55 protein-coding genes, 1 rRNA gene and 1 pseudogene (1 of these 57 cut by a window edge) are annotated in these 55711 nt (G+C 68.9%); 38 read left to right on the top strand and 19 right to left on the bottom strand.

Going from position 1 to position 55711, the window contains the following annotated elements:
• The 17 genes and pseudogenes from thrS to AAEX60_RS15825 all read left to right on the top strand — a co-directional run.
• Positions 1–1747, top strand: partial view of a threonine--tRNA ligase gene (thrS, locus tag AAEX60_RS15905; protein ID WP_342104922.1) — the 3' portion only. Its footprint begins 296 nt before the window's first position; the window shows 1747 of its 2043 coding nt (coding positions 297–2043); the start codon falls outside the window, past its left edge; its stop codon occupies positions 1745–1747.
• On the top strand, positions 1747–2334 hold the full coding sequence (locus tag AAEX60_RS15900) for an HIT family protein (RefSeq protein WP_342104919.1): 588 nt from the start codon (positions 1747–1749) through the stop codon (positions 2332–2334). The genes thrS and AAEX60_RS15900 overlap by 1 nt, the downstream gene beginning before the upstream one ends.
• Positions 2327–2908 (top strand): annotated as a pseudogene (gene pgsA / locus AAEX60_RS15895) (phosphatidylinositol phosphate synthase); the annotation flags it as partial. The gene AAEX60_RS15900 and the pseudogene pgsA, both read left to right, overlap by 8 nt.
• Before the next feature lie 131 nt (positions 2909–3039).
• Positions 3040–3879 (top strand): LpxL/LpxP family acyltransferase, encoded by an 840-nt coding sequence (locus AAEX60_RS15890; protein ID WP_342104913.1) that lies wholly within the window; start codon positions 3040–3042, stop codon positions 3877–3879.
• Positions 3876–5057, top strand: coding sequence for a glycosyltransferase family 4 protein (locus AAEX60_RS15885; RefSeq protein WP_342104910.1), 1182 nt, complete (start codon positions 3876–3878; stop codon positions 5055–5057). Before AAEX60_RS15890 ends, AAEX60_RS15885 begins: the two co-directional genes overlap by 4 nt.
• Positions 5054–5683, top strand: coding sequence for a CDP-alcohol phosphatidyltransferase family protein (locus tag AAEX60_RS15880; protein WP_342104908.1), 630 nt, complete (start codon positions 5054–5056; stop codon positions 5681–5683). The genes AAEX60_RS15885 and AAEX60_RS15880 overlap by 4 nt, the downstream gene beginning before the upstream one ends.
• Complete coding sequence (locus AAEX60_RS15875) at positions 5680–6462, top strand: DUF881 domain-containing protein (protein ID WP_342104906.1); 783 nt, start codon at positions 5680–5682, stop codon at positions 6460–6462. The genes AAEX60_RS15880 and AAEX60_RS15875 overlap by 4 nt, the downstream gene beginning before the upstream one ends.
• A 28-nt stretch (positions 6463–6490) precedes the next feature.
• Positions 6491–6823 (top strand): small basic family protein, encoded by a 333-nt coding sequence (locus AAEX60_RS15870; RefSeq protein ID WP_342104903.1) that lies wholly within the window; start codon positions 6491–6493, stop codon positions 6821–6823.
• Positions 6816–7541, top strand: coding sequence for a DUF881 domain-containing protein (locus AAEX60_RS15865; protein ID WP_342104900.1), 726 nt, complete (start codon positions 6816–6818; stop codon positions 7539–7541). The genes AAEX60_RS15870 and AAEX60_RS15865 overlap by 8 nt, the downstream gene beginning before the upstream one ends.
• Before the next feature lie 97 nt (positions 7542–7638).
• The gene (gene gcvH, locus AAEX60_RS15860; protein WP_342104896.1) at positions 7639–8025 is read left to right on the top strand and encodes a glycine cleavage system protein GcvH; all 387 of its coding nucleotides are present in this window, start codon (positions 7639–7641) and stop codon (positions 8023–8025) included.
• Between the two features lie 123 nt (positions 8026–8148).
• Complete coding sequence (locus tag AAEX60_RS15855; protein ID WP_342104893.1) at positions 8149–8658, top strand: FHA domain-containing protein; 510 nt, start codon at positions 8149–8151, stop codon at positions 8656–8658.
• The gene (gene ftsR / locus AAEX60_RS15850) at positions 8658–9374 is read left to right on the top strand and encodes a transcriptional regulator FtsR (protein ID WP_342104891.1); all 717 of its coding nucleotides are present in this window, start codon (positions 8658–8660) and stop codon (positions 9372–9374) included. Before AAEX60_RS15855 ends, ftsR begins: the two co-directional genes overlap by 1 nt.
• Positions 9375–9442: 68 nt before the next feature.
• Positions 9443–10906 carry a cellulase family glycosylhydrolase gene (locus AAEX60_RS15845; protein ID WP_342104889.1) on the top strand — a complete coding sequence of 488 codons (1464 nt, stop codon included), beginning with the start codon at positions 9443–9445 and terminating at the stop codon, positions 10904–10906.
• A gap of 25 nt (positions 10907–10931) precedes the next feature.
• Positions 10932–11411 carry a bifunctional nuclease family protein gene (locus AAEX60_RS15840; RefSeq protein ID WP_342104887.1) on the top strand — a complete coding sequence of 160 codons (480 nt, stop codon included), beginning with the start codon at positions 10932–10934 and terminating at the stop codon, positions 11409–11411.
• Positions 11412–11556: 145 nt separating this feature from the next.
• On the top strand, positions 11557–12132 hold the full coding sequence (locus AAEX60_RS15835) for a MerR family transcriptional regulator (RefSeq protein WP_342104884.1): 576 nt from the start codon (positions 11557–11559) through the stop codon (positions 12130–12132).
• 49 nt (positions 12133–12181) lie between these two features.
• Positions 12182–15046 carry an aminomethyl-transferring glycine dehydrogenase gene (gcvP, locus tag AAEX60_RS15830; RefSeq protein WP_342104882.1) on the top strand — a complete coding sequence of 955 codons (2865 nt, stop codon included), beginning with the start codon at positions 12182–12184 and terminating at the stop codon, positions 15044–15046.
• A gap of 86 nt (positions 15047–15132) precedes the next feature.
• Entirely contained in the window at positions 15133–16197 is a 1065-nt protein-coding gene (locus AAEX60_RS15825; protein ID WP_342104879.1) for a YhjD/YihY/BrkB family envelope integrity protein, read from the top strand.
• A 476-nt stretch (positions 16198–16673) separates the two neighbouring features.
• On the opposite strand, the gene AAEX60_RS15820 is transcribed toward AAEX60_RS15825, so the two are convergent.
• Complete coding sequence (locus tag AAEX60_RS15820; RefSeq protein ID WP_342104877.1) at positions 16674–17906, bottom strand: pyrophosphate--fructose-6-phosphate 1-phosphotransferase; 1233 nt, start codon at positions 17904–17906, stop codon at positions 16674–16676.
• A 167-nt stretch (positions 17907–18073) separates the two neighbouring features.
• On the opposite strand from AAEX60_RS15820, the gene AAEX60_RS15815 reads away from it, so the two are divergent.
• From AAEX60_RS15815 to AAEX60_RS15795, 5 genes are read left to right on the top strand one after another with little or no spacing between them, the layout of a single operon-like run.
• A complete protein-coding gene (locus tag AAEX60_RS15815) occupies positions 18074–18448 on the top strand; it encodes a pilus assembly protein TadG-related protein (RefSeq protein WP_342104874.1) in 375 nt (124 codons plus the stop codon).
• Between the two features lie 53 nt (positions 18449–18501).
• Positions 18502–19422, top strand: coding sequence for a hypothetical protein (locus AAEX60_RS15810; protein WP_342104871.1), 921 nt, complete (start codon positions 18502–18504; stop codon positions 19420–19422).
• Positions 19415–20305: a hypothetical protein gene (locus tag AAEX60_RS15805; RefSeq protein ID WP_342104870.1), complete on the top strand. Its 891-nt coding sequence runs from the start codon at positions 19415–19417 to the stop codon at positions 20303–20305. Before AAEX60_RS15810 ends, AAEX60_RS15805 begins: the two co-directional genes overlap by 8 nt.
• Positions 20306–20314: 9 nt before the next feature.
• Entirely contained in the window at positions 20315–20938 is a 624-nt protein-coding gene (locus AAEX60_RS15800; RefSeq protein ID WP_342104868.1) for an L-threonylcarbamoyladenylate synthase, read from the top strand.
• 59 nt (positions 20939–20997) lie between these two features.
• Complete coding sequence (locus tag AAEX60_RS15795) at positions 20998–23025, top strand: M3 family metallopeptidase (RefSeq protein WP_342104866.1); 2028 nt, start codon at positions 20998–21000, stop codon at positions 23023–23025.
• A gap of 46 nt (positions 23026–23071) precedes the next feature.
• On the opposite strand, the gene AAEX60_RS15790 is transcribed toward AAEX60_RS15795, so the two are convergent.
• Together AAEX60_RS15790 and AAEX60_RS15785 are read right to left on the bottom strand one after the other, a co-directional pair.
• Positions 23072–23944 (bottom strand): HpcH/HpaI aldolase/citrate lyase family protein, encoded by an 873-nt coding sequence (locus AAEX60_RS15790; RefSeq protein WP_342104863.1) that lies wholly within the window; start codon positions 23942–23944, stop codon positions 23072–23074.
• Positions 23945–24052: 108 nt separating this feature from the next.
• A complete protein-coding gene (locus tag AAEX60_RS15785; protein WP_342104861.1) occupies positions 24053–24700 on the bottom strand; it encodes a cation transporter in 648 nt (215 codons plus the stop codon).
• 36 nt (positions 24701–24736) lie between these two features.
• Between AAEX60_RS15785 and AAEX60_RS15780 the strand changes: the two genes are divergently transcribed.
• Positions 24737–25657 (top strand): GNAT family N-acetyltransferase, encoded by a 921-nt coding sequence (locus AAEX60_RS15780; RefSeq protein WP_342104858.1) that lies wholly within the window; start codon positions 24737–24739, stop codon positions 25655–25657.
• Positions 25658–25673: 16 nt separating this feature from the next.
• Here the strand turns inward: AAEX60_RS15780 and AAEX60_RS15775 are convergent, their stop codons facing one another.
• Positions 25674–26078, bottom strand: a complete 405-nt coding sequence (locus tag AAEX60_RS15775; protein WP_342104856.1) for a DUF4870 domain-containing protein — start codon at positions 26076–26078, stop codon at positions 25674–25676.
• 136 nt (positions 26079–26214) lie between these two features.
• On the opposite strand from AAEX60_RS15775, the gene AAEX60_RS15770 reads away from it, so the two are divergent.
• Positions 26215–26391, top strand: coding sequence for a hypothetical protein (locus tag AAEX60_RS15770; RefSeq protein WP_342104854.1), 177 nt, complete (start codon positions 26215–26217; stop codon positions 26389–26391).
• A gap of 7 nt (positions 26392–26398) precedes the next feature.
• On the opposite strand, the gene AAEX60_RS15765 is transcribed toward AAEX60_RS15770, so the two are convergent.
• From AAEX60_RS15765 to AAEX60_RS15745, 5 genes are all read right to left on the bottom strand, one after another.
• The gene (locus tag AAEX60_RS15765) at positions 26399–27151 is read right to left on the bottom strand and encodes a tyrosine-protein phosphatase (RefSeq protein WP_342104852.1); all 753 of its coding nucleotides are present in this window, start codon (positions 27149–27151) and stop codon (positions 26399–26401) included.
• Positions 27152–27235: 84 nt separating this feature from the next.
• Positions 27236–27760 (bottom strand): hypothetical protein, encoded by a 525-nt coding sequence (locus AAEX60_RS15760; RefSeq protein WP_342104850.1) that lies wholly within the window; start codon positions 27758–27760, stop codon positions 27236–27238.
• A 122-nt stretch (positions 27761–27882) separates the two neighbouring features.
• Positions 27883–28782, bottom strand: a complete 900-nt coding sequence (locus AAEX60_RS15755) for a DUF4031 domain-containing protein (RefSeq protein WP_342104848.1) — start codon at positions 28780–28782, stop codon at positions 27883–27885.
• Entirely contained in the window at positions 28783–29196 is a 414-nt protein-coding gene (locus tag AAEX60_RS15750) for a hypothetical protein (RefSeq protein ID WP_342104846.1), read from the bottom strand.
• Positions 29193–29831, bottom strand: a complete 639-nt coding sequence (locus AAEX60_RS15745; RefSeq protein WP_446721328.1) for a transposase — start codon at positions 29829–29831, stop codon at positions 29193–29195. The genes AAEX60_RS15750 and AAEX60_RS15745 overlap by 4 nt, the downstream gene beginning before the upstream one ends.
• Before the next feature lie 122 nt (positions 29832–29953).
• On the opposite strand from AAEX60_RS15745, the gene tpx reads away from it, so the two are divergent.
• Positions 29954–30451, top strand: coding sequence for a thiol peroxidase (gene tpx / locus AAEX60_RS15740; RefSeq protein ID WP_342104842.1), 498 nt, complete (start codon positions 29954–29956; stop codon positions 30449–30451).
• A 68-nt stretch (positions 30452–30519) separates the two neighbouring features.
• On the opposite strand, the gene AAEX60_RS15735 is transcribed toward tpx, so the two are convergent.
• Together AAEX60_RS15735 and AAEX60_RS15730 are read right to left on the bottom strand one after the other, a co-directional pair.
• A complete protein-coding gene (locus AAEX60_RS15735; protein WP_342104839.1) occupies positions 30520–31383 on the bottom strand; it encodes an acyl-CoA thioesterase in 864 nt (287 codons plus the stop codon).
• An 87-nt stretch (positions 31384–31470) separates the two neighbouring features.
• Positions 31471–32958 (bottom strand): Hsp70 family protein, encoded by a 1488-nt coding sequence (locus AAEX60_RS15730; RefSeq protein ID WP_342104837.1) that lies wholly within the window; start codon positions 32956–32958, stop codon positions 31471–31473.
• A gap of 134 nt (positions 32959–33092) precedes the next feature.
• On the opposite strand from AAEX60_RS15730, the gene AAEX60_RS15725 reads away from it, so the two are divergent.
• Positions 33093–35363, top strand: a complete 2271-nt coding sequence (locus AAEX60_RS15725) for a hypothetical protein (RefSeq protein WP_342104834.1) — start codon at positions 33093–33095, stop codon at positions 35361–35363.
• A 1-nt stretch (position 35364) separates the two neighbouring features.
• On the opposite strand, the gene AAEX60_RS15720 is transcribed toward AAEX60_RS15725, so the two are convergent.
• A complete protein-coding gene (locus AAEX60_RS15720) occupies positions 35365–36105 on the bottom strand; it encodes an NAD-dependent protein deacylase (protein WP_342104832.1) in 741 nt (246 codons plus the stop codon).
• Positions 36106–36343: 238 nt separating this feature from the next.
• Here AAEX60_RS15720 and AAEX60_RS15715 point away from each other — a divergent pair, with 238 nt between their 5' ends.
• Positions 36344–37561 (top strand): TerC family protein, encoded by a 1218-nt coding sequence (locus AAEX60_RS15715; protein ID WP_342104829.1) that lies wholly within the window; start codon positions 36344–36346, stop codon positions 37559–37561.
• A gap of 18 nt (positions 37562–37579) precedes the next feature.
• Here the strand turns inward: AAEX60_RS15715 and ppk2 are convergent, their stop codons facing one another.
• Positions 37580–38488 (bottom strand): polyphosphate kinase 2, encoded by a 909-nt coding sequence (ppk2, locus tag AAEX60_RS15710; protein ID WP_342104826.1) that lies wholly within the window; start codon positions 38486–38488, stop codon positions 37580–37582.
• A gap of 193 nt (positions 38489–38681) precedes the next feature.
• Here ppk2 and AAEX60_RS15705 point away from each other — a divergent pair, with 193 nt between their 5' ends.
• Positions 38682–39902, top strand: a complete 1221-nt coding sequence (locus AAEX60_RS15705) for a globin domain-containing protein (protein WP_342104824.1) — start codon at positions 38682–38684, stop codon at positions 39900–39902.
• Positions 39903–39964: 62 nt separating this feature from the next.
• Positions 39965–40321 carry an antitoxin gene (locus AAEX60_RS15700; RefSeq protein WP_342104822.1) on the top strand — a complete coding sequence of 119 codons (357 nt, stop codon included), beginning with the start codon at positions 39965–39967 and terminating at the stop codon, positions 40319–40321.
• A 77-nt stretch (positions 40322–40398) separates the two neighbouring features.
• Here AAEX60_RS15700 and AAEX60_RS15695 read toward each other — a convergent pair whose 3' ends face one another.
• Positions 40399–41643, bottom strand: a complete 1245-nt coding sequence (locus AAEX60_RS15695; RefSeq protein WP_342104925.1) for a DUF445 domain-containing protein — start codon at positions 41641–41643, stop codon at positions 40399–40401.
• Positions 41644–41768: 125 nt separating this feature from the next.
• On the opposite strand from AAEX60_RS15695, the gene AAEX60_RS15690 reads away from it, so the two are divergent.
• From AAEX60_RS15690 to ligD, 4 genes are all read left to right on the top strand, one after another.
• Positions 41769–43514 (top strand): oleate hydratase, encoded by a 1746-nt coding sequence (locus tag AAEX60_RS15690; protein ID WP_342104820.1) that lies wholly within the window; start codon positions 41769–41771, stop codon positions 43512–43514.
• A gap of 88 nt (positions 43515–43602) precedes the next feature.
• On the top strand, positions 43603–43785 hold the full coding sequence (locus tag AAEX60_RS15685; RefSeq protein ID WP_342104818.1) for a hypothetical protein: 183 nt from the start codon (positions 43603–43605) through the stop codon (positions 43783–43785).
• A 10-nt stretch (positions 43786–43795) separates the two neighbouring features.
• Positions 43796–44194: a hypothetical protein gene (locus tag AAEX60_RS15680; protein ID WP_342104816.1), complete on the top strand. Its 399-nt coding sequence runs from the start codon at positions 43796–43798 to the stop codon at positions 44192–44194.
• The gene (gene ligD / locus AAEX60_RS15675) at positions 44191–45156 is read left to right on the top strand and encodes a non-homologous end-joining DNA ligase (protein WP_342104814.1); all 966 of its coding nucleotides are present in this window, start codon (positions 44191–44193) and stop codon (positions 45154–45156) included. Before AAEX60_RS15680 ends, ligD begins: the two co-directional genes overlap by 4 nt.
• On the opposite strand, the gene treS is transcribed toward ligD, so the two are convergent.
• Positions 45157–47529: a maltose alpha-D-glucosyltransferase gene (gene treS / locus AAEX60_RS15670; RefSeq protein ID WP_342104812.1), complete on the bottom strand. Its 2373-nt coding sequence runs from the start codon at positions 47527–47529 to the stop codon at positions 45157–45159.
• Between the two features lie 210 nt (positions 47530–47739).
• Between treS and AAEX60_RS15665 the strand changes: the two genes are divergently transcribed.
• On the top strand, positions 47740–48126 hold the full coding sequence (locus AAEX60_RS15665) for a hypothetical protein (RefSeq protein ID WP_342104811.1): 387 nt from the start codon (positions 47740–47742) through the stop codon (positions 48124–48126).
• A 129-nt stretch (positions 48127–48255) separates the two neighbouring features.
• On the opposite strand, the gene AAEX60_RS15660 is transcribed toward AAEX60_RS15665, so the two are convergent.
• Positions 48256–49077, bottom strand: coding sequence for a hypothetical protein (locus AAEX60_RS15660; RefSeq protein ID WP_342104809.1), 822 nt, complete (start codon positions 49075–49077; stop codon positions 48256–48258).
• 183 nt (positions 49078–49260) lie between these two features.
• Here AAEX60_RS15660 and AAEX60_RS15655 point away from each other — a divergent pair, with 183 nt between their 5' ends.
• Complete coding sequence (locus AAEX60_RS15655; protein WP_342104807.1) at positions 49261–49638, top strand: PAS domain S-box protein; 378 nt, start codon at positions 49261–49263, stop codon at positions 49636–49638.
• A 137-nt stretch (positions 49639–49775) separates the two neighbouring features.
• Here AAEX60_RS15655 and AAEX60_RS15650 read toward each other — a convergent pair whose 3' ends face one another.
• Positions 49776–50162: a GntR family transcriptional regulator gene (locus AAEX60_RS15650; RefSeq protein WP_342104805.1), complete on the bottom strand. Its 387-nt coding sequence runs from the start codon at positions 50160–50162 to the stop codon at positions 49776–49778.
• 308 nt (positions 50163–50470) lie between these two features.
• On the opposite strand from AAEX60_RS15650, the gene AAEX60_RS15645 reads away from it, so the two are divergent.
• From AAEX60_RS15645 to AAEX60_RS15635, 3 genes are read left to right on the top strand one after another with little or no spacing between them, the layout of a single operon-like run.
• Positions 50471–51739: an extracellular solute-binding protein gene (locus tag AAEX60_RS15645; RefSeq protein ID WP_342104802.1), complete on the top strand. Its 1269-nt coding sequence runs from the start codon at positions 50471–50473 to the stop codon at positions 51737–51739.
• A gap of 5 nt (positions 51740–51744) precedes the next feature.
• Positions 51745–52704, top strand: a complete 960-nt coding sequence (locus AAEX60_RS15640) for a carbohydrate ABC transporter permease (protein ID WP_342104800.1) — start codon at positions 51745–51747, stop codon at positions 52702–52704.
• Positions 52701–53576 carry a carbohydrate ABC transporter permease gene (locus AAEX60_RS15635; RefSeq protein ID WP_342104798.1) on the top strand — a complete coding sequence of 292 codons (876 nt, stop codon included), beginning with the start codon at positions 52701–52703 and terminating at the stop codon, positions 53574–53576. The genes AAEX60_RS15640 and AAEX60_RS15635 overlap by 4 nt, the downstream gene beginning before the upstream one ends.
• Before the next feature lie 66 nt (positions 53577–53642).
• On the opposite strand, the gene mqo is transcribed toward AAEX60_RS15635, so the two are convergent.
• Positions 53643–55196, bottom strand: coding sequence for a malate dehydrogenase (quinone) (mqo, locus tag AAEX60_RS15630; protein WP_342104796.1), 1554 nt, complete (start codon positions 55194–55196; stop codon positions 53643–53645).
• A gap of 395 nt (positions 55197–55591) precedes the next feature.
• Positions 55592–55708, bottom strand: a 5S ribosomal RNA gene (gene rrf / locus AAEX60_RS15625).
• Positions 55709–55711 lie beyond the last annotated feature (3 nt).

The raw sequence follows: 55711 nt of genomic DNA, 5'->3' as shown, positions 1-55711 counted from the left end.
CATCGGCCCGCCCATCACCGACGGCTTCTACTACGACTTCCAGTGCGATCCGCTCACCCCGGAAGACCTGAAGGCGATCGAGAAGCAGATGCAGCGGATCGTGAAGGAACGGCAGCGGTTCGTCCGTCGCGTGGTGACCGAGGAGGAGGCCGTCGAGGCGGAGAAGAACGAGCCCTTCAAGCTGGAGCTGATCCAGGACAAGGGCGGCAACCACGACGACGGCTCGTCGGTGGAGGTGGGTGGCGCCGAGCTGACCATCTACGACAATGTCCGTCGAGACGGCTCGGTGGCCTGGTACGACCTGTGCCGCGGCCCGCACGTCCCGCACACCGGCTACATCAACGCCTTCGCCCTGACCAAGAGCTCGGCCGCCTACTGGCGCGGTGACCAGGCCCAGGCGCCGTTGCAGCGGCTCTACGGCACCGCCTGGGCCAGCAAGGAAGACCTGAAGGCCTACCAGACCCGGCTGGCCGAGGCCGCCAAGCGCGACCACCGCAAGCTGGGCGCGGAGCTGGATCTGTACTCCTTCCCGGAGATCCTGGGCGCCGGCCTGCCGGTCTTCCACCCCAAGGGTGGCGTGATCAAGCGGGCGATGGAGGACTACGTCCGCCAGGCGCACATCGAGAATGGCTTCCAGTACGTCGGCACCCCGCACATCGCCAAGGAGGACCTGTACTACACGTCGGGTCACCTGCCCTACTACGGCGACTTCATGTTCCCGGCGATCGACGACGACGGGCAGAACTACCGCCTCAAGGCGATGAACTGCCCCATGCACAACCTGATCTACTCGTCCCGCGGACGCTCCTACCGGGAGCTGCCGCTGCGGCTGTTCGAGTTCGGCACCGTCTACCGCAACGAGAAGTCCGGCGTGCTGCAGGGCCTGACCCGGGTGCGCTCCATCACCCAGGACGACTCCCACAGCTATGTCCGCAATGACCAGGTGGCCCAGGAGATCAAGCACCTGCTGAACTTCGTGCTGCAGCTGCTGCGCGACTTCGGCCTGGACGACTTCTACCTGGAGCTGTCCACCCGGGACGAGGACGGCAAGAAGAAGGACAAGTTCCTGGGCACCGACGAGCAGTGGGCCACCGCCACCGAGACGTTGCGCGAGGTGGCCGTCGAGTCCGGCCTGGAGTTGGTGGCCGACCCGGGGGGCGCCGCCTTCTACGGCCCCAAGATCTCCATCCAGGCCAAGGACGCGATCGGCCGGACCTGGCAGATGTCCACCATCCAGCTGGACTTCATGCAGCCGGAACGCTTCGGGCTGCAGTACACCGCGCCCGACGGCAGCCACCAGCAGCCGGTGATGATCCACTCCGCCAAGTTCGGCTCCATCGAGCGCTTCCTGGGCGTGCTGGTGGAGCACTATGCGGGTGCCTTCCCGGTCTGGCTGAGCCCGGTGCAGGTGCTGGGCGTTCCCGTGGCCGCGGAGTTCAACGACTACCTCTCTGAGGTGCTGGACCAGCTGACCAAGCAGGGTATCCGGGTGGAGATGGACGCCTCCGACGACCGCTTCCCGAAGAAGATCCGCAATGCCACCAAGGACAAGGTGCCCTTCATCCTGATTGCTGGTGGCGAGGACCGGGATGCCGGGGCCGTGAGCTTCCGCTTCCGCGACGGCTCCCAGCGCAATGGGGTTCCGGTGGCCGAGGCCGTCGAGCTGATCCGGGAGTGGAGCCAGTCCCGTCGCAATGACAGCCCGAGCGCTGCGGAGGCGGAGACCGAGGCGGGGGAGCAGGCCTGATGGGGGCCGACGAGCAGCAGGTCAGGCTGGACTTCGCGGAGTCCATGGCCGGGGTCCCGGACGCCTTCCAGCGGCTGTGGACCCCGCACCGGATGGCCTACATCAAGGGGGATTCCAAGCCGGCCGATGCCACCGAGAAGCAGTGCCCCTTCTGCGTCAAGCCCCAGGGCGACGACGATGACTCCCTGATCGTGCACCGGGGCAAGACCTGCTTCGTGGTGATGAACCTGTTCCCGTACTCGCCCGGCCACCTGCTGGTCTGCCCCTACCGGCACATCAGCTGGTACACCGACGCCAATGCGGAGGAGGTGGCCGAGATTGCCGAGCTCACGCGCACGGCGATGGAGGTCCTCGGCCGGGTCTCCCGTCCAGCGGGTTTCAACCTGGGGATGAACCAGGGCGCGGTGGCCGGCGCCGGGATCGAGGCGCACCTGCACCAGCACATCGTGCCCCGGTGGCAGGGGGACGCCAACTTCCTGCCGATCATTGCCCAGACCAAGGCGGTGCCGCAGCTGCTGGCCGATGCCCGGCAGGCGCTGGCTGACGCCTGGCCCACCGGCGGTGACCGGGAGCGCACCGATGGTTGAGCGGCTGCGCAAGGGTTATGCCGCCGCCATGACCCCGGCCGCCAGGCTGTTCATGGCGCTGCGGATGACGCCGGACATGGTGACCTGGCTGGGCACCTTGCTGGTGATCGTGGTGGCCCTGGCCCTGGTGCCGCAGGGGCACCTGTGGCAGGGGGCGCTGGCCATCACCGTGTGCGTCCTCACCGACGGCGTCGACGGGCAGATGGCCCGGATGATGAACCACAAGTCCGCCTATGGCGCCTTCCTGGACTCGACGCTGGACCGGGTGGCCGACGGGGCGATCTTCGGGGCCGTGGCCCTGTACTACGCCGGTCAGGGCAATTCGGTGCTGTGGAGCGGCATGGCCATCGGTGCCCTGGTGATGGGCCAGGTCACCAGCTATGCCAAGGCGCGCGGCCTGGCCCTGGGCTTCAAGGTCTGGGGCGGGTTGGCGGCCCGCGGGGACCGGTTGTTGGTCCTGCTGGTGGGCATGTTGCTGGCCGGCCTCGGGCTGCACTGGGCCATGCCGATTGCACTGTGCTACCTGCTGTTCGCCAGCACCTGGACGGTGCTGCAGCGGATGGGCCAGGTCAAGAGCCAGGCCCGTCAGGCGGAGGCCGACGGGGTGGAGATGGTGGATCCCCAGGCCACCGTCGCCGCGGAGCACGCGGACCAGCAGTCCCTGCACCTGCGCCACCAGACCAGGCCGAAGGAGCGAGGCACGGCGTGACCCTCACCCGGATGGCGTTGACGGCGGCGGAGCAGGTGCCCGCCGCCGTTCTTCGCCCGCTGGCGCAAGCGGGTGGCCGGCTGGCCGCGCTGCACCCGCCCCGGGGCCTGCGCCAGTGGCAACTCAACGTCGCCACCATGACGGGGCAGCAGCCCTCCCGCCAGCAGACCTCCGCGGCGGCCGCCAGTTGGGCGCGCAACCTGGCCGAGTCGGCGCAGCTGGGCCGCTGGACCCCGGAGCAGGTGCTGGGCTCGGTGCGGATCAGTCCGGCGGACCGCGAGCGATTGCTGGGCCTGCATGCCACCACCGGAGTGGTGGCGGCCCTGCCACACATGGGTTCCTGGGACCTGGCCGGGGCGTGGGCCTGCCTGAATGGGCTGCCGGTCTCCACCGTGGCCGAGGAGATCCCGGAGTTCGACTACTTCGTCGGCGTGCGCCAGGCGCTGGGCATGCGGGTGTACGGGTTGCGGGACCCGCGGGTGGTCGCCCGGCTGGCCGCGGACCGACGGGCGGGCCGGCTGGTCTGCCTGCTCAGTGACCGCTACTTCGGCCGGGGCGGGGTTCCGGTGCGCTGGCCCACGGCGACCGGGCCGGTGGATGGACGGTTGCCGGGGGGCGCCGCCCACCTGGCGCTCAGCACCGGGGCCAGCCTGCTGGGGATCGCCAGCCACTACGAGCCGGACGGGATGCGCTTGGTGGTCTCACAACCGCTGCGCGGACAGAGCGTTGAGGCCATGGTGCAGCAGCTGGCGGACTTCTTTGCCGGGCAGATCCGCAACAATCCCACCGACTGGCACATGATGCAGCCCCTCTTCCCGGGCCGGGCGGCCGGATGACGTCGGTGTCGCCCGGCCTGCGGATCGGGCTGGTCTGTCCCTATTCCTTTGCGCGCCCCGGTGGGGTGCAGAACCACGTGATCGGTCTGGCGGGTTGGCTGCGCCGGCAGGGTCATGCCGTGCGGATCCTGGCGCCCGGCCGTCCGGAAGCGGGAGTGCTGGCGGCGGCCGGGGTGCGGGAGCAGGACTTCACCTCGGCCGGCCCGGCCATCCCGGTGGCCTACAACGGCTCGGTGGCCCGGATCAACTTCGGCCCCACCGTGGCCTACCGGGTGCGGGAGTGGCTGGCCGACGGCGGCTTCGACCTGGTGCATCTGCACGAGCCGATGACCCCGTCGGTCTCCCTGCTGGCGTTGGGCCAGGCCCGGACACCCGTCGTGGTGACCTTCCACACGGCCACCCCGGGCTCACGGACCATGCGGCTGGCCTACCAGGTGCTGCCGCAGGCGGCCGGGAGGATCGACCAGGCGATTGCCGTCTCCTCGTCGGCCGCCGAGGTGGCGCGGCGCTACAGCGGGTTGCGGACCACCGTGATCGGCAACGGGATCGACGTGCGCAGCCATGCGCTGGAGACCTGCCGCGGGCAGTGGCGCGCGGGGGACCGTCCCCGGATCACCTTCATCGGGCGCTATGACGAGCCCCGCAAGGGGTTGCCGGTGTTGCTGGGGGCGCTGCCGGCGGTGCGCCGGGCCCATCCCGATCTGGACGTGGTGGTGATCGGCCAGGGGGCCCGGCGTTCGGTGCCGGGCGTACGCTTCCTCGGGGCCCTGCCCGATGCCCAGCGCAACCGGCTGCTGGCCAGCAGCGATGTCTACGTGGCGCCACAGACCGGACGCGAGAGCTTCGGGATCGTGCTGCTGGAGGCCCTGGCCTCCGGGGCGCCGGTGGTGGCCGCCGGCCTGCCCGCCTTCACCGAGGTACTGACCGACGGCGAGGGCCTGGTGGGGGAGGTCTTCCGGGTGGGGGACCCCGCGGACCTGTCCGAGGCGCTGCTGCGCTGCCTGGCCCGGCCCCGCGACGAGAACCTGTGGCGCGGCCGGCGGCGGGCCGAGGCCTTCGACTGGGCCGAGCTGGGGCCCCGGATCATGGCGGTCTACGGACGGGCGACTGGCCGGGCCCGGACGCGGCGACCGGCGCACCGCGGGCCGTTCGGCGGATCGCCTACAGTGGGTCCGTGAACACCACCCCGTCGAGCCCGGACGACCAGGTCGTCGGGCGCAGCTATGACACCGACCGGGTGCTGACCATCCCCAACCTGCTCAGCTTCCTGCGGCTGATCGGGGTGCCGGTCTTCGTCTGGTTGATGCTGGGGCCACGCGCCGACGGCTGGGCGGTGGCCCTGTTGATGTTCGCCGGGTTCAGCGACTGGCTGGACGGCCACCTCGCCCGGGCCTGGCACCAGACCTCCCGGGTGGGGCAGATGCTGGACCCGGTGGCCGACCGGCTCTACATCGCCTCCACGCTGGTGGCGCTGGCTGTTCGTCAGCTGATCCCGTGGTGGCTGGTGCTCCTGCTGGTGGCCCGCGACGTGCTGATGCTGGCCCTGGTGCCGCTGTTGCGCACCCGCGGCTACACCAGCCTGCCGGTCCACCTGATTGGCAAGGCCGCCACCTTCTGCCTGCTCTACGCCTTCCCGATGGTGCTGCTGGGTGAGGGCCAGTCCACCATCGCCCTGGTGTGCAAGGTGCTGGGCTGGGCCTTCGCCATCTGGGGCACGGCCCTGTACTGGTGGGCCGGGTTGTTGTACGTTCGCCAGACCTTCCACCTGCTGCAGACCCCGCGCGCCCCCCGAGCCGCCCGATGAACAGCACCCGCCGCCCGGACGCCAGCATGGACCTGCTGGCGACCATCCAGCGCACCGCGGTGGATCCGGAGTACCGGCGGGTGGCCGACGGCGAGGGCGCGCCGGCCCGACCGGTGCTGCGGGCAGCCGGGCTGATGCTGGCGGCCGGGTTGATTGCCATGGCCGCGGCGCAGACCCACAGCTCCCTGCCCGGCGTCGAGCGGGAACGCAACGATCTCATCCACCGGGTGCGCGCGGCCGAGACCCGGCAGGATGCCCTGCGGCGGGGCGTCGCCACTCAGGAGGCCGAGCTGCGAGGGCTGCAGCAGGCCGCCCTGCCCAAGGCCCAGCAGGATCCCGCCGAGGCGGTGCTGGCCGGCACGTTGCCGGTCACCGGCCCGGGGATCACCATCCGGGTGGACGACGCCGACCAGACCTCCGGCGGCCCGGATGCGGCGCAGGTGACCGACCAGGATCTGCGACGGCTGGTGAACGGCCTGTGGCTGGCCGGGGCGGAGGCGGTCAGCATCAACGGCCACCGGGTGAGTTCGCGCACCGCCATCAGGTCCGCGGGGTCGGCGATCACCGTCGACTACCGCTCACTGCAGCACCCCTACCGGGTGGAGGCGATCGGGGACCCGCGCAGCCTGGGGGCCGAGCTGGCGGCCACCTCCGCGGGCCAGTGGTGGGCCTTCCTCAAGGACAACTACCGTCTGCAGTACGAGGTCACCACCAGCGAACGCCTGGCCCTGCCCGCGGACCCGGGCCTGGGGGTCCGGGCCGCCAGGGTTGAGCGATGAAGGAGTGGGGCGTGGGGGACGGAAAGCCATGATTGCGTTGTTGGGTCTGCTGCTGGGGATCGCGTTGGGGCTGTGGTTGGAGCCAAGCCTGCCGGCCGCCCTGCAGCCCTACCTGCCGATTGCCATCGTCGCGGCACTGGATGCCCTGTTCGGTGGCCTGCGGGCCTATCTGGACGGCATTTTCACCGACAAGGTCTTCGTGGTGAGCTTCGTGTCCAATGTGTTGATCGCCGCCCTGATCGTGTGGGTGGGGGACCTGATCGGCGTCGGCTCCCAGCTGTCCACGGCCGTGGTGGTGGTGCTGGGCATCCGGATCTTCACCAATGCCGCGGCCATCCGACGGGCGCTGCTCCATGCCTGAGGCCGGGCTGTGGCGTCGGATCGGGCGGGACCTGGTGCACCCCAGCCGGGGCCAGTTCCTGGTGGCGGGGGTGCTCTTCCTGATCGGCCTGCTGGTGGTCACCCAGTTGGCCGGCGGGCGGGAGCAGGACACCTACTCCAGCATGCGACGCACGGACCTGGTGCAGCTGCTGGACCAGCTCAATGCCGAACAGGAACGCCTGTCCCAGGAGTCCACCCGGTTGGAGAAGACCAAGCAGGAGCTGGCCTCGGGCGCCGATGCCCGTCGGATTGCCGCGGAGCAGAACAGCAAGCGGCTGGACCAGCTGCACATCCTGGCCGGCACCGTGGGCGCCAAGGGCCCGGGGATCCGGCTGACCATCGTCGACCCCCAGCACAAGGTAGGGCCGGAGATCCTGCTGGATGCCGTGGAGGAGATGCGCGACGCCGGGGCCGAGGCGATCGAGATCAATGACCAGGTGCGGGTGGTGGCGCAGAGCTGGTTCTCCCGCGACGGCCAGCAGCTGGTGGCCGACGGCAAGCCGCTGCAGACCCCGTTGGTGCTGGACGTGATCGGGGAACCGCACGCCCTCGAGGAGGGGGCCCGCTTCCGGGGCGGGCTGGTCAGCCAGGTGCAGGCGGAGGCCGTCGGGGGAGAGGTGGCGATCTCCCGCTTGGAGGAGGTCCGGATCACCGCGTTGCACGAGTCGCGGCCGGTGCGCTGGGCCAAGCCAGCCTGACCACACCCCCCGAGTGCTCGTCCCGGTGTCGCAAGGGCGTTAGGCTAGGCCTCGCCAGCCCCGGTACCACCGGGGAGACCTGCGAAGGAGCAAAGCGATGTCCCGTTTTCCCGAGGACCTGAAGTACAGCGAAGACCATGAGTGGGTGCGGGCCGGCAATGGCTCGACCGTGCGGATCGGTATCACGGAGTACGCCGCGCAGGCGCTCGGTGACATCGTCTACGTGTCCCTGCCCAATGTCGGCGAGGAAGTGGCCGCCAACGACTCCTGCGGTGAGCTGGAGAGCACCAAGAGCGTCTCCGACGTCTTCACCCCCGTGGCCGGCGTCGTGACCGCTGTCAACGAGGGGCTGGCCGACGCCCCCGAGACCGTCAATGCCGACCCCTACGGCGACGGCTGGCTGTTCGAGATCGAGCTGGCCGCCGATTCCGACACCGATTCCCTGATGGACTCCGACGCCTACCAGGAGATGGTCGGCGAGTGACCCGCTGGCCAACCCCGTTGGCCTGTCAGAATGACCCTTTGGGGGCTGCCGGTAGTCTCGGCGCACCCACGACAGCCCGATTTCCACGACCCGCGTCGTGGACAGGCAGAGGAGAGCTGAGACATGGAATGCACCCAGTGCGGCAAGCCGGTTGAGCCCGGCGCCAACTTCTGTTCCAACTGTGGCGAGCGGATCGTGGCTCGCGACGGTGCGGTGGCCGAGGTGCCTGGGGACAGCACCCGGATGATCCCGGTGGTCACCGAGACCACCGGCACCCTGGAGCTGGGGCCGGACGACATGGCCGCGGTCAGCGCGCTGCCCACCGAGCACGCCCTGCTGATCGTCGAGCGCGGCCCGGGAGCCGGTGCCCGCTATCTGCTGGACGAGCAGGAGGTCACCGTCGGACGCCATCCCGATTCCGACATCTTCCTGGACGACATCACCGTCTCCCGGCACCACGTCAAGTTCCTGCGCACGGAGCAGGGCTGGGCGGTGGCGGACCAGAACAGCCTCAACGGCACCTATGTCAACCGCACCCTGGTGGACGGCCGTGCCCCGCTGCGTCAGGGCGACGAGGTGCAGATCGGCAAGTTCCGGATGATCTTCTTCGTGAGCGAGCCTGGTCTGCGCTGATGCCCCAGCCCCTGCGATCCATCGGTCAGGTGTTGGCCATCCTGAAGGTGGAATTTCCCGACGTCTCGATCTCCAAGATCCGTTTCCTGGAGAGCGAGGGCCTGCTTGCACCCGAGCGGGCGCCGTCCGGTTACCGTCGCTATGCCCAGAGCGACATCGACCGGCTGCACTACATCCTCACCGTGCAGCGGGACCACTACCTCCCCCTGAAGGTGATCCGGGAACACCTGGAGATGATGGATCGCGGGGAGCAGCCGCCCAATCTGGAGGCGCCGGCACCGGCCACCCCGGTGCCGGTGGCCGAGGTCGCCGACGTGGCAGGGCCGGCACGCACTCCGGGGGCCTCGCCCCGGGCCACCCGCAAGCCGATGCGGCTCACCCGCCGGGAGCTGCTGCAGGCCTCCGGCATCAGCGAGCAGGTGTTGCTGGACCTGGAGCGGCAGCAATTGGTGCAGCCACGCCGCCAGTCCAGCTACTACGGCCGGGAGGCGTTGACCATCTGCGTGGTGGCGCGCAAGCTGCAGCTCTACGGGATGGATTCGCGGCACCTGCGGGCCATCAAACAGTCCGCCGAGCGGGAGGCTGGCCTGGTGGAGCAGGCGGTGCAGCCCTTCCTGCGAAGACACAACAGCCAGGCGGCGGAGGCGGCCAAGGAGGTCACCCAGCTGGTGGTCCATGCCCACGCCGCCATGATGCACTCCTTGATCCAGCGCTGAGCGCCGGTCCTGACCCTGACCGGGTGCAGAATCATCTTTTGGTACTGCTCAGGTCAAGGAGGATCATCATGCGTGCCCGTAGGAATCTGGTTGCCGCACTGGCTGTGGCACTGACCGCCACCGGCCCACTGGCATGGGGGGCCGAACCCCAACCCGTGCCGTCCCCGTCACCCGTCGAGCGCCCCCACACCACGGGCCGCTGGATCGTCGACGCGCAGGGGCGGGTACTGCTGCCGGTTGGCACCAATGTGATGAACAAGGATGGCGACTACCTGCCCGAGTCCATCGGCTTCGGGGACGACGACGCGGCCTTCCTGGCCGAACAGGGCTTCACCTCGGTGCGGCTCGGGTTCTCCTGGCGCGGCGTCGAGCCCAACCCGGGCCAGTACGACCGCGCCTACCTGGCCGCGCTGAAGCAGACCATCGCCACCTTCCACCGGCACGGCGTGAGCGTGCTGCTGGACAGCCATCAGGACATGGTGGCCCCGGCCTTCGAGGGCAATGGTTTCCCGGACTGGGCGGCGCTCACCGACGGCTGGCCCAACACCATCAAGGCCGGCTTCCCGAACAACCAGTTCTTCAATGTGGCCCTGCAGCACGTCTACGACAATCTGCACGCCAACAAGCCGGGGCCCGGGGGTGTTGGCCTGGCCGATCGCTACGCCGCCATGTGGGCCGAAGTGGCCCGCACGGTGCGGGACAGCCCCGGGGTGATCGGCTTCGACCTCTACAACGAGCCCTGGCCGGGAACCAACTGGGTGGGGTGCCTGACCCCGGGGCCGTGCCAGCGCAAGGACGCCGACCTGTCCAGCTTCCAGCAGAAGGCCACTCAGGCCATCCGGGCCACCGGCGATCCCACCCCCGTCTTCGCCGAGCCGTTCAGCCTGTTCAACCAGGGCAGCCAGACCAACCTGCGGGTCAACGGCACCAATGTCGGGCTGTCCTTCCACGTCTACTGCCCGATGCAGCAGATGAACGGCCCCTACGGCAACTGCCTACCGCAGGACAAGCGGGTCTTCGCCAATGCCGAGTCCCGCAGCACCGCGCTGGCGCAGCCGTCGCTGCTGACCGAATTTGGCAACACGAAGGACGCCACCACCCTGCGGACCCAGAGTGACCTGGCGATGCGCAATCGGATGGGCTGGTACTACTGGGAGTACTCCCGCGGGGAGGCCCGCAACACGATCGTCGCCGACATGTCCAAGCCGCCCGAGGGCAACAATGTCGACTGGGGCAAGCTGGACCACCTGGTGGTGATGCGTCCCGAGGCGGTGGCGGGGATTCCGCAGGAGTACTCCTATGACCGGGACAGGGGCGTCTTCCGCCTGACCTGGAGCACCGAGCTGGCCGACGGCGGACGTGCGGCCGCCGGGGCCATCACGACCATCTCGGTGCCCCGGCGGACGGCGCCACAGGGCTACACGGTCAGTGTCCAGGGGGCCAGGGTGACCTCGCCCGCCGGAGCGGACGTCGTCACCCTTGCCCAGGAGGCCGGCGCCCACAGTGGGCAGGTGACCATCACCCGCCGCTGAACGGCCCCGCGCTAGGGTGAGGGCCATGCGGGAACTTGATGTGGTCGGAGTCCGGGTCGATGTGCCGTCGAATGCCCCCATCCTGTTGCTGCAGGAGTCGGGCGGCAGCCGGGTCATCCCGATCTGGATCGGCGCCGCGGAGGCCTCCGCCATCGCCAACGCCCTGGAGGGGGTGGTCCCTCCCCGCCCCCTCACGCATGACCTGATGGCCCAGCTCCTCTCGGAGCTGGGCCACACCCAGGTCAGCGCCCGGATCACCGCGATGAAGGAGGGTCCCGAGGAGGGCGGCATCTTCCATGCCGAGCTGGAGGTGGACGGGCACGTGCTGTCCGCCCGCCCGTCCGACGTGGTGGCCTTGGCGGTGCGCAGCGGGATCGTGATCACCGCCCCGGAGGAGTTGCTGGACCAGGTGGGCGTCGAGCTGGAGCAGCCCGCCCAGGATGAGGTGGAGCGTTTCCGGGAGTTCCTCGATTCGGTCAGTCCGGACGATTTCGAGGAGTCCTGAACCGGCTGCGGACGGCCCGACGAAAGTCTCAACCCCACCCTCAACCACCCGGCGTGTACATTGCCCACGGCCGGTCCCGCCGGTTAGCGTCTGGATCACAGGCGTGGAACTACAGCGCTGTCGGCAACCAGAAGGCGGGGACGTGATGAACCAGGCGAGCGAGGCCCTGTTGGGCCAGGAGACGTTCGGCCAGGAAGCACTCTTCGACGGTGACTTCTCCCCGCTGCCCGAGGACCTGGGCTTCCGCGGCCCAGTGGCCTGCCGGGCCGCCGGGATCACTTACCGTCAGCTGGACTACTGGGCCCGCACCGGCCTGGTCACCCCGGAAATCCGGGGCGCGGAGGGCTCCGGCACCCAGCGCCTGTACTCCTTCCGGGACATTCTGATGCTGAAGGTGATCAAGCGGCTGATCGACGCCGGGATCAGCCTGCAGCAGATCCGCGTCGCCATCGACCACCTGCACCAGCGCGGCGTGCAGGACCTGACCCAGGTCACCCTGATGAGCGACGGCGTCAGCGTCTATGAATGCACCTCGGACATGGAGGTGGTGGACTTGCTGCGCGGTGGTCAGGGCATGTTTGCGATCGCGCTGGGCGGCGTCTGGCGGGACATCGAGGGCACGCTGAGCGAGCTGCCCACCGAGCGGGCCGACGACGCTGCGGCCGCCCCCGCCAGCGACGGTGAAATGGCTCGCCAGCGCCCCATTCTGCGCGCCATCTGATTCCCGCCCCGGCCTGTTGGTGGCCGGTGACAGCCGCTAGGGTGAGCCCATGGTCACCACGTCCACGGCACATCAGTTCAGCACCCGGCACATCGGCCCCAGCGAGGATGAGCGTCAGCAGATGCTCGACCTCTTGGGCTTGGCCTCCCTGGAGGACCTGACCGAGGCACTGCCATCCCGGATCCGGCTCGACGCCGAACTGGATCTCCCGCCGGCCTACACCGAACAGGACGTGGCCGACGAGCTGCGCGCCCTGTCCGAGATGAACCACCCGATGCGGGCGATGATCGGCCTGGGCTACCACGGCACCCTCACCCCGGCCGTCGTGCGCCGCAATGTGCTGGAGAATCCGGGCTGGTACACCGCCTACACGCCCTACCAGCCGGAGATCAGCCAGGGCCGGCTGGAGGCGTTGCTGAACTTCCAGACGATGGTGGCAGACCTGACCGGCATGGCCATCGCCGGCTCCTCCCTGCTGGATGAGGGGACCGCCGTCGCCGAGGCGGTGGGCGTTGCGCGGCGCGCCACCCGCAAGGGCAACGTCGTGCTGCTGGATGCTGACCTGCTGCCCCAGTCGGCGGCCGTGGTCCGCACCCGCGCCGCCGCCCTGGGCTGGCAGGTGGGGCAGGCCGATGACCTGGTGGCCGGGTTGCAGCAGCACGAGGCCTTCGCCGTCGTGGTGCAGGTGCCGGGGGCCAGCGGCCGGATCCGCCCAGTCGACGAGCTGCGGGCGATCGCTGACAAGGCCCACGAGAACGGGGTCACGGTGATCGCGGCCGCGGACCCGCTGGCCCTGACCCGGCTGGAATCCCCGGGCAGCTGGGGTGCCGATGTGGCCGTCGGGTCCACCCAGCGGCTGGGCGTGCCGCTGTTCTACGGCGGCCCGCACGCCGGCTACATCGCGGTCCGGGCCGGGCTGGAACGCTCCATGCCGGGCCGTTTGGTGGGGGTCTCCGTCGACGCCGACGGCACACCCGCCTACCGGCTGGCGCTGCAGACCCGCGAGCAGCACATCCGTCGGGAGAAGGCCACCTCCAACATCTGCACCGCCCAGGTGCTGCTGGCCGTGACCGCCAGCATGTACGCCGTCTACCACGGCCCCGACGGCCTGCGCCGGATCGCCGACGGGATCCACCAGCAGACCCGACGACTGGCCGCCGCCCTCAAGGCCGCCGGCCTGGACCTGGCCACCGAGGACTTCTTCGACACCCTGCTGGTCAGTGCGCCGGGCCGGGCCCGGGAGATCGTCGCCGCGGCCCGGGAGGACTGCGTGCATCTGCGGCTGGCGGACGACGACCACGTCGGCATCAGCGTGGGGGAGGACTGCCGGGAGGAGGACCTCCAGGCCGTGGCCAAGGCCTTCGGCGCCACCCTGTCCGACGACCAGCTGGGCGGGCTGGCGGGCCACCAGCGGGCAGAGGACTACCTGCTGCACCCGGTCTTCAACAACTACCACTCCGAGACCCTGATGATGCGCTACCTGCGGGCGCTGAGTGACCGGGACTTCGCCCTGGACCGGGGCATGATCCCGCTGGGCTCCTGCACCATGAAGCTGAACGCGGCCACCGAGATGGAGCCGATCAGCCTGCCCGGCTTCGCCAACCTGCACCCCTTCGCCCCGGCCGAGGATGCCCGCGGCTATGCCGAGATGATCGGCCGGCTGGGGAAGTGGCTGGAGACCATCACCGGCTATGACCGGGTCTCCCTGCAGCCCAATTCCGGCGCCGCCGGCGAGTACGCCGGGTTGATGGCCATCCGCAGCTACCACCTCTCGCGGGGCGACGAGCAGCGCACCGTGTGCCTGATCCCGTCCTCGGCGCACGGCACCAATGCCGCCTCCGCCGCGATGGCCGGGATGAAGGTCGTCGTGGTCAAGGCCCTGGCCGACGGCTCGATCGACATGGATGACCTGCGCACCCAGGTGGACAAGCACCGCGACCAGCTGGCCGCCATCATGGTCACCTACCCGTCCACCCACGGTGTCTACGAGGACACCATCACCGAACTGTCTGAGCTGGTGCATGAGGCCGGCGGCCAGGTCTACGTGGACGGGGCGAACATGAACGCCCTGGCCGGGCTGGCCCGCCCGGGCAAGTTCGGCGGCGACGTCAGCCACCTGAACCTGCACAAGACCTTCGCCATCCCGCACGGTGGCGGCGGCCCCGGCGTCGGCCCGATTGGGGTGCGCGAGCACCTGGCGCCCTTCCTGCCCAACCATCCGCTGGCGCCGGACGCTGGTCCGGAGACCTCCTACGGCCCGGTGGCCTCGGCCCCCTGGGGTTCCGCGGGCGTGATGCCGATCTCCTATGCCTACATCGCGATGATGGGCAGCCAGGGGCTGCGCGAGGCCACCCTGAACGCCATCCTCAACGCCAACTACATCGGCAAGCGGCTGGAGGGACACTTCCCGGTGCTCTACGCCGGTGCCGATGGCCGGGTGGCGCACGAATGCATCCTGGACCTGCGGCCCATCACCAAGAGCAGCCACATCAGCGTCGACGACGTGGCCAAGCGCCTGGTGGACTACGGCTTCCACGCCCCCACCATGAGCTTCCCGGTGGCGGGCACGCTGATGGTGGAGCCGACCGAGAGCGAGAGCAAGTACGAGCTGGATCGCTTCTGCGACGCGATGATCGCCATCCGGGCCGAGATCGCCAAGGTGGAGACGGGGGAGTGGGAGCTGGCCGACAATCCGCTGGTGAACGCGCCGCACACCCAGGCGCGGGTGACCGCCGACGAGTGGCGGCATTCCTACAGCCGGACCGAGGCGGGCTATCCCGCCGGCCGGCACCTGGGGCCGCTGGCCGGCGTCGGACAGGACAAGTACTGGCCGGCGGTGGCCCGGATCGACGGGGTGCAGGGTGACCGCAACCTGGTCTGCTCCTGCCCGCCGATCGAGAGCTACCAGGAGTGAGGCACTTCCCGCGCGTGCATCCCGGCTCGGGGGCGGCTGACCGCTAACCTCTTGTGCAGACCGGTTAGGCCAGACGAGGAGCATGCATGGGGCTGTGGAGGTGGCTGAAGCGCACCGCGTGGTCGGCACACCTCATCCGCGCCAATGACCGCTTCCAGAACCGGATGGGCAACCAGCTGGCCGGGGGGATCACCTACTTCTCGGTGCTCACCTTGGTGCCGGCGTTGATGTTCGCGTTCAGTTTCCTGGGCTGGATCCTGACGGTGGTGCGCCGCAGTTGGCTGGACCAGTTGAGCCAGCGCGCCATCCAGGAGGTCGGGGCGGTGGCCGGCGGTCCGCAGGCCATCCACCTGATCATGCAGGCGCTGAACAACTGGCGCACCGTGTTGCTGCTGGGTATTGCGTCGGCGGCCTATTCGGGTTCGGGTTGGATGGGCAACCTGCGGGGTGCGGTGCGGGCCCAGTGGCGCCCGGAGTTCGACATGAGCCCGCCCGGCCGCAACTGGCTGGCAGAGCGCTTCGTGAACCTGCTCTACTTCCTGGCTCTGATCGGGGCGCTGGCGGTCTCCTTCACCATCGTCACCCTGGCCGGGAACTTCGCGGACCAGGTGCTGGTGTGGTTGGACATCGAGCAGTCGGCGGGGATCTCCCGCACGCTGAAGTTCGGCGCCATGCTGCTGACTGTCGGGCTGTCCAGCCTGCTGTTCTGGTTCCTCTTCCACGTGCTGCCCCAGTACCAGGCGCCGCTGAAGGACCTGCTGAAGGGCTCCTTCGGCGCCGGCGTCGCGATGACGATGCTGCTCTACGGCACCACCCAGTTGATCAGCTGGTTCAGCCGCAGCCTGTCCACCGTCGTCTTCGGCAACATCATCATCGTGATGCTCTTCTTCAACGCCTTCGCCCGGCTGATCCTGTTTGCCGCGGCCTGGATCGCCACCAGCTACCAACCGGCCATCCCGCGCAAGTACTCCGAGGTGGACCTGCCGCTGCGCCGTCGCTCCGACGTGATGACGGTCCCCGGCCACTGGGAGGCCGCCGAGGCCGCCCGGCTGAGCGACGAGAAGGCCCGGCAGCGGGAGAAGCTGGCCAAGGAGGAGGCCAAGCGGTTGGAGTCGGAGCACAAGCGCCACCGTCGGCTGTTCAAGTTCTAGGCCGGAAGGAACCCGGCCACCGACCGAAGTGGATGGCCGGGCTGCAGTCCGACCTCCTGCAGGGGGTTCGGGGGACCGCGTCCCCCGAGGTCGCTGCGAGCGCGAGGAACGAGCGTGAGCAGCCCGGGCAGGCAGGCGACGAAGGAGCCGGTGCGCCTGTCCGGAACAGACGCTCGGAGCGAAGCGACTCCAAACAGAAAAGAACCCGGCCACCCACCGAAGTGGATGGCCGGGCACATTCCCAAGTACCTGCAGGGGGTTCGGGGGACCGCGTCCCCCGATGTCGCTGCGAGCGCGAGGAACGAGCGTGAGCAGCCCGGTCAGGCAGGCGACGAAGGAGCCGGTGTGCCTGTCCGGAACAGGCGCTCGGAGCGAAGCGACTCCAAACAGAAAAGAACCCGGCCACCCACCGAAGTGGATGGCCGGGCACATTCCCAAGTACCTGCAGGGGGTTCGGGGGACCGCGTCCCCCGATGTCAGTGCTCCGGCAGGTGCTGCACCGGCTTGGCGGCTGGCTGGCCGATGGCCTGCAGCATCTCGCCGAACCACGGCTGGTTGATGTCGAAGGCCTTGCCACCCTTGATCCGCTTGAAGTCGATCGCGGTCAGCTGGTCGCCATTCTCCTCGTCCTGGCCGATCACGCCGGGCTTGCCGGCCAGGGCGGAGTCGACGGCCAGATCGGTGCACTGCTTGATCAGGGCCAGGTCGGCATCGTTGGCGGCGGCGGCCCGGCTGTAGTAACCGGACTTCTGCACCATGACCTTCTCGGCCTTTAGCAGCTTGGCGAACTGGTCACCGAACCACTTGCCGGGGTTGACCTTGTCCAGCTTCACGTGACCGAAGGGATCGCGCGGGACCTCCTCGCCGGCCTTCTCCATCTCGGCGATGATCGACTCGAGGCCGGCACCCTCGGACAGGAAGATGGTGACATTGCCCACCTCGTCCATCACCTTGTTCAGGCGCTCCGCCTCGGCGGTCAGGTCGATCTCGGCCTCCGGGACGTAGACGGCGTGCACATCCCAGGCCTCCTTGCTCAGGCCGATCTCGGGGACCCAGGTCTGGACGCTGTCCAGCCATTCGCGGTACTTCTGCGTGGTGGCGGCGGTCAGCCAGCCGCAGTTTCGGCCCATGACCTCGTGCACGATCAGCATCCGCGAGCCGGAGTTGTGCTCACCGATGATGTTGCGGGCGAAGCCGGCGCCCTGTTCGGCGGCGGTCCAGGCACCCAGCGACTGCTTGATCGGGATGACATCGTTATCGATGGTCTTGGGCAGGCCGACGACGGTCAACTCGTAGTTGTTCTCGTGCAGGTAGGCGGCCAGGTCGGCAGCCGTGGTGTTGGTGTCGTCGCCACCGATGGTGTGCAGCACATCGACTCCGTCGGCCACCAGGCGATCGGCGGCCACCTTCAGCGGGTCGTCGCCCTCCTTGACCAGACCGCGCTTGACCAGGTCCTTGGCATTGGTGAGCTTGACCCGGGAGTTTCCGATGGGCGAGCCACCGTACTGGTGCAGGATGGCGGCGTTCTCCCGCACGGCGGGGGTCACGGTGAAGTAGTCGCCCTTGAGCAGGCCCTGGTATCCGTGCTTGTAGGCGATGATCTCGACGTCGGGGGCAACCTCGGTGTAGCGCTCGATGAGCCCGCCGACGGCGGACGACAGACACGGGGCAAATCCGCCCGCGGTGAGCAGCGCAACCTTCTTGACCATGGGGTCCAGACCTTTCGTAGAAGACTTGTGTTCTCAGCCTAGCCAACCGGGGCCCGGCCCACAGGCGCAGGGCGAGCCCAGCTGGTGGCAGCCACTGGTCATAGTCGGCAGGGTGCTGTCAGACTCCGGCCATGGGGACTGGGCAGCAAGGAAAGGATCAGCGGGGCGTGAGCGTGTCGGTGCTGACCACGGCGGTGATGATGGCGATCTTCCTGGTGGCCGGTCTGGTGGTGGATGGCACGGCGCAGGTGCGTGCCCACCGTCGGGCCGAGGTGGTGGCGGCCCGGGCGGCCCGTTCCGGAACCGACGCCAGCGCATCGCACCGACTGGTGGGTTCCGATGGGACCCAGGAGGCGCTGGCGGCCGCGCGGCAGGTGCTCGCCTCGGAAGGTGTGGTGGGTGAGGTGTCCGCCAGTGAGGGCCGGGTGGCGGTCACCACCAGCACCTCCGCCGAGACCACCTTCCTGTCCTTGCTGGGGATCTCCACCCTGTCCGCCACCGGCAGCGCCAGCGGGGAACTGGTGCGTGTGAAAGATCGCTGAATGTGCCAGCGAGTGAGCTGGTTTCCGGCGGGGGAATGGGCAAGGATGAGGCCATGGTCCGCAGATCCACCACGTCGGCATCGGAAGAACGCGACGTGCGTTTCTCCCGGGCCCTGAGTGAGGCGATCGCGCGGCAGCCATTGACTCTGGAGCAACTGACCCGGCGGCTGCGGGAGGCCGGCACGCCGGTCTCCCAGGCCACCCTGAGCTACTGGCAGCGGGGCCGCTCACTGCCCACCAAGGAGGGGTCGCTGGAGGCGATCGCCAACCTGGAGCGGATCTTGCGCATGCCGGTGGGGCATCTGACCAGCGCGCTGCCGCATGACGCGTTCAGCCGGTGGGACTTCGTCGAGGCGCTGCCCTCTGCCGAGCGGGCGCGCGCGGTGCTGGACAGCATGGGCCTGGACGGCCTGGATGACTTCCAGACCCGCTATGTGCACGACGACGTCCGGATCCTGGCCGATGACCAGTCCCGGGTGGAGACCACCCGGGAACTCGTCCGGGCCAGCCGCGACGGGATTGAGCGCACCGCCCTGCTCTTCCTGCGCACCGAATGGGATGCGGACGTCCCGCGGATCGAGCCCGGCGTGGGATGCGAACTGGGCCGGGTGGTGGATCTGGACCGCTCCGGCTTCCTGCTGGTGGAACTGCTGCTTGCCCGACGGTTGGACAAGGGCGACGACTTCTACCGCAGCTCCACGGTCCACTGGTGCCTGAGCGAGCCCCGGGCTTCCTCCGACGTCCAGCGCGTGCTGGCCAACAGCATTCCGTTCGTGATCCTGGAGGCCTCCTTCGAGGGCGCCGCCCCGGCCAATGCCTGGTACGAGACGACGCCCTACGAGTTCGCCCCCGAGGATCAGCCCGAGCGGCTGCGGCAGCGGGTGGCTGCGGGACCGCACCTGCAGGTCTGCCTGTCGGATCCACCACCGGGCTGGCACCTGATGACCTGGGACTTCGGAGGCGACCATGACTGAGCCCGTCGCGGGGGAGCACCAGGACCGGACACCGACCTTCGGCGAGACGCTGAGCGGGTACCTGGCCCACCACCCGATGTCGCTGGACCAGCTGAGCCGGGAACTGGGCCGCCTGGGGACGCCCTTGTCCACGGCCACCCTGAGCTACTGGTGCACCGGCCGTTCCCTGCCGTCGCGGCCCAGGTCCAAGCAGGCCGTCGTCCATCTGGAGCGGCTGCTGGAGTTGGCCCCGGGCAGCCTGGTCAGCGCCCTGCCCGGCCCGCTCAATGCCAGCTGGAGCCCGGGCGTCGGCATGTCGGACCCGGGCCGGGTGCTGGCCCTGGTGGCCGGTTGGGGTCTGGACATTGACCGGCACGTCGGGGTGCGGATGACCACGGACCGGGCGTTGCTCGGTGCGGATCGGCGCGGCATGCGCCAGGACTGCTTCCAGCTCCAGTGGGGCGAGGCGCCCGCCACCGAGCGGATGCCGATCGCCGTCCCCCTGCCCACGCCCGACGCCGAGGCGGTCGAGGTACTGGGTGACCATGGATGTCCGGTGGGCCGGAGCGCCGTTCTGGACTCCCTGCTGGTGATGGAGCTCGTGCTGGATCGGCCGCTGTTGCGCGGCGACCTGCGCCAACTGCACTACCGGATCCGGTGGCAGTGCCAGACGCCCATTGCCGCGCTGACCAGGCGGGTTCCACTCGTGATGGACATGGTGGTGCTCTCGGTCAGGTTCCAGGGCGAGCCGCCCGGCCGGGTGCGGCACGTCCTCCGCCGGGAGGACGACACCCCGGCGTCGGCGGTGGAACTGACCGCGGGCAGGGAGGTCCAGCAGTGCCTGTCGGCAGCACCCGTCGGGCTGCACCAGCTGGTGTGGGACGGCGAGCAGAGTGACGTGTAGATTCGGCCCATGGCTCGCTACCTGGACGTGCATCCCGCCAATCCCCAGCCCCGCGCGCTGGTCCAGGCCGCCGCGGTGATCCGCGACGGCGGACTGGTGGCCTATCCGACGGACTCCGGCTTCGCCCTGGGCTGCCAGATGGGCAACCGGGACGCCCTGGAGAGGATCCGGCGGCTCCGCAAACTGGATGACAAGCACCACTTCACCCTGGTGGTGAGCGAGTTCGGCCAGCTGGGGGAGTGGGTGGAGATGGACAACTGGGAATTCCGGGCCATCAAGGCCGCCACCCCCGGGCCGTACACCTTCATCCTGCGCGCCACCCGCGAGCTGCCCAAGGCCATGCTCCACCCCAAGAAGCGCACCGTCGGGGTCCGGATCCCGGACCATGTCACGGCGCGGGCGCTGCTGGCCGAGCTGGGGGAGCCGCTCACCTCGTCCTCGCTGATCCTGCCGGACACCGACGAGCCCTTGACCGACGGCTGGAGCATCGCCGACGAACTGGCACACGACGTGGACCTGGTGCTGGACTCCGGGGACGTCGGCACCGGCCCCACCACCGTGGTGGACTTCACCGGCGACGAGGTGCTGGTGGTCAGGGAGGGCGCCGGGGATCCGGAACCCTTCCGGGAGTGACGGCCGCCCGGCCAGTCCCGGAAGCGCACCGGCTGGGGCGGGTGGCTAGGTTTGTTGCCATGACCAATCCCTTGCTGGCACCCAGCACCCGGCCCTTCGGCCTGCCCGACTTCAGCGCCCTGCGGGTGGAGCACTACCGCGAGGCCATGGAGGTGGGGCTGGCCGAGCAACGAGCCGAGGTGGCGGCGATCCGTCACAATCCCGAGCCGCCGAGCTTCAAGAACACCGTGCTGGCGCTGGAGGCCTCGGGCCGGACGCTGGGCCGCACCCAACGGGTCTTCTGGAACAAGGTGGCTGCCGACTCCGACGAAGCGGTGCGCGCCCTGCAGGCTGAGCTGGCTCCCCGGTTGGCCGAGCACCGGGACGGCATCATGCTGGACCGGGAGCTCTTCGGCCGGGTGAGCGCGGTCCGGGAGCAGCTGGCCGGCGAGCCTGCCGGCCGGGACCCGGAGGAGGTGCAGCTCACCGAGCGCACGTGGCGGCAGATGCAGCTGGCCGGCGCGGCCTTGAGCGAACAGGACAAGACCCGGCTGGTGGCGCTGAACCAGGAGCTCTCCCGGCTCACCACCCGCTTCCAGGACAACCTGCTGGCGGAGACCAATGACTGCGCCGTGCTCTTTGACGATGCCGCGGAGCTGGACGGCCTGACGGCCGGTCAGCTGGCCGCCTGCGCCAGCGCCGCCGAGGCCCGGGGCAAGCCGGGCAAGTACCTGGTGACCCAGATGTTGTTCACCGACCATCCCTACCTGGCGCAGCTGACCTGCCGGGAGAGCCGCGAGCGGATCCACCGGGCGTCGACCAGCCGGGGCAATCGCGGCAATGAGCAGGACAACAATGACCTGGTCCGCCGGATCAGTGCGCTGCGGGCACAGCGGGCGGGCCTGCTGGGTTTCGCGAACCACGCCAGCCTGGTGGCCAGCGACGAGACGATCGGCAGCACGGAGCGAATCGACCAGGTGGTCTACCCGCTGGCGGCCCCGGCGATGGCGAACTTGCAGCGCGAGGCGTTGCTGCTGGCCGAACGCAGCGGCGCGCCGCTGGAGCCGTGGGACTGGTCCTACTGGGCCGAGCGGGTGCGCGCCGAGGTGCATGACGTGGACACCGCCCGGCTGCGGGAGTGGTTCAGCTATGACCGGGTGCTGGTCGACGGGGTCTTCTGGGCCGCCACCCAGCTCTACGGCATCACCTTCCGCGAGCGTGCGGAGCTGGAGACCTACCACCGCGATGTCCGGGCCTTCGAGGTCTTTGACGCCGACGGCAGCCCGCTGGGGCTCTTCCTGCACGACGTCTTCACCCGGGACTCCAAGCGTCGTGGTGCCTGGATGAACAACCTGGTGGAGCAGAACCTGCTCTTCGACGAGCTGCCGGTGGTCTGCAACAACCTCAACGTGCCCAAGCCGCCGCCCGGGGAGCCGGTGCTGCTCAGCCTGGACGAGGTGACCACCATGTTCCACGAGTTCGGGCATGCGCTGCACGGTCTGTTGAGCCGGGTCCGTTTCCCGAGCCTGTCGGGCACCAATGTGCCGCGGGACTTCGTCGAGTTCCCCAGCCAGGTCAACGAGATGTGGCTGACCTGGCCGGAGGTGGTGGACCACTACGCCCGGCACCACGTCACCGGGGAACCGATCGAGCCGGACCTGCTGCGTCGGCTGGCCGACAGCCAGCGGTTCAACCAGGGCTTCGCGACCACCGAGTACCTGGCGACCGCGCTGCTGGACCAGGAATGGCACCGGCTGGCGCCCGGGCAGGAGGCGGCCGACGTCCAGGCCTTCGAGGCCCAGGCGCTCGAGCGGGTCGGCCTGGCGAACGACCTGGTGCCCCCGCGCTACCGCAGCACCTACCTGGCGCACAGCTTCGCCGGCGGGTACGACGCGGGCTACTACTCCTATATCTTCTCCGAGGTCCTGGACGCCGACACCGTCCAGTGGTTCCGCCAGAACGGTGGCCTGACGCGAGCCAATGGTCAGCACTTCCGCGACGAGGTGCTCTCCCGCGGCTTCACCCGGGACCCGCTGGCCAGTTTCCGGGCCTTTCGGGGCCGCGACGCCGAGATCCAGCCGCTGCTGGAGCGCCGCGGCCTGGACTGATGCCCCTGACCACTGCAGTGGCTGTGGGGGCGGCACGCCCCCACAGTCAGCAGTGGTACGTGTCGCTGGGGGCGGGGAAGTGGTGGTAGCCGTCGGGCGGGGTCATGCCGTAGCTCTGGGCCAGGGAGAGGATCTTGTTGGCGCGGGCCAGCCGGGGCAGGTCGGAGCCGTTGCGGATCTGGCCACCGGCGTCGTTGAACTCCTTGAGGAAGTCCAGCGCCCAGGACATGTCGTTGATGCTGGGGGACAGGATCTCGTTGACGGTGTGGGTCTGCTCCGGCATCAGGCAGATCTTGCCGGTCATGCCGAACTGGCTGGTGATGCCGGCGGACTCGGCCAGCGCGACGCCGGTGGCACCCACCGCCGGGCCGTCGATCGGCCCGGGCAGCCCGGCGCCGCGGGCGGCGATGGTGAACTGGCTACGGGTGTAGGCCAAGGTGGTGGGGTCGTCGGCGAAGCCGGTGTCGCGACGGTAGTCGCCCAGCCCGAAGGCCAGCCGGAAGGTGTTGCGGCTCTCGGCGATCTCCTTGAGGTGCTGGATCCCGCGGGCGGTCTCCACCAGGGCGACGATGCGGGTGTCCGGGACCAGCGCGGCCGTCCGGATCACGTGCTCGGGGGATTCCACCATGGCCAGGAAGATGCCCTGCAGGCCCGGCAGCCCGGCCAGGGAGCGGCAGTCCTGCTCCCACCATTCGGTGCCGAAACCATTGATCCGGACCCAGGCCTGGTTCTCGGCCGACGCCAGGTACTCCAGCACATTGGCCCGGGCCTGCTCCTTGTTCCCGGGCGCGACGGCGTCCTCGATGTCCAGCACCACGACGTCGGCCTGGCCCACGTGGGTGTAGCGCTCGGCGTGCAGGGCGTTGACGAGCAGCCAGGAACGGGCGAGCTCGGGGCCAATGGCGGGTGCGGCGGTCACGGTGGGGCCTTTCTGCGCTGGGCGGGGCGGTTGCGCAGAGGCTATCGGGAGCGCCGAGCGGCCGGGCGGAGTCCCATGAATTGAGACCAAACGTCTCAATTCTGGGGTTCAGTCGTCCTCGATCTCCTCCCCGGCCAGCGCCCGGGCAGCCAGCGTCTCGCTCTGGGCCACCTCCCAGACCTCCTTGGCCGCGGTGACATTCAGGGCGACGATCACCAGGCCGAGCGCGATGTCCGGCCAGCCGGAGCGGGTGAACCAGGTCAGCGCGCCCATCGCGATGATGGCGAGGTTGGCGAGCACGTCATTGCGGGCGGCCAGGAAGGCGGCGGCCGTCATCGAGCCACCGTGGTGGCGCCAGCGCGCCAGCAGCCAGGTGCACACCGCATTCACGACGATGGCACCCCCCGCGGTGACCACCAGGGAGAGCACCTCGGGCGGTTCCGGCTGCCGGAACTTGCTGACGGCCTGCCAGACCGCGGCCAGGGCCGGGAGCAGGATGATGCCAGCCATCACCTTGCCGGCCAGCGCGCGTCGCGACAGGCTCCAACCCAGCGCCAGCGCGATCAGACTGTTGACCGCGAAGTCCTCGAAGAAGTCCACCGAGTCCGCGAACAGGCTGACCGAGCCGATCAGCAGCGCCACCGCGCCCTCGATGAAGAAGTAGGCCAGGTTCAACAAGGCCACCAGCAGGACGGTGCGACGCAGGCTTGTTCGCAGGGCGGGGGAGTCGTCCAGGGTGGGGGAAGGTTCGCTCACGCGGGAATCCTACGCGCAGCAACTAGGCTGGCCCGCATGGCATCTCCACCCCGGGTCTCCCTGCGTCGGGTCACACCCGACGGCGTCGCGAGTGACCTGGTGGGTGAGCTGGTGCGCGCTGACCAGCAGGAAGTGGTGCTGCTGCCCGCCGGGCGAGGCCCCGTGACCATTCCGCGCAGCCAGATCAGGGCGCTGCGACGGGTTCCGGCCCGGGTGGTGCGGCCCAGCTCCCGGACCGACGACCTGCAGCGAGTGATGGCCCAGGGCTGGCCCGGGATCCGCACCGTACGGATGGGTGGCTGGAGCCTGCACCTGGGGGAGGGCTATTCCCGTCGGGCCAATTCCTGCCATCCCACCGGGGATCCGGAGCGTGAGCTGGGCATCGCGATCGATCAGGTGGCCGCCTTCTATGCCCAGCACGCCCTGACTCCCTGCTTCCTGCTCGCCGCCCGGGACCGGCGGGCCGACGAGCCGGCGGTGGCACTGGATGCCGCGCTGGCGGAGCGTGGCTGGCTTGTCCGCACCCCCTCCCGCGTGATGGTCAGGGACCTGCGCGAACCGCTCGAACCGCAGCCGGTCAGGCTGCACTGGCACGACGAACCGGACGGGACCTGGCTGGGGCTGGAACCGTCGGATCACCCCGGCCGGCTGGCGGTGCTCTCGTCGGCTCCGGCGCACTATGCCACCTTGCACCTGGACGGCCAGCCGGTGGGCTGTGGCCGGCTGGTGATCACCGATGACTGGGCCGGGCTGAGCTGTCTGTTCGTCACCCCCGCCGCCCGCGGCGCCGGACATGGCAGTGCCCTGGCCATCGCGATGATGGCCAGGGCACATGAGCTGGGGGCCAGGTTCTGCTACCTGCAGTTGGCCGACGACAATGACTCAGCCCAGCGGCTGTACCAGTCGCTGGGCTTCGTCGTGCACCATCGCTACCACTACCGGGAACTGGTCGGCTGACTCGCTCCGGGCGCGGTCAGCTGAGGATCCGCAGCTGGTGGCGGTAGGAGTAGTCCTGGCCCTGCAGGGCGCGCAGCCCCGCGCGGGTGTGGGTCCACAGCATCAGGATCGCGGCGATGATGATCATCGGGACACCGACCGGGATCAGGATCAGGGTGTAGCAGAGGACCTGGCCGATGATCATCATGATGTTGGCCCAGATGTTGAAGTTGAAGGCGCCGGCCGCGGCATGCCGGACGTAGCGCGAACGGTCCTTGTACATCAGCCACATCAGCAGCGGCCCGGCGAAGCTCAGCCAGCCGACGCTGATCACCATGGCGATGATCGTGGAGAAGTGTGCCAGCGCGGCCGCGGTGCGGTCCTCGGTGGGGATGTGGTGGTCGACGGGGTTCTGGTAGCCGGTGTTGTAGTAGTTGCTCATGTCTCCATGGTGGCCCACCGGGGCGTCATCCGCGCCGGATCACGGGACGGGTCCGGGGTCTTGTCAGGGTTGCTTCCGGGGCTGCCCGCGCGTCGGGTCATCAGGGATGCACCATGGTCTGGCTAGGCTGTTCCCCATGACCGGAATGCTGGTGTTCGAGCTCGCGGGGATCCTGCTGCTCGCCCTGCCCCTGGTCGTGCTGCTGGTCTGGGCAGCCGCCCGGGAGTCCCGGCTGCGTTCCGAACAGGCCAACCAGGCCCTGGACGCCGCCCAGCGGCTGGTGGACGTCGAGGTCCGCAAGGACCCGCCCTGAACCCGGTTCAGAGCTTGGTGCGCAGCCTGTGCCGGGTGACCTCGTCAATGCCCAGCCCGTCGCGCAGATAGCCGTCCAGCCCGCCGTGGCGGGCGGTCACCTCGTCCAGCCCGGCCTGCAGGAAGGCCAGGTCCACCATGTTCATCGGACGGTTGCGCAGCGCTCGCTTGCGCCCCCCGCGCGCCCGGTCCAGCCGCCAGCGCAGCCGCATCATGGGGTCCACCAGGGGCTGGCTGGCCAGGTAGTCGGCCCGGATCTGGGCCGGGTAGTCGCCGTGGATGTGCTGCAGCAGCAGGGCAATCCACCCGGTGCGGTCCTTGCCGTCGGTGCAGTGGAAGAGCACTGCCCCCGGCTCGTCGGCGATCGCCCGCAGCGTCTCGCCGATCCGCTCCCGCTGTCCCTCGTCGGTGACCATCCGGCGATAGCGGGCCTGCATCGCGGCGATGGTGTCGGCCTCGGTGATCCGCTGACCGGGGGTGGAGTGGCCGGTGCCGTGCAGGTCGATCAGCCGGTGCCGCACCCCCTCCAGCGGTGGATCCGGGAAGTTCGCGGCCACCGTCACCGTGCGCAGGTCGATCACCAGCCGAATGCCGAGCTCCTGGATGCGGCGGCGGTCGGCGGCCGTCGCACCCCACAGCAGCGACGAGCGGTAGACCCCCGTGCCGGGCCGGGTGGTGGCCGTCACCGGCCGCAGGTTGTAGACCCCGAAGGGGACATTCACCCGATGGGTGGCGGCGCGCAGCAGGCTCAGGCTGTTCATGTTGATGACCCTAGCCGCACGGGTTCGCACCCCACGGCTCCGGGCCCCGACGGGTTCACGTCGGGGCCCGGAGGCTGGTGCGACTCAGCGGACGGTGACCCAGTAGCTGCGGGTCACGGTGCTGGGCTTCTTGGTGCCGCAGTAGTAGCCCTTCACGGTGACCTTGTAGCGGCCGGGCTTGGCGTAGCGATGGGTCAGGTTGGGGGTCTTGCCCTGGAACTTCACCACGGTGCCCTTGCGCAGGCAGGACAGGCCACCCAGGCCATCGCCACCGTCACTGGTGCCGTCTCCGAAGGTGATGTAGTAGCCCGCGGACTCCTTGAGGGCGTAGCTGCGTCGGCCGTCGGTGGCCTTGTACTGGTAGCCGGCCTCGGCGTAGCGGTAGGTCAGGGTGCGGCCCTTGACCTTGTGCCAGGTGCCGATGGACATCCAGGGCAGCCGGGGGCGGGCCTTCTTGGCGGTCGGCTTCTTGGTGGCCACCTTCTGAGCAACGACCTTCTGGGGAGCCGGGCTGACGGAGCTGCTGGACGCAAGCGCCGGGGCGAGGGCGAGGCCACCGACGAGGGCGGCGCTGGCGGCAAGGCTGGACATGGTGCGGATGGTGCTCATGATCTGGTCCTCCTGACAGATGCTGGTGGAGCTGGTTGAGCGAACCCCGCGCGCTGGATTCATCGTCTCTACGCACGCGGCGAAGCCCCGGACTCACCCCACCCGCCGCCTTCAGCGCGCCTTCAGCTTGCGGGCAGGTGGGCCAGTTCGTCGGCGATGTTCGCCCGGGCGGACCGCTCGAACCACTCCCGGGCCGCCGGGCTGCCAAAGAGTCGCTCGGTGGACAGGAATCCCTCCAGCACCGCGCGTCGCCCGGCGGCCCAGCGCTGGTCATCCAGGGCGCCGTACTCCACCCGGATGTCCCGCACGGAGACGTGGTAGCGGCCCGGGGCACTGGCCAGGATCGCCAGGTCGGCGTCGCAGAGGCGGGTGCCGGCCGGGTCCCCGGGCTCGGCGGCATGCGCGATGGTGAGCAGCACCAGCCTCTCCACCTCGGCCACCACGGGGCGGGGGAGCCCGGCGGCGGTGAGCTGCCGGACGGCCAGGGCGGCCGAGTCCCGCTCGTCCTGGCCGGGCACACCCCGGTAGACCGCGTCGTGCCAGGCCGTCGCCAGCACCTCCGCATCGGACGGGTGGGGCAGGCCCTCGGCCCGGGCCAGGCGGTCGAGGGTGCGCAGCATCTCGTCCAGGTGGCGGAGGTCGTGATAGCGCCGCTCGTCGGCCCCGTAGCGGGCCAACAGGTCGTCGACGGTGGCCTGCTGGCCGGGCAGCATGGCCAGCAGGCGCTCCCGGACTCGGTGGTGCGCGACGTGGGTCCGGGGGGCGCGCTGCGCGGGCAGGATGCGGATGCCACTGGTGCGCAACCGGTCCACCAGCTCGCGCTCGTGCACCTGCCGGGCGCCGACGGCCAGCGCGTCCGGCACCCGGTCAGCCCGCAGGTCGTAGTGGTCGTGGTCGAAGGCCAGCGGACTCAGGCCGGCACGCCGGGCGGCGTCGTGCAGCTCCCACAGGGTGGTGTCGCTCACCATGTGGCCATAGAGGCTGCCATGGGCGGGCCAGCGCGGCTCGTCGATCAGGATCATTCAGAACAGTCCGTTCACCCAGTGCTCCAGCCCGGCGCAGGCACAGGCCAACAGCACGCTGACAAAGGTGCCGATGATGAAGCGTTCCGCGGCCCCGCTGGTGGTGGCCTTCAGCTCGGGATAGCGGGCCAGCCCCTTCACGGCCAGACAGATCGCGATCGCCTCCGGGTAGTGCGCCACCAGACCGGCATAGATCGCCAGCCGCTCCAGCCGCCCGATCCAGGAGCCGCCGGGCAGCTGGGTGGCGGCGGCCAGCACCCCCGGCGTCTGGTGGTCCGCGCCATCGGGGGTGGGGCGCTTGCGGTCCGCCCGACGAAAGAGGGCCCGCACCAGTGGTCCGCCGGCGGCCACGGCCAGCAGCCCGAAGCCGGCCACCACCAGCACCTCCAGCAGGTGGTGCACGACGGGATTCATCGCGGCCCCCTCAGCCGGGCCAGCAGCCCGACGCACAGTTCCGCGGCGCGCTGGCCCAGCTCGTGCCCGGCCCGCTGGTGACGCTGGCTGGCGGCCGAGGCGCTGATGCCCAGGCGGGCCGCGGCCTCGCCCACGCCCAAGCCCTGCTCCAAGAGGTCCACCATCTGCCACCCTTCCTCGCTGCGCCGCGCCAGGATGTCCTGGAACAGCCACAGTGCCGTCTCGGCCTGACGAGCCGCCTGCCCGTCGCTGACAGCGTAGGGGGCCCCGGTGACAGTTTCTGGGTCCGCCAGCTCCAACGCCAGGCCCGAACGAGTAGTGTGCGCCCGCTCCACCGCGGCGCGCGCCGCGTGGTAGGCAGGGCCGCGCGCCTCCCGGGTGGAGGAGGGCAGCGGGGCCTCCACCGCCCCACAACCAATCCCGATCCACCACCCCGCCTGCCGGGTCAGGCACGCGACGGCCGCCACCACCGCCGCCGGGTCGTCGGTGAGCAACTGCACCTCGTCCCCGGCGGTGCGCTCCGGGCTGAGCAGCACCCGGCCCGCCAGCACCGCGGTGAGCGCCGTGAGCGCGTCCGGCACGCGGTCCGGCGCACTGCGAGAGCCCTGTTGGTCCACCGTCAGGGCGTACACCAAGCCTGGATCCTTCACCCGACCATGTTAAGGGCAATGCCTTCATTGGGCCAGATGAAGCCCGTGGGCTTCCATCTGGTGTCCGATCCGTGGGCAGAGCCGGTTCGTTGTGCTAGACAGGGGTCATGGCAACTACCGCTTTCAAGGGCACCCCCGTCAACACCTCCGGCGAGCTTCCCGCCGTCGGCTCCGCCGCCCCGGCCTTCAGCCTGGTGGGCAAGGACCTGTCCGACGTCACCTCCGACCAGTACCGCGGCAAGCGCTTGGTGCTGAACATCTTCCCCAGCGTGGACACCGGCGTGTGCGCCACCAGCGTCCGCACGTTCAACCAGCTGGCTTCCGGGCTGGACAACACCGTCGTGGTGTGTGCCAGCAAGGACCTGCCCTTCGCCCAGGCGCGCTTCTGCGGCGCCGAGGGCCTGGACAATGTGGTGGTGGGTTCCGACTTCCGCGGCAGCTTCGGTGAGGACTACGGCCTGGTCCAGACCGAGGGCCCGCTGCAGGGGCTGCTGGCCCGCGCCGTCGTGGTGCTGGACGAGCAGGGCACCGTGCTGCACAGCCAGCTGGTGGAAGAGATCACCACCGAGCCGGACTACGACGCCGCCGTCGCCGCGCTCAACTGATCCCAGCCAGGACATCGCGTTCGGCCCGTTCCCCGGCAGGGGAGCGGGCCGAATTGCCGTGTGGGGGGTCAGTCCTCGTCGCCCACCCGGACCAGGCCCTCCTGACTGCAGGAGGCCACCATGGTGCCGTCCTGCAGCAGTCGGCCGGTGGAGAAGCCCAGACCGCTGGCGGCGGCGGGGGAGACCATGTCGTAGAGCAGCCACTCGTCGGTACGCACCGGCCGGTGGAACCACATGGCGTGGTCCATGCTGGCCGCCACCACGTCGGAGCGGCTGAACTGGCGTTGGTGGGGGATGGTGATGACGCTGAGCAGGGTCATGTCGGACAGGTAGGCCAGCACCGCCTGGTGCAGGCCTGGGTCGTCCGGCATCGGCTGGGCGGTGCGCACCCATACCCGCATGTGCGCGCTGTGCGAGCGGGCCTCGATGCTGTGCTCCGGGCCGGAGTCGCCGGCGAAGCGCACGTCCAGGGCCTCCCATGTCTTCCACAGTGGGGACTCGGGGCCGAAGCGCTCGGCCATCACCTCGGTGAGGGAGCGACACTCCTGCGGCGGGGGGACATTGCCGGGCGCCCGATCGGAGTGGTCCAGCCCGGGCTCCTTCACATGGAAGCTGGCATTCATCGCAAAACTGTTCCGGCCACCCTGCCGGGCCACGATCCGACGGGTGCTGAAGCTGCGCCCCTCCCGCAAGGTCTCGACGTCATAGATCAACGGCTTGGTGGGATCGCCCGGGCGCAGGAAGTAGGCATTGAGGGAGTGGCACAGCCGGTCGTCGCCGACGGTCCGTTGGGCCGCCACCAGGGCCTGGGCCAGTACCTGACCGCCGAAGGTCCGCTGCGCCTCGGTGTCTGGCTGGGCTCCGCGGAAGAGCCCCACCTCGATCTCCTCCAGGTCCAGCAGGGTCACCAGTTCAGCAGTTGTCTTGGGCACGTGGCCAGCCTCCCACCGGCGCGACCCGGCCGCCAGAGGCGTGCCAGCATCCGGCCGATCGTGCCACCGGCCGGCCCAGAAGGTTGCTCAGCCGAGGCTGTTGCTCAGGCTGTGACCAGTGTCCAGGTCCGTGATGGTGACGGTGATGATGCCGTGCGGGTCAATGGTGTAGGTCTCCTCCACCAGCGGCCCGTGGTCCAGCCGTCGCACCGGCACCGTCGAAAGGTCCGCGGCGTCCTGCAGCGACGCCTCGAAGCCGAAGACCATCTCCCCCCGCGGGGACAGCTCCCCGACGGGCTGGCCCTGTTCGTCCAGCCGGCCGTACTCGACGAAGCGGAACCAGCCGATGTTGTGCGCCGCGCGGTAGCGACGGGTGACCACCACCTCGTCGGTGAGGCTCACCCGGTGGTCCGGGGACAGGATCGGGTCCAGCCGGACCTCCCGGCCACCCTCGGCCTCCCGGAAGACCCCGAAGCCGCGGGACAGCTGCTCGGCCAGGGTGTAGCCGGCCTCCGGGTCGGCGGCGATCGCCAAGCCGATCGCGGTGGACGCGCCGGGATAGGGGGAGCGGTGCACCCGTCGGCCAAACCGCTCCCGCAGCACCCGCGGCACCAGCGGCAGGCTGGACGAGCCGCCCACCAGGTAGATCCCGGCGATGTCGGAGTGGCTCGCGTCCAAGCCCGCCACCAGGGGCGTCATCGCCTGCAGGCTCTGCTCCACCAGCGGCGTGGCGGCCGCGTAGTAGTCGGCCACGTCAAGGGCCACCAGCTGCCCGTCCAGCTCGACGGCCAGGCGTCGGGTCTGCGGGGTGAGCCCCTCCTTGGCGCCGCGGCACTGGTCCACCAGCTCGTCCAGGGCACGTTCCGGCAGGCTCTGTTCGGCCACGCCGGCCTTGTCCAGCACGCATTCGGCCAGCAGCAGGTCGAAGTCGTCGCCGCCCAGCCGGTTGATCCCCACCGTGCCCAGCACCTCGTGGTCGGAGTTCTCCACGCTGACCAGGGAGGCGTCGAAGGTGCCGCCGCCCAGGTCATAGACCAGCACCCGGTTGCGCCGGGAGGTGACGGTGCGGCGCTGCCGGTGGGTGTACTCGAAGCCCGCGGCGCTGGGCTCGTTCACCATGGCCGCGACGCTGAAGCCCGCCCGACGAAAGGCCTCCAGGGTGAGCATCCGCTGTGCCGTGTGGGCGTGCGCGGGCACGCCCACCACCACGGCCTCGGTCAGTTCCTCCTCGCCCAGGGTGGAGGCGCCCTGCAGGGCCTCGCGCAGCGCGGTCAGGAAGCCGGTCACCAGGTCCAGCAGCCCGATCCGCTGCCCGTCCACCTCGATGCTGGACTCCAGCGTCAGGTCCGGCGCCGCCAGGTGGCGCTTGACGGAGCGGATCAGGCTGGCCCCCTCGCGCGCGGCGGCCTGGGCGGCGAAGCCGTGCACCAACTGCCCGTCGCTCAGGGCACTGACGGTGGGGAAGTGGTCATGGAAGTCCCCGTCGACATCCAGGAAGTCGACGACGGGATAGTTGCCGCGGTCCGCAAGTGCGACGACGGTACGGGTGGTGCCAAAGTCAATGCCAAGGTGCATGGCACCAGCCAATCACGCCCGGTGCTGCCTGCCCAGCACCGATCCACGCCCGGCCGCTGGGCGGGTTCTCAGCCGGGATGTGCTGCGACGGCGGATGTGACCAGTCCACCCGCGGGCCTGACAGAATGGGCGCCATGGCAGACAACCAGCCCCGCGATGACCACGCCAAGCTGCTCAAGCAGTCCATCTCCACGGTGAAGCAGTTGCGCGGATGGGTCGCCAGCGATCCGTCCCGGGCCGACGAGTTCGTCGACGCGCTGAACCAGGCCACCGGGCTGCGGCTGTTGTCCCGCGCCTGGGCCGAGGCCGCAGCGGAGGCCACGGAGGCCGTGGGTGCCGCCAACAAGCTGGTGGCCTCGCGCGGGCCGGTGGGCCCCTACACCCCGCTGGTGGACGCCGGGCGCTACTTCACTGCGCTGACCCATGTTGCCACCGTGCAACTGGGGATGAACCTTCCCGAACCGGCCGGCAACACCATCGCCGCCGCCTTCGGCTGGAAGGACCAGCTGACCCGCGACGGCCTGGCCGACGAGTTGCTGCCCCGCACCGCGGTCTGGGCCCTGCTGGCGCAGGCCCGCAGCGCCTTGGCCCGGGGTGACCTGGCCGAGGCCAATGCCCGCGCCGATGCCGCACTCAACCGGGCCCGGCAGGCCAACCTGGTGGGCGACGAGACCCCGGTGCTGCTGGATGCCCTGCGTGCCTCGGCCGACGCCCGGCATGCCGTCGGCCTGGGCGAGCAGTCGGTGGACCTGCTGCGGGAGGCCGTCGACCGGTGGCACCGCTGGACGGATGACTCGTTGGAGCAGCTGCCGCGGATGGCCAAGCCCCATCTGGAGCGCCTGGTGGCCCCCGCCAGCCCGCTGTTCCGGGACCTGGCCGATCGACTGGCTGCCGTCGGCCGGCTGGACGAGGCCCTGGCCCTGCGGGAAGAGCTGGCCAAGCTCCTGCACCGCACCGCGGGCCGACGCGGGGAGCCCGGCCGGGTGGAACTGGCGCTGGCCCGGGCCGACCAGGTGTGGACCCTGACCGACGCCGGCCGAGCCGTCGAGGCCGTGCGGGCCGGCGAGGATGCCACCCAGGCGCTGCAGGCCCTGTACAAGTCGGAGAAGCCGGTGGGTGCCCACCTGCCCACCCAGCTGCTGGTGGCCCCGGCGCTGGCCCGCGCGGAGCTGGCGGCCGACCGGGCCGAACAGGCCAGCCGCACGCTCGATTCGGTCTTCCACCGATTGCAGGCGCACCGCCAGATTCCCGTCGGCCCGGCCGCGAAGGCGCTGGCGTTGTGGGTGCGCGCCGACGTGCAGGCTGCGCAGGGCTCAGAGGCTGCGGCGGCCACCCGAGCCGAGGCCGACCAGTTGCTGGCCGAACTGCGGGCCGGCGAGTCGGAACAGCGGCACCATTCCCAGAGCGATCCCCTGACCTACCTGCACGCCCGGGCACGGGGCGTCGTGCTGCCCAGCCAGCAGCCCACCCCGCACTGGGACGTGCCCGATGCCAGCGCCGCGCTGGTGCCCGGCACCGTCCGCCAGCTGGCCGAAGAGCAGGTCAGCGACGAGGAGGCGATGCGCCGGATCGACGAGGTTCGCGAGCAGGCGGCCCGGGAACGCGCCGTGGCGGAGCTGCGCCAGGCCGCCCAGCGCGCGGAACAGGAGCGCGAGCAGGCCGAGCGCCGGGCGGCGGCGCGGGCGGAGTACGAGCGGCAGGAGGCAGAACGCCGCGAGGCCGAGGAGGCCGCACGGATGGCGGCCGAGCGGGAGCGAGCCGAGCAGGAACGCCTGGCCGCCGAGCAGGCGGAGCAGGAGCGCCGGCGAGCCGAAGCGGCAGCCGCGGAGGACGAAGCCCGGCGCGTGGCAGCGGAGACGGAGCGCGAGCAGGCGGAGGAGCGCCAGGCGGCCGAGCGGCGGGCCGCGGAGGAGGCTGCCCGCGTCCAGGCCGAGCGACTGGATGCCGACCGCCGGGCTGCCGAGGAAGCCGCCCGGGTCGAGCGCGAGCAGGAAGAGCAGGAACGGCTCGCCGCCGAGGAGCAGGAGCGGCGGGAGGCAGAACAGCTTGCTGCCCAGGAGGCCGCCCGACGCGAGGCCGAGGAAGCGGCGCGGCTGGAAGCTGAGCGCGCCGAACAGGAACGCGCGGAACAGGCCCGGCTGGAACAGGAACGCGCCGCGGCCGATCCGCTGGATGCCCTCCGCTCGGCGGCCCGCGAGGCAGTCGGCTCCGGCAACAAGGACCGGATCATCGCCACCCACGAGCAACTGGTTGCGGCCCTGGAGACCCGGGCACCGGCCCAGCCGCAGAGCCTGGGGCGGGAACTGGTCGACGTCCTGGAGCGGCTGTCCGAGGCCCAGGGCTGGTGGGGTGGGCGCGCGGCCGGCAAGCGGGCCAAGCAGCTCGCCAAGCAGTGGGGGCTGTGAGTCAGTCGGCCGTGCCCAGGGCCAAGTCCACGGCGTCGCCGAGCACCTGGCCCAGCGAGTCGTGGATCACCAGCGACGCCTCCGCGTCATAGGGCGTCGCGTCGCGGTTGACCAGCACCAGGTGCGGGCCACGGTGGAAACGCACCAGGCCCGCCGCCGGGTAGACGTTCAGGGAGGTGCCGCCCACCAACAACACGTCGCAGCCCAGGATGGCCTCGATGGCCTGGTCCATCACCCGGCCGTCCAGCGCCTCGCCGTAGAGCACCACGTCGGGGCGGACCATCTCTCCGCAGGCCGGGCAGCTGGGCACGCCCGTCGTGCCGAGCATCCACGCCATGTCCTGCTGGGCGCCGCAGCCGACGCAGCTGTTGCGCTGGGCCGATCCGTGCAGTTCCAGCACCCGTCGGGAGCCGGCGGCCTGGTGCAGCCCGTCGATGTTCTGGGTGATCACCGCGCCCAGTTTGCCTGCCTGCTCCAGCCGGGCCAGCGCCCGGTGGGCACGGTTGGGCTCCGCGTCGGGGTGCAGCAGCGAGGTGCGATGGAAGTCGAAAAAGGCCTGCGGGTCGTGCACCAGGCAGTCGTGGCTGAGCAGGTACTCCGGCGGGGGAGCGTCCGGGGTCGCGCGGGCATAGAGCCCGGCCGAGGAACGGAAGTCCGGGATCCCACTCTCGGTGGAGATTCCGGCGCCGCCGAAGAAGACGATGTCCCGCGCGTCGGTCAGGATGCTGGCCAAGGAGTCCATGCAGCCATCCTTCCACCAGCAGTCCACCCCTGTGGGTGTGACCTTGATCACACAACCATCTGGTAGAATCCATCACGAGCGGCCGGGCCCAGCTCTCGCTCACCCCCGAACACCATCCCAGAAGCCGTTCGAGACGAACGACCCCATGGTCTCGTCTTGGTGAATGCACCGAGCCGTGTCCAGCCGTGCGCCGCAGACCGCGTCGCCCGGCACACAAACGATCCTCCCGGGAGTATTGGTGCACGTCTCACCCCTTGTCTGGGGCCTGACGGTGGTCTTCATCGTCGGTCTGCTGTTGTTCGACTTCATCTTCCATGTCCGCCAGGCGCACATCCCCACCCTGCGCGAGGCGGCCACCTGGTCGGCCATCTACGTCGGCATCGCCATCCTGTTCGGGATCGGCGTGTGGCTGCTCGGCGGCGGCCAGATGGGCACGGAGTATTTCGCCGGTTACATCACGGAGAAGGCCCTCAGCGTCGACAACCTGTTTGTCTTCCTGATCATCATGGCCAGCTTCAAGGTGCCCAGAGCGGACCAGCAGAAGGTGCTGCTCTTCGGCATCGTCTTCGCGCTGATCGCCCGCACCGGCTTCATCCTGATCGGGGCCGCGGCCATCAACCGCTGGTCCTGGGTCTTCTACCTGTTCGGGCTGGTGCTGCTGGTCACGGCCGGCAACATGCTCAAGCCGGAGGACAGCGGCGACGGGCACGGCGCCGACAACATCATGATCCGGATTGCCCGCAAACTCTTCCACACCAGTGATCACTACGACGGGGACAAGCTGTTCACCGTCGAGAACGGCAAGAAGGTGATGACCCCGATGCTGCTGGTGATGGCGGCCATCGGCGGCACCGACATCCTGTTCGCGCTGGACTCCATCCCGGCGATCTTCGGCCTCACCCAGAACACCTTCATCGTGTTCACCGCCACCGCCTTCAGCCTGCTGGGGCTGCGCCAGCTCTTCTTCCTGATCGACGGTCTGCTGGACCGCCTGATCTACCTGTCCTACGGTCTGGCGGCAATCCTGGCCTTCATCGGCGTGAAGCTGGTGCTGCATGCGCTGCACGAGAACACCCTGTGGTTCATCAACGACGGCCAGCACGTCAATGTGGTGGAGATCAGCACCAACCTCAGCCTGACGGTGATCCTGGGCGTGCTGGCGGTGACCGTGCTGGCGTCGCTGCTCTCCCAGAAGGGCAAGGCGCACACCGCCGTCAACAATGCCCGGCACCACGCCCAGGTCTATGTGGACCTGGACTGGGAGTCGGACCAGGCGGAGCGGGAGCGGATCTACGCCAAGCTGGTGCGCGAGCGCGCCCGGATCGAGCTGCTGGAACCGAAGTACCGCAACGAGATCCGCGACCAGCGGGAACTGCACGAGCTCTTCCAGCGGGCCGACCGGATCCACGGCGAGCGCGCCGCGCAGGGCCACGCCACGGCGGGAGCGCTGCTGTGAGGCAAGCGCTGGCCGCGCTCAGCCGAGGGTGTCGCGGCCCCGGGTGACAATCAGCGGGTCCGGCTCATGCACGACGGAGGTGTCCTTGCCCTCGTAGTCGAACTGGTTCAGGAAGAACCGCATCGCATTGATCCGGGCCCGCTTCTTGTCATTGGACTTGATGCTCCACCACGGGGCGGTGTCCGTGTCGGTGGCGGCGAACATGGCGTCCTTGGCGTCGCCGTACTCGTTCCACTTGTCCAGGCTCTCGATGTCCATCGGGGAGAGCTTCCACTGCCGCACCGGGTCCAGCTGGCGGATCGCGAACCGGGTGCGCTGCTCGCCCTGGGTGACGGAGAACCAGAACTTGGTCAGCGAGGTGCCGGAGTCGGTGATCATGGTCTCCAGCAGCGGGGTCTGGCGCAGGAACTGCTGGTACTCACCCTCGTCGCAGAAGCCCATCACGCGCTCCACGCCAGCCCGGTTGTACCAGGACCGGTCGAACAGCGTGATGTCCCCGGCGGTGGGGAAGTACTGCACATAGCGCTGATAGTACCACTGGCCCTGCTCGGTGGTGGTCGGCTTGTTCAGCGCGACGGTGCGCAGGTGGCGCGGGTTCAGGTGCTCCTCGAAGCGCTTGATGGTGCCACCCTTGCCGGCGGCGTCGCGGCCCTCGAACAGCACGATGTGCCGGGCCCCGACGTCCTGGGTCCAGTACTGGAACTTCAATAGCTCCACCTGCAGCGCGTACTTCTCCTGCTCGTACTCCTCGCGCTCCATCCGCTGCTCGTAGGGGTAGTCCTCCCGCCAGGTCTCTACGGCGGAGCCACCCGGATCGATCAGGTCGGGGTCACTGCCGGCGGTGTCCGGCAACACGGAGTAGCCGGTCTGGCGCAACTGGTCGATGTACTCGCGAAAGTCCATGTTGCTCATGTCGGTCAGTTCCATCGCTGCCTCCGTCGTCGTGCCGAACAGCTCGATCCTAGGCAGTCGGCGAAGCCCAACCCGGCTGGCAGCGGCCCAGCGTCTGAGAATTCCTCGCCCGTACACGTGGCCGTCACCTCGGCGCGGACACCCGGACAACAATTGCACGGGATAAAGCGTGTATATAGTGGGCGCACACGTCCCAAAGGAGAATGACATGGCACAGTCCGTACCGGTCACCAGCCAGCTCACCGCCGAGCACGCCGAAACCATCAAGGCGACCCTGCCGCTGGTGGGTTCCAGGATCGACGAGATTGCCCCCACCTTCTACCGCCGCATGTTCAGCGCCCACCCGGAGCTGCTGCGGGACACCTTCAACCGCGGCAACCAGGCCCAGGGCGCCCAGCAGAAGGCGCTGGCCGCCTCGGTGGCCACCTTCGCCACCATCCTGGTCAACCCCGACGGCCCCAGCGCCGACGACCTGCTGAGCCGGATTGGACACAAGCACATCAGCCTGGGCATCACCGAGGACCAGTACCAGATTGTCCACGACAACCTGATGGCCGCCATCGTCGAGGTGCTGGGCGCCGACGTGGTCACCGCCCCGGTGGCCGAGGCGTGGGACGAGGTCTACTGGATCATGGCCCGCACCCTGATCCGCTTCGAGAATGCCGGCTACCGGGCCGCGGGCGTCGAGCCCGGCAAGGTCTTCCTGACCGCCCAGGTTGCCCGCCGGATCGAGCAGGGCGAGGGCGTGGCCACCTTCGAGCTGGTGGCCCGCGAGGGCGAGCCCGAGCTGGTCGGCTTCCTGCCCGGCCAGTACATCTCCGTGCGCCGCACCATGGCCGACGGCGCCGGACAGCTGCGCCAGTACAGCCTGTGCAATGCCCCCACCGCGGGCCGCTGGCAGATCACTGTGAAGAAGGTCACCGGCACCCCCGACGGTGAGGTCTCCTCGTCGATCATCGACGGGCTGCACGAGGGCGACGAGCTGGAGGTCACCCTGCCCACCGGTGACCTGGTGCTGGACCAGGCCAGCGACGCCCCCGTCGTGCTGATCAGCGCCGGAATTGGTGCCACCCCGATGCTGGGCATGGCCCGCGCCCTGGCCGACGAGAAGTCCGAGCGCACCGTGCTGGTGCTGCACGCCGACCAGGACGCCGCCGGCGCCGCGCTGGTGGACGAACTGACCGAGGCAGCCAAGGCGCTCCCGAATGGCCGGATCACGCTCTGGTTCGAGAAGGGCGAGCACGAGCTGGCCACCCTGGGCCTGATGCAGCTGGACCAGGTGGAGCTGCCCGAGGGTGCCCAGTACTACCTGTGCGGCTCCAACGGTTTCCTGCAGGCGGTCCGCACCCAGCTGCTGGCCAAGGGAATCGCGGCCGAGGACGTGCACTTCGAGCTGTTCAGCCCCAACGACTGGCTGCTGCCTGCCTGACCGGACCGGGCCTGAGTAGGGTGGGGCCGTGCGGCACCGCCGCGAACCGAAAGGACACCGACATGGTGAACATCAATGACCTGGTGAACAAGGCCGAGGAACTCGCCAAGCAGCATCCCGACGAGGTGCGCAAGGCGATCGACGCGGTCGAGGACCAGTTCGACGCCCGGACCGGCGGCAAGTACAGCCAGCAGGTGGACCAGGCCGGCAATGCGGTGGAGGGCAAGCTGGGCCTGCCGGAGGCAACCCCGCAGACGCCCGCCCCCGAGGCACCGGCCCAGGAAGCTCCGACCCAGGAGGCTCCGGCCCAGGAAACCCCGGCGCAGGCTGACGCTCCCGAGCAGACCGAGCCGGCGGGCGCCCCGGCCCAGACCGCGGATCAGCAGCAGCCCGCCGATTCGGCGGAGCCGCAGGCCTGACCGCGAGCCACCCGACATCGGCCGCGTCCCCGTACCGGGGGCGCGGCCGATTCGTCGTGTGGCGGGGGAGCGGGCAGTCAGACCAGCTGGCTGACCGCGTGGATCAGCAGACCCGCCAGGCAGCCCACCACGGTGCCGTTGATCCGGATGAACTGCAGGTCCCGCCCAACGAACAGCTCGATCCGCTCGGAGGCCTCGTCGGCATCCCACCGGTCCACGGTCACCGAGATCACCGTCGCCAGTTCCTCGCCGTAGGTGTCCACCAGGAAGCCGACCACATCCACCACCCGGTCATCCAGCCTGGTGCGCAGCTCCGGATCATTGGCCAGCTGGGTGGCGGCGTCGGCCAGCCACCGGTCTGCCCGCCGCCACAGCGTCGAGTCGTCGTCATCCAGCGCGGTGGTGATGGACTCCCGCACGCTGCCCCACAGTTCCACCACGGCCGGACCCACCGACGGGTTGTCCAGCAGCCGCTCCTTGACATGTTCGGCCTTGGCCATGATCGCCGGGTCATGCTTCAGGTCCTCGGCCAACCTGGCCAGGTAGGTGTCGACCGCCTTGCGGAAGGGGTGCGCGGGCTGCATCCGCACCGCCATGGACCATTCCAGGGCCTGCTGGTAGCCGAAACCGGAGACCTGCTTGTCCAACCAGCGCGGGCTCCAACTGGGCGCGCGTTCCCCGATCACGTGCCGGGCGGCATCCGGGTTGCGCTCCAACCAGGCGTGCAGCTCCTTGGCCAGCACGTCGACGAGCTGCTGGTGGGAGCCGTCGCGCACCACGTCGGCCAGCAGGTCGCCCGCCAGTGGGCTCATCTGCTGCTGGCGCAGCCGGGGGAGCACGGTGTCGGTGACCAGGCCCTCGACGTCCTCGTCGCGCACCCGGTCCAGCAGGGCCCGCAGGCCGCGCACCACCTGGGCCAGCGCACGACGCCGATTGCCCGGCTGCTGCAGCCAGTCCGCGATGCGCTGGGCCACCTGGGCGTCCCGGACCCGTTCCCGGAAGATGTCGGCGGTCAGGAAGTTGTTGGTGACGAACTGCTGCAGGCTTCGGCCCAGCTCGTTCTTGCGTCGCTTGACCAGCGCGGTGTGGGGCAGCGGGATGCCCATCGGATGGCGGAAGATGGCGGTGACGGCAAACCAGTCGGCCAGGGCACCCACCATCGCCGCCTCGCTGCCGGCATTCACCCAGCCGACCCACCCGGTGCGCACGTCGCGCAGGGTCAGCAGGTAGAGCACCGCGGCCAGCACCAGCAGGCCGGTGGCCACCAGCCGCATCTTCTTCAGGTCCGCCCGTCGTTCGGCATCGCCGGGGGCATCGATCATCAAGCTCACCGCTCCAGTGTGACCCATCGCGGGAAACAGCCAGTCCACCCGCCCGGGTGACCCACCAATCTTTGGGCCGCGTAGTCTAAATACATCGGATGTCGAGCAAGCCAATGGAGGCGAGCATGTACTACAGCAACGGCAACTACGAGGCCTTCGCCCGGCCGCGCAAGCCCGAGGGCGTCGAGCAGAAGTCCGCATGGATCGTGGGGGCGGGCCTGGCCTCGCTGGCCGCGGCGGTCTTCCTGATCCGCGACGCGCAGATGGATCCCCGCCGGATCACCATCCTGGAGGCCATGCCGCTGCCCGGGGGAGCGTGCGACGGGATCGAGGACCCCAACAAGGGCTTCCTGATCCGCGGCGGGCGGGAGATGGAGAACCACTTCGAGTGCCTGTGGGACCTGTTCCGCTCCATCCCGTCGTTGGAGACCCCCGGCGCCAGCGTGCTGGACGAGTTCTACTGGCTGAACAAGGACGACCCCAACTACTCGCTGATGCGCGCGACCGTCCAGCAGGGCCAGGATGCCCACACCGACGGGAAGTTCACCCTGTCCAAGAAGGCCATGGGCAGCATCATGAAGCTCTTCTTCACCCGCAACGAGGACCTCGAGGGCAAGAGGATCACCGACGTGCTGCACCCGGACTTCTTCGAGTCCAACTTCTGGCTCTACTGGCGCACCATGTTCGCCTTCGAGGACTGGCATTCCGCCCTGGAGATGAAGCTCTACTTCCAGCGCTTCATCCACCACATCGGTGGCCTGCCGGACTTCAGTGCCCTGAAGTTCACCAAGTACAACCAGTACGAGTCCCTGATCCTGCCCATGGTCACCTGGCTGCAGGAGCAGGGCGTGGTCTTCCAGTACGACACCCGCGTCACCAATGTCCTGTTCGACCTGACCGCACAGCGCAAGGTGGCCCGACGGATCGAGTGGATCCGCGACGGCCAGGCCGGGGGGACCGACGTCGATGCCAGCCAGCTGGTCTTTGTCACCAATGGTTCCTGCGTGGAGAACTCCGCCTGGGGAGATCAGCACACCGCGCCCGCCTTCGACGCCACCGTCAAGGAGGGCGGCATCTGGAGCCTGTGGCGGAACATCGCCCGCCAGGACCCGGCCTTCGGCCGGCCGGATGTCTTCTGCACCACCCCGGAGCTGTCCCAGTGGGAGTCCGCGTCCCTGACCACGCTGGATGAGCGGATCACGCCCTACCTGGAGCGGATCTGCCAGCGGGATCCGCACAGCGGCCGGGTGGTTACCGGCGGGATCGTTAGCGTGCCGGACTCCAGCTGGCTGCTCAGCTGGACCATCAACCGCCAGCCGCACTTCACCACCCAGCCCGGGGACAAGATCGTCGTGTGGATCTACGGCCTGTTCACCGACGTGCCGGGCAACTTCGTCAAGAAGCCGATGCGGGAGTGCACCGGGGAGGAGATCACCCAGGAGTGGCTGTACCACCTGGGTGTCCCGGTGGACCAGATCCCGGAGATGGCCGCCACCTCCGCGGTCTGCATGCCGTGCATGATGCCCTTCATCACCAGCTTCTTCCTGCCGCGCCACGCGGGCGACCGCCCGGCCGTGGTGCCCGAGGGCTGCGTGAACTTCGCCTTCCTGGGGCAGTTTGCCGAGACCACCCGGGACACCATCTTCACCACCGAGTACTCGGTGCGCACCGGGATGGAGGCCGTCTACACCCTGCTGGACGTCGAGCGCGGCGTGCCGGAGGTCTGGGGATCGGTCTACGACGTGCGCTGCCTGCTGGACGCCACCATCAAGATGCGCGACGGCAAGCCCTTCCCAGTGCCCGGGCCGGTGAAGAAGCGGTTGGACCGCACGATCGTCGGGCCGCTGCTGCGCCGCTACGGCGCCATCTGAGGCCGCCGCCCAGGCCAGGCTGAGGGAGATCCGGTTCCGCAAGCGAGCCGCCTTGCCAATCCCGGACGGGTGACCGATTCTGGGGTGCGTGAAGTCATCCACATTCGCCACCCTGGCCGGCCTGGTGCTGGCGCTGATCCTGCTCTGGCTGGCCATGCAGGGATTCAACGTGGTGCGCTGGCGGATCCGCTACCTGATGCCGGCCTTCCTGTCGGGCCTGGTGGTGGGCGTGCTGGCCACCCTGGCGCTGACCGGTGGCCGCCGGGGGTAACCTGTCCGTCATGTCCTCCCCAGCCCTGGCCCCGTCCCGCACCGCCGAGAGCGCCGACGCCCCGGAGGGCACCTGGGCGGTGGTGGTGGGCGCCCTGGCCGTGGTGGCGACGACGCTCGCCTCGGGCGTCTTCTTCAAGGGCTTCCTGGACCTGGCCAAGCTGCCCGGCCCGACGCCGTCGATGGACCAGATCCCCGACACCCCCGCAGCCCAGGCGGCCGTGCGGTGGATGCAGATCGGCGGCGGCCTGTACGTGGTGGCCGCGGTGCTGGCCGTGGTGGGCCTGGCCGCCGGGATCCACTTCGCCCGTCGTCCCTGCGGCTATGGCAGGGGAGTGTGGGCCATCGCCCTGTCCGCCTGCACCCCGGTGCTGGCCATCATGCTGCTCACCGGCATGGGCGCCACGTGAACCTGCCCCCGGAGCTTCCCGCCTGGGAACCAATGCTGGCCACCCTGGGCAGCATCGATGCCGTGGCGGGGCACCCACGGGACTACCACTACGAGGTGAAGTGGGACGGCTACCGCGGGGTGGCCTCCTGCGGTGACGCGGCCGGCATGCGGCTGCGCAGCCGAGGCGGCCTGGACCTGCTGGCCAGCTACCCGGAGCTGGCGGAGCTGCGCGGCTTGGTGGCCGGCCACCGGGCGGTGCTGGACGGTGAGATCGTCGCCTTGACGGACTCTGGCGTCTCCGACTTCGAGGCGCTGCAGAACCACGGCCAGCCCGGCGCACGGTCTGCCCACTACATGCTCTTCGACCTGCTGCACCTGGACGGGCATGACCTGCTGGAGGTGCCCTATCTGGCGCGACGAGACCTGCTGACCAGCCTGATCGACGAGGGTTCGCCGCACGTGCACGTCCCCAGCACCTTCGGCGACCAGCTCGACGTCGCCCGGCAGGCCAGCGTCCAGTTACGTCTGGAGGGGCTGATTGCCAAGCGGATCACCAGCGGCTACCAGCCGGGCAGCCGCAGCCCGTACTGGCTGAAGGTGAAGAACTTCTACACCCAGGAGGTGGTGGTGGTCGGCTGGAGCCGGGGGAGCGGGAACCGCTCCGGTGGCCTCGGCTCCCTGCTGCTGGCCGTCCCGGGGGACGACGGCAGCCTGCACTGCGTCGGCAGCGCCGGCAGCGGATTCAGTGCCGCCGCGCTGGACCAGGCCCTGTCCCGGCTGGCCCCGCTGGCCGTTCCCGCCAATCCCGGGGTGCTGGGGGTCCGCCCGGCCGAGGCCCGGGTGGTCACCTGGGTGCGCCCGGAGCTGGCCGGCGAGGTCAGTTACGGCATGTGGACCTCGGCCGGCCGGCTACGCCATCCGGTCTGGCGGGGGTGGCGCGACGACCTCGACCCCAGCCAGATCCGGCGCGACGTCGGCTGATCAGGCGCTGGGCGTCGGCTCCCGCACGATCATCGCCAACCCACCGAACGGCGGCAGGGTGACGCTGAAGCCGCCCAGGTCGTCGATGTTGTCCACCTTGCGACGGGTGGACAGGTCGAAGACCCGGCCGGCGGGGATGTGCTCGGACTGCACCCGGGAGACGATCTTCTCCGGCCCGAAGTTGAGCGCCGTGATCTGGATGGCGCCCACCTCCAGCCGGTTGACCAGCACCAGCAGGGACTTGTGGGCCACCTCGGGGATGTCCACCAGCTCGCCGGAGGCAATCCCGTTGCGCTTTCGCACCTTGAGGATCTGGGTCAGCCGGGAGGCAAAGGACGTCGTGCTGGTCAGCTGCTCCGGCAGCGAGCCGTACAGCGCGGTGGCCTTCGGCATGCCCGAGGCCGAACCCTTGGCCTCCGGATTGGAGCCCAGCAGGTCATAGGCGCCGCGCTCCAGCCAGCGGGTGTCGCCGGTGTCGATCAGCTTCTGCACCTGCTCCCGGGCCAGCGGGAGGGCACCCACCAGGTCCCAGCCGGACAGCGCGAAGACACCGGGCTGCCAGGCATTGTACATGCACAGCAGCAGGTGGGCCTGGGTGATCCGCTTCACGTCGGCCTCGGTGATCTGGGTCAGGTCGGTGATCCCCAGGCTGGCGGTGATGATCGACGCGGTGGTGCAGGCGATGCCGTTCTGGGTGAACACGGCGTTGTACGGGCCGGCCTCACCGGTGATGGTCTGACGCAGGGTCTCGCGGATGTGCTCGCTCATCTCCGCGCCCGTCCAGTCCCGGCCGTCCAGGTGGTAGACCTCGTCCTTGTGGTTGTTGGCAAAGTGCACCAGCTCATAGGTGAGCTCGTCGTGGTTCTGCAAGGCGTGCACCAGCGAGGCCTGGTCGATGCCGGTCTTGGCGGCCTCCCGCAGCGTCAGCCGCAGGAATTCGGTGTCGCCGGTGGCCATGGCGTACTGGTAGGCCGGACGGGTGACGAAGTCGTAGCTCAGGTCCGGCCCCACGGCGGAGGTGTTCCTGATGTCGTCCATGCCCAGGTTCATCTCCTGGAAGGTGAAGCCACCCACCTTGCGCACCATGGAGCCGATCAGCTGGTTGGCGGCCTGGCTGAGCGGGTGCCCCTCGGACCAGGCGGCGTCCTCGTCGATGGACTTCTCGACGCCCAGGAAGCCATTGGCGTCCAGCCGCAGGCCGCCGGAGCCCAGGTCCAGCAGCGAGTGCAGGGCATCGCCCATCACCAGTCGCATGCCGGCGAAGGTCGGGTCCAGCCAGTTGATCGACGGCTGGCCCTCCTTGAAGTAGTGCAGGTAGACCCAGCGTCGCTTGACGCCCTTGTAGTCGTAGATCTCCGGGGTGCAGGACCAGTTGGTCTCCTTGACCCCCGGCTCGTAGAAGATCACCCGCTGCATCTCGCCGATGATGTAGCCGGCCTCGGCCAGGGCCTGCTCCGCCTCCGGCGTCAGGTTCACCGAGTCCTTGCCCGGGGGGACGTCGGGCAGCAGGTGCCAGGCCTCCTCCGGGATGTTCACCATGTGGTAGATGCCGGGGTAGTCGTGGTAGTTGAGCTCGGCCAGCCGGAAGTCCGCACCCTTGCCGGTGTGGGCGGGGATGATGTCGTCGATGATGGTGCCGCCGTGTTTGGAGGCGTTCTCGCACATCTGGCGGAACTCCTCCTCATTGCCGAAGACGGGGTCCATCGCCATGCTGATCCGGTCGAAGTGGCCGTCGATGCTGGGGGTGGGCTGCCACCCGCTCAGCCCGCCGGCCAGCTTCACCGGGCCGGTGTGGATGGCGTCGATGCCGATCTGCGCGAAGCACTCCCACAGCTTCTCCGAGCCGAGCGCGCCCAGGAAGGACTGCCCGTTCTCGTTGATCATGCTCAGCGGGTAGGCGGTGAACCAGGCCGACGCGGTCTGCACCGCGGCGCGAGGGTCCGGGTGGGCAAAGGGGTTCTGCCACATCTGGTGGCCACCGGCCAGCTGCCGGGCGACGGTGGTGGCGTCGTGCAGCATCGACTGGTTCTCCAACCAGTCCACATAGGCGCGGTTGCGGCCGTCGGCCTCAAAGGGCGGGGTCAGCGGGCTGGACTGCTTGCCGGAGCGGTGTCGGCTGGCCCGGGGACGCACCAGGTGTGGCCGGGCGGCAAAGCGCTGCTGTTCGAAGCTGATCTCGGGCAGGATGTCCTCCAACGGCACACCGTCGGCGGTCACCTCGTCGGGCTCCGCCATGGCCGCAGTGGCCTTGTCCTGCTTGGCCTGCTCCTTGGCGGCCTTGCTGGCCTTCTTCTTCTCGGCAGGCTTCTTCTCGGCAGGCAGGTCAGCGTCGTGCTTCTCGGAACGCGGAGTCTTGGGTTCGGGATTGCTCACGCAGACAATCTAGTGGGCCAGCTGAGGAGAATGCGCACTTTCAGGCATTCGGGGGCAGGATGGACGACGTGTTTGACAGCTCAACGTCTCGCCGGCTGGCCGCACCCCTGACCGCCGGCCTCACCCTGGTCCTGTCCAGTCTTGCCACCTCCGCCCAGGCGGCAACCCCATCCCAGTTCACCGTCCGGGTGGGGGGGCTGCAGCGGCGCGGTGCTGAACACCCGCAGCGGCTCCTGGGTGATCACTGCCCGGCACTGCGCCACGCCGCGCACCGTCAGCGCCGGCCGCAGCACCTGGCGGGTGACGAGGGTGGTCAACCAGCCCGGTTCGCTGGTCACCCACGACGTGCGGCTGGTGCAGGTGGACGGCAACATCAAACGGGCCGTGGGCGGGGGATTCGCCCTGGGGGTGGCGCCCCGGCCTGGGACCCGAATCACCGTGCGGGGTTTCGCCCCGCGCCCGGGTGACCTCAAGGGCTGCAGTGGGCTGCGGATCTCCTACAACCACGGCTTCCCGCAGGTGGACCACTGCTACCTGCCCACCGCGGCGCCAGCGGCGGGCCCTGGTACACGTCGGACTGGGTGCTGCACGGGGTGACCGGTGGCTTGAACGGCGGGGGAGCCACCGACTACACCACCAACACCAGCCCGTTCACCCGGGAGACCGTCAGCTGGGCCCGGAGCCATCTGGCCTGACCCGTCTGTCCTGACCCGGGCGCGACGTGTCTCAGCGTCGATTGCGCAGCTTCATCAGTTCCCGGCGCTGGGCCGGGGTCAGGGAGTCCATCCCCTTGGCGCTGATCTGGTCCAGCAGTTCGTTCAGGCGGTCATCGTCCTTGGCCCGGGCAGCCTGCCGCTTGGCCTGCTCCCTGGCCGCGCGGGTGGGTTTGCCGGGCTTGCCCGGCTTGGGAGTGCTGCGCCCGGGAATCCAGTCGTAGTCGCGCAGCAGGCCCTGGCTTCGGGCCAGGACGGCCACCAGCGCGAAGCCAAGCAGCATGGACAGCAGCGCCACCAGGTTGCGGGCCGCAATCAGCTGCAGCACCTGCAGTGCCACCAGCACCGCACCCACCACCCAGGCGGGGATCGCAAAGAAGAAGGGGCGGCGCGGATTCTCGGCAATCCACAGCAGCAGGACGACGAACTGGATCAGCCCGATACCCATCAGCACCGCGAAGTTGCTCAGCAGCAGGCCAAGTGCCGCCGCGGAGACCGTCAGGCTGGCCCAGATGCCCAGCAGCAGGACGGCCATCTTGTTCTTGCCCAGCTGCTGTTCCAGCTCGGTGCCGAAGATCCAGAAGAAGAACAGGCTGAGCACACCCCACAGACCAATCTGCTCCGCGAATGGCCAGGTGAAAGCACGCCACACCTCGCCGCCCAGCAGCTCCGCCGTGGTGAACAGCAGCACGGCCGGAAGGTTCGGGGCAATCACCGAGGCGATCCAGGCCAGCACGACTGCCCCTACCGTCAGCAGGGTGCTGCCGACCTCCACCCGACCGATCTTGAACCAGTGGTCACGCAGGTCATTGCCCATGGAGAAGTATCCGCTCACCCCACCAACGCTACCGTGACGGCGCAATGCCGCGGCTCCGGAACACGGCAGTGGGGGAGAGCACGCTGGGAGACGGCCCTGTCCACGGCTGGCCCCGAACAACCTGGGACATCAAGAGTCTAGGACTCAACCAATAATCACGATCCGACCCGCGTCAATTCATCAGGCGGCAGAATGGCAGCCATGAGCGACGACATGCTGCTGCGGGCACTCGACCAGGCGGGCGACGCGATCATCGTGATCGACCGCGAGGGGTTGATCCGGGGCTGGAACCAGCACGCCGAGAAGCTGTTCGGGCACCGGACTGACGACGTGCTGGGGCAGAACGTGGAGCTGATGATCCCGGAGCGCCTGCGTTCGGCCCATGACCAGGGATTCGGGGCGGCGATGGACTCCGGCCACCTGGCATCCGATGGCAAGGCCCGTCGAACCAAAGCCGTGAGGCCCGACGGCTCAAAGGTCTTCGTGGAGATGACGTTCGCGGTGATCAACGACGACAGTGGCGCGGCCATCGGTTCCGTAGCAGTTGCCCGGGAGTGGGTCCGGGAACCCAGCGCGTGAGCACGAGGCACGACGGTCAGCCCGGGGAAGCGCCCGGACAGGCCCCGACCATGTCGTATTTTCATAATGTTGCTTATCGGTCACTGTCGAGATGTAAGGATTCTACGAGGAGACGCATCACGACTCAAGAGCTCCCCTCACCAACAGCGACGCACCAGACCGATCGCTTCGTCGAGATCCAACCCGTCGGCTTTGGCTGATTGCACCAGACGGGCGGCGACGCGAGAGGCTTCGGATGTCACGGCTCCACTCAACACCACGGTGCCATTGCGACCTCGAGTTTCCACCTGCCCTTCCGCCTCCAGCTGACGGTAGGCCTTGGCCACGGTATTGGTGGCCAGCCCGAGAGCGGTCGCCAGGGCACGGACCGACGGCAGCTTCGTGCCGGGTGGCAGCTCTCCCCCGCTGATCGCCTCGGCGACCCGGTTAACCAGCTGGCTGTACGGCGGGTCGGGCAGGCCCGCGTCGATCACCAGGGTCCAGGCACCGATCGCGGCTGCCCGCCGCTCTCCCCCATTGGCCATGTCACGCCCTCCCAGCCGCAGCTCCCGCAACTCTGTACGCGCGACCCATTATCTCGATGGAGCGCTGGGCGGGGTCAATTGCCACTATGGCACTACACATCAGCATTCGCTCTATCGGGACAACGGGGCGGACGTGCAAGCCCGGCGCAGGGCCCGGATGCCCACCCCAAGCCCCATCTGACGCCTGGACCTGCCTAGCGCCTGCTGGCAAGGGCTTGTGTCGGTGGTCTGACCGCGCCCCCACGTGTGTATGCTCATCTGGTTCGGTGACGCAACGAGGCGTCCGAACGTTTCTGAGGAGAATCGTGATGAACATCTCTCGTCGTGCTTTCACCGCAGGGCTGGCCGCAGCAGCCGTCGCCATGACCGGCTGTGGCGGAGGCAGCGGAGCCGGAACCGCTGGCGGTGGGGCCAGCGGCGGCAGCGGTGAGAAGGTCAAGGGCATCAAGCTGGTGGCCGCGGAGTACAGCAAGGACAACACCAAGGCCTTCTGGGACGCGTTCGCCAAGACCTACAAGGAGAAGTCCGGTTTTGACCTGGAGGTCCAGGTGGTCAGCTGGGACAACATTGACCAGCAGTCCTCCACCATGATCCAGAACAATCAGGCGCCGGACATCCTGAACCTCAATGCCTTCGCCTCCTACGCCAAGGACGGCCTGCTCTACAACGCCGACGAGGTGCTGCCCGAGGCCCACAAGGCCGACATCCTGGACGCCTTCGTGAAGTTCGGCAGCTATGAGGACAAGATGTACGGCTTCCCGGATCTGGCCAGCGCCCGGGCCTTCTTCTACAACAAGGACCTGTTCAAGAAGGCCGGGATCGCCGCACCGCCCAAGACCTGGGCCGAATTCGAGGAAGCCGCCAAGAAGATCACCGCCCTGGGTGGCGGGGTCTGTGGCTACGCCATGCCGCTGGGCCCGGAGGAGTCGCAGGGCGAGTTCTCCATCTGGACCTTCAACAATGGCGGCGCGTGGAAGGACGGCAAGGACTGGACCATCAACTCGGAGAAGAACGTCGAGACCCTGACCTTCCTCAAGAAGCTGGCGGTGGAGGACAAGGTCACCCAGAACAATCCGGCCAAGACCAACCGTGCCGACGCCTTCGACCTGTTCAAGTCCGGCAAGGCCGGCATGATCGTCGGCTTCAGCCCGCTGGCCGCGGCACTGGACAAAGAGGGCAAGGTCTCCTACGGCGTCGCCCCGATGCCCACCAAGGACGGCGGCGAGGCCCAGACCTTCGGCGTCACCGACTACCTGATGGCCTTCAAGAAGCCAGGCAGCCAGGAAGCGGTCAAGGCCTTCTACGACCTGTACTACCAGAAGGACCAGGTGAACACCTTCATCAAGGCCGAGGGATTCCTGCCGGTCACCAAGAGCGGGCTGGAGGTCTTCAAGGGCGATCCCAAGCTCAAGGTCTACTTGGACACCCTGCCCAATGTGCAGCTCACCCCCACCGATGATGCCCGGTGGGACAAGGTGAAGCTCGCCGTGCAGCAGAACCTCGGCGCCGGCGTGACCGCGTCCGGTGACCCGAAGAAGGTGCTGGACGATCTGCAGGCCCAGGCCACGGCTGCCTGATCAGCATGAGCACGACGAGTGAGGCGGCCCCGGCCGCCGCAATCAACCGGCCGGCCAGGCGTCGGCATCGGTCCCGCAACCAGATGTCGGTAGGCCAGGCCCTGCTGTGGATCGGCCCCTCCCTGGTGCTGATCTTCGGCGTGGTGCTCTTCCCCGCCGTCAAACTGGTGCAGGCCTCGCTGGGGCGCTATTCAATCACCGGTTTGCGCACCGGGGACGCCGGCGGCCGCAACTATCGCGCCGTCGCCGAACACCCGATGTTGGGCACCGTGCTGACCAACACCGTGGTCTGGGTGGTGGCCGTCGTCGCCCTGACCATCCTGGCGTCGTTGGCGCTGGCGCAATTTGTCAGCAAGGAGTTCTGGGGTCGACGGATCGTGCGGACCGCGCTGATCATCCCGTGGGCTGCCTCACTCGTCATCACGTCGCAGTTGTTCGTCCTGATCTATGACTTCAACTACGGCAAACTCAACCCGCTGCTGATGAAGCTGCACCTGATCAAGGCGCCGGTGGACTGGCTGGGCGACGACCGCTGGACCATGCCGTCGATGATCCTGGTGGGCGTCTTCGTCTCCATCCCGTTCACCGTATTCGTCTTCCTGGCCGGCCTGTCCTCCATCCCCGACGACGTGAACGAGGCGGCGACGGTGGACGGCGCGTCAGCCTGGCAGCGCTACCGGCACGTCACCCTGCCGTTGCTGCGGCCGGCCATGCTGATCGCCACGGTGCTCAACACCATCTACGTGTTCAACTCCTTCCCAATTGTCTACACGCTCAATGACCGCAACCCGGGCTACGCGCACGACACCACCATCACCTTCATGTACAAGCTGGCCTTCAAGTCACAGGAGAAGGACGTCGGGATGTCCGCCGCCGCCGGTGTGTTGAACGTGCTGATGATCCTGCTGGTGGTTGTGGTCTACCTCAAACTCGTCGATCCGCGGAAGGACGAGTCCCTGTCATGAGCGCCGTCACCGTCTCCACCTCCAACAAGGCCGTCTCCCGACGCGGTGCCTGGACCGGCATCCGCCCGTGGGCCATGCCGCTGATCGGGTTGCTGTTGGCCCTGATGTTCGCCATGCCGTATGTGATCATGGTGCTCGGTTCCTTGCGGACCTCGCAGGACAACAAGGCCACACCCCCGACCTTCCTGCCCCGGGAATGGCAGTGGAACACCTACTCCCAGATCCTGGGCGACGAGCGTTTCCTGAACTGGCTGAAGACATCCCTGCTGGTGGCCAGTGCGTCCACCGCCATCGTCGTCCTGATCGCCATCCCGGCGGCCTATGTGACTGCCCGCTTCCGCTTCAAGGGCCGGATGGCCTTCCTCTTCCTGGTGCTGATCACCCAGATGTTCGCCCCGACGTCATTGGTGGTGGGCCTGTACCGGGAGTTCTTCGAGCTCAACATGGTCAACACCTATGGCGCCCTGATCCTGACCAATGCCGCCTTCAACCTGGCCTTCGCGGTGTGGATCCTCAACGGTTTCTTCACCTCCATCCCCAAGGAGGTGGAGGAGGCCGCGGAGCTGGACGGTGCCAGCAGGCTGCAGAGCCTGCTCAAGGTGATGCTGCCGCTGACCGCCCCGGGCGTCGTCACCGCGGTGATCTTCACCTTCATCGCCGCCTGGAACGAATACGTCGTGGCACTCACGCTGATGATCGACGACGAACGAAAGCCCCTCACCGTCGGCATGCGCACCTACGTCACCGGCTATGTGCAGCACTGGGACCAGCTCTTCGCCGCCGCCACCATTGCGGTGATCCCGGTGGCGATCCTGTTCACCCTGATCGAGAAGCACCTGGTGGGCGGGCTGACGGCCGGGTCCGTCAAGTAGCCGTCGTCCCGCCCGGAATGCGACGAGGGCGTCACACCGAATGGTGTGACGCCCTCGTGCGGTTGATCAGGCCTTCTCGCCGACCTTGACCGGCGGGTTGAGCTTGAGCACGTCGGCGGTGTGCTTCATGATCTCGTACGCCCGCTCCGGATCATCGGAGAGCTTCTCGCCATAGGACGGGATGATCTCCTTGAACTGCGGCTCCCACTCCCCCATCTTGTCGGGGAAGCAGCGCTGCAGCACCTCGAGCACGATCGGGACGGCGGTCGAGGCGCCCGGCGAGGCACCCAGCACGGCGCCCAAGGTGCCGTCGGCGCTGGTGACCACCTCGGTGCCGAACTCCAGGCTGCCGCCCTTGCCCTTGGCGTCGGTCTTGATGATCTGGGCCCGCTGGCCCGCCTTGATCATGTGCCAGTCGGTCATCTGCGCGCTGGGCGCGAAGGCGCGCATCTCGGCGAGCTTCTGCGCCGGCGTCATGAAGATCATGGTGGCCAGCATCTTGATCAGCGGGATGTTGTCTTTGGCCACGTTCAGCACCGCACCGATGTTGTCGGTGCGGATCATCTTGGGCATGTCCAGCATCGAGCCGTACTTCAGGAAGCGTGGATCGATCCCGGCATACGGGCCGAACAGCACCGAGCGGCTGCCGTTAATGATGCGCGCGTCCATGTGCGGGTTGGACATCGGCGGGGCACCCACCGGCGGCTTGGCGTAGACCTTGACCTTGTGCTGGTTGACCACGTCGGGGTCATCGGTGCTCATGAACGCACCGGTCACCGGGAACAGGGCGTACCCGGCAACCTCGGGGATCCCGGCCTTCTGCAGCATCTTGAGGGCCCAGCCACCGCCGCCGTTGAAGACGAACTTGGCGCGGACGAACTTCTCGCCACCCTTCTTGCCACCGATCTCGCCGCGGTCGACGATCCGCAGGGTCCAGGTGCTGTCGGTGTTCTGCTTCAGATCGGTGACCTCCTGCGAGGTCTCGACGTGCACGCCGTTGAAGGCAAGGTGGTTGAAGATCTGGGTGGTGATGGAGCCGAAGTCGACATCCGTGCCGGTGGGGTCATAGGTGACCGCGATCCGCTCGTTCGGGTCGCGCCCCTCCACCAGGAAGGGAGCCCACTCCCGGATCTTCTCCGGGTCATCGCTGAACTCCATGGCGGCGAACAGCGGGTTGGTGCGCAGGCTCTCCCAACGCTTGCGGAGGAACTCGATGTCATCCTCACCGTGCACGATGGACATGTGCGGGCACGGGTTGACGAAGGTCTCGGGCAGGCCCAGGGTTCCCTTCTCCACCAGATGGGCCCACAACTGCCGGGTCTGCTGGAACTGTTCGTTCACCTGGACCGGCTTCTCATTGTTCATTGTGCCGTCGGGACGTTCCTTGGTGTAGTTCAGCTCACACAGGCCCGCGTGCCCGGTACCGGCGTTGTTCCAGGGGCTCGACGACTCCTTGGCCACCTTGGGCAGACGCTCGTAACCGACGATCTTCCAGTCCGGCTGCAGCTCGTGCAGGATCAGCCCGATGGTGGCGCTCAGCACACCGCCGCCGATCAGGGCAACATCAACTTCCTCGGCCTCGACGGGCCACTTGCTTGGCTTCTGCTTCGCCAGTACCACGGCATCTCCTCAGATATTATCCGCAACGCGTTCTATTGGCCGTGGCCGGCGCGATTGCCGGCGCACCCGCACCGCCGCCCCCGGGCGACCGTGATCGGCGACTGCGACGACGCCCGACCAACGAACATACTCCACCGTATTCCGTTCAACCTCTTTGCACCAGTCGTCTCAACCGTTTGTCCCGCTCCTGACAAGCGAGAATTCTCTCAATCCGGCCCACACCACCCCACTACCCCCGCGTGGGATGCCGGCGGCTCAGCATAGATGGCGACGCCTGGCGCCCACCCGCGGATGAGCGCTGTGCCGGGCCTGGGCACCGCACGAGCCGTCTGGTCAGGGCATGCAAAACACCCCTTTGGGTGACCATTGCTGGTTACCCAAAGGGGTGTTTGTAAGTCCGGCGGTGTCCTAGTCTCCCACAGGGTCCCCCCTGCAGTACCATCGGCTCTAAAAGGCTTAACTTCCGGGTTCGGAATGGGACCGGGTGTTTCCCTTTTGACATGACCACCGAAACA

Origin of the sequence: Luteococcus sp. H101 (genome assembly GCF_038433155.1) — a bacterium.
GTDB lineage: Bacteria > Actinomycetota > Actinomycetes > Propionibacteriales > Propionibacteriaceae > Luteococcus.
The sequence above is the reverse complement of the archived record's forward strand: the minus strand, read 5'-3'. Positions and strand labels throughout refer to the sequence as shown.

Excerpts from the sequence above, each read along its gene's own strand:
- AAEX60_RS15705 (WP_342104824.1), top strand. The coding sequence starts at position 38,682 with ATGGCACAGTCCGTACCGGTCACCAGCCAGCTCACCGCCGAGCACGCC.
- AAEX60_RS15765 (WP_342104852.1), bottom strand. The coding sequence starts at position 27,151 with ATGAACAGCCTGAGCCTGCTGCGCGCCGCCACCCATCGGGTGAATGTC.
- gcvH (WP_342104896.1), top strand. The coding sequence starts at position 7,639 with ATGTCCCGTTTTCCCGAGGACCTGAAGTACAGCGAAGACCATGAGTGG.
- AAEX60_RS15725 (WP_342104834.1), top strand. The coding sequence starts at position 33,093 with ATGGCAGACAACCAGCCCCGCGATGACCACGCCAAGCTGCTCAAGCAG.
- AAEX60_RS15835 (WP_342104884.1), top strand. The coding sequence starts at position 11,557 with ATGAACCAGGCGAGCGAGGCCCTGTTGGGCCAGGAGACGTTCGGCCAG.
- AAEX60_RS15795 (WP_342104866.1), top strand. The coding sequence starts at position 20,998 with ATGACCAATCCCTTGCTGGCACCCAGCACCCGGCCCTTCGGCCTGCCC.
- AAEX60_RS15750 (WP_342104846.1), bottom strand. The coding sequence starts at position 29,196 with ATGAATCCCGTCGTGCACCACCTGCTGGAGGTGCTGGTGGTGGCCGGC.
- AAEX60_RS15730 (WP_342104837.1), bottom strand. The coding sequence starts at position 32,958 with ATGCACCTTGGCATTGACTTTGGCACCACCCGTACCGTCGTCGCACTT.
- AAEX60_RS15720 (WP_342104832.1), bottom strand. The coding sequence starts at position 36,105 with ATGGACTCCTTGGCCAGCATCCTGACCGACGCGCGGGACATCGTCTTC.
- AAEX60_RS15640 (WP_342104800.1), top strand. The coding sequence starts at position 51,745 with ATGAGCACGACGAGTGAGGCGGCCCCGGCCGCCGCAATCAACCGGCCG.
- tpx (WP_342104842.1), top strand. The coding sequence starts at position 29,954 with ATGGCAACTACCGCTTTCAAGGGCACCCCCGTCAACACCTCCGGCGAG.
- AAEX60_RS15650 (WP_342104805.1), bottom strand. The coding sequence starts at position 50,162 with ATGGCCAATGGGGGAGAGCGGCGGGCAGCCGCGATCGGTGCCTGGACC.
- AAEX60_RS15840 (WP_342104887.1), top strand. The coding sequence starts at position 10,932 with ATGCGGGAACTTGATGTGGTCGGAGTCCGGGTCGATGTGCCGTCGAAT.
- AAEX60_RS15775 (WP_342104856.1), bottom strand. The coding sequence starts at position 26,078 with ATGAGCAACTACTACAACACCGGCTACCAGAACCCCGTCGACCACCAC.
- AAEX60_RS15755 (WP_342104848.1), bottom strand. The coding sequence starts at position 28,782 with ATGATCCTGATCGACGAGCCGCGCTGGCCCGCCCATGGCAGCCTCTAT.
- AAEX60_RS15900 (WP_342104919.1), top strand. The coding sequence starts at position 1,747 with ATGGGGGCCGACGAGCAGCAGGTCAGGCTGGACTTCGCGGAGTCCATG.
- AAEX60_RS15810 (WP_342104871.1), top strand. The coding sequence starts at position 18,502 with ATGGTCCGCAGATCCACCACGTCGGCATCGGAAGAACGCGACGTGCGT.
- AAEX60_RS15805 (WP_342104870.1), top strand. The coding sequence starts at position 19,415 with ATGACTGAGCCCGTCGCGGGGGAGCACCAGGACCGGACACCGACCTTC.
- AAEX60_RS15700 (WP_342104822.1), top strand. The coding sequence starts at position 39,965 with ATGGTGAACATCAATGACCTGGTGAACAAGGCCGAGGAACTCGCCAAG.
- AAEX60_RS15655 (WP_342104807.1), top strand. The coding sequence starts at position 49,261 with ATGAGCGACGACATGCTGCTGCGGGCACTCGACCAGGCGGGCGACGCG.
- AAEX60_RS15770 (WP_342104854.1), top strand. The coding sequence starts at position 26,215 with ATGACCGGAATGCTGGTGTTCGAGCTCGCGGGGATCCTGCTGCTCGCC.
- AAEX60_RS15865 (WP_342104900.1), top strand. The coding sequence starts at position 6,816 with ATGCCTGAGGCCGGGCTGTGGCGTCGGATCGGGCGGGACCTGGTGCAC.
- AAEX60_RS15680 (WP_342104816.1), top strand. The coding sequence starts at position 43,796 with ATGTCCTCCCCAGCCCTGGCCCCGTCCCGCACCGCCGAGAGCGCCGAC.
- AAEX60_RS15760 (WP_342104850.1), bottom strand. The coding sequence starts at position 27,760 with ATGAGCACCATCCGCACCATGTCCAGCCTTGCCGCCAGCGCCGCCCTC.
- AAEX60_RS15845 (WP_342104889.1), top strand. The coding sequence starts at position 9,443 with ATGCGTGCCCGTAGGAATCTGGTTGCCGCACTGGCTGTGGCACTGACC.
- AAEX60_RS15645 (WP_342104802.1), top strand. The coding sequence starts at position 50,471 with ATGAACATCTCTCGTCGTGCTTTCACCGCAGGGCTGGCCGCAGCAGCC.
- AAEX60_RS15870 (WP_342104903.1), top strand. The coding sequence starts at position 6,491 with ATGATTGCGTTGTTGGGTCTGCTGCTGGGGATCGCGTTGGGGCTGTGG.
- ppk2 (WP_342104826.1), bottom strand. The coding sequence starts at position 38,488 with ATGGAACTGACCGACATGAGCAACATGGACTTTCGCGAGTACATCGAC.
- ftsR (WP_342104891.1), top strand. The coding sequence starts at position 8,658 with ATGCCCCAGCCCCTGCGATCCATCGGTCAGGTGTTGGCCATCCTGAAG.
- AAEX60_RS15635 (WP_342104798.1), top strand. The coding sequence starts at position 52,701 with ATGAGCGCCGTCACCGTCTCCACCTCCAACAAGGCCGTCTCCCGACGC.
- AAEX60_RS15780 (WP_342104858.1), top strand. The coding sequence starts at position 24,737 with ATGGCATCTCCACCCCGGGTCTCCCTGCGTCGGGTCACACCCGACGGC.
- gcvP (WP_342104882.1), top strand. The coding sequence starts at position 12,182 with ATGGTCACCACGTCCACGGCACATCAGTTCAGCACCCGGCACATCGGC.
- AAEX60_RS15825 (WP_342104879.1), top strand. The coding sequence starts at position 15,133 with ATGGGGCTGTGGAGGTGGCTGAAGCGCACCGCGTGGTCGGCACACCTC.
- AAEX60_RS15800 (WP_342104868.1), top strand. The coding sequence starts at position 20,315 with ATGGCTCGCTACCTGGACGTGCATCCCGCCAATCCCCAGCCCCGCGCG.
- AAEX60_RS15695 (WP_342104925.1), bottom strand. The coding sequence starts at position 41,643 with ATGATCGATGCCCCCGGCGATGCCGAACGACGGGCGGACCTGAAGAAG.
- AAEX60_RS15820 (WP_342104877.1), bottom strand. The coding sequence starts at position 17,906 with ATGGTCAAGAAGGTTGCGCTGCTCACCGCGGGCGGATTTGCCCCGTGT.
- AAEX60_RS15875 (WP_342104906.1), top strand. The coding sequence starts at position 5,680 with ATGAACAGCACCCGCCGCCCGGACGCCAGCATGGACCTGCTGGCGACC.
- AAEX60_RS15855 (WP_342104893.1), top strand. The coding sequence starts at position 8,149 with ATGGAATGCACCCAGTGCGGCAAGCCGGTTGAGCCCGGCGCCAACTTC.
- AAEX60_RS15885 (WP_342104910.1), top strand. The coding sequence starts at position 3,876 with ATGACGTCGGTGTCGCCCGGCCTGCGGATCGGGCTGGTCTGTCCCTAT.
- AAEX60_RS15690 (WP_342104820.1), top strand. The coding sequence starts at position 41,769 with ATGTACTACAGCAACGGCAACTACGAGGCCTTCGCCCGGCCGCGCAAG.